The sequence below is a fragment of the Algoriphagus taiwanensis genome (genome assembly GCF_036245645.1).
Lineage (GTDB): Bacteria > Bacteroidota > Bacteroidia > Cytophagales > Cyclobacteriaceae > Algoriphagus > Algoriphagus taiwanensis.
Genome location: NZ_BTPE01000021.1, coordinates 1 through 54946 on the forward strand (window position 1 = coordinate 1; position 54946 = coordinate 54946).

General features: G+C 44.1%; 46 protein-coding genes, 1 tRNA gene, 1 rRNA gene and 1 riboswitch. Of the genes, 28 read left to right on the top strand and 20 right to left on the bottom strand.

Features of this window, described 5'->3' with window-relative positions; genetic code table 11:
- Nucleotides 1-55 precede the first annotated feature (55 nt).
- The 10 genes from rrf to AAA938_RS19080 all read left to right on the top strand — a co-directional run bounded on the left by rrf (nt 56) and on the right by AAA938_RS19080 (nt 9843).
- A 5S ribosomal RNA gene (rrf, locus tag AAA938_RS19035) occupies nt 56-167 on the top strand.
- 409 nt (nt 168-576) lie between these two features.
- Complete coding sequence (locus AAA938_RS19040; RefSeq protein WP_338230366.1) at nt 577-1206, top strand: hypothetical protein; 630 nt, start codon at nt 577-579, stop codon at nt 1204-1206.
- A 72-nt stretch (nt 1207-1278) separates the two neighbouring features.
- Entirely contained in the window at nt 1279-3708 is a 2430-nt protein-coding gene (locus AAA938_RS19045; RefSeq protein WP_338230367.1) for a heavy metal translocating P-type ATPase, read from the top strand.
- Nucleotide 3709: 1 nt separating this feature from the next.
- Nucleotides 3710-3898 (top strand): cbb3-type cytochrome oxidase assembly protein CcoS, encoded by a 189-nt coding sequence (ccoS, locus tag AAA938_RS19050; protein WP_338224079.1) that lies wholly within the window; start codon nt 3710-3712, stop codon nt 3896-3898.
- Nucleotides 3891-6023 carry a cytochrome-c oxidase, cbb3-type subunit I gene (gene ccoN, locus AAA938_RS19055; RefSeq protein WP_338230368.1) on the top strand — a complete coding sequence of 711 codons (2133 nt, stop codon included), beginning with the start codon at nt 3891-3893 and terminating at the stop codon, nt 6021-6023. The genes ccoS and ccoN overlap by 8 nt, the downstream gene beginning before the upstream one ends.
- An 11-nt stretch (nt 6024-6034) precedes the next feature.
- The gene (locus AAA938_RS19060; protein WP_338224080.1) at nt 6035-6217 is read left to right on the top strand and encodes a cbb3-type cytochrome c oxidase subunit 3; all 183 of its coding nucleotides are present in this window, start codon (nt 6035-6037) and stop codon (nt 6215-6217) included.
- Nucleotides 6214-7140, top strand: a complete 927-nt coding sequence (locus tag AAA938_RS19065) for a cbb3-type cytochrome c oxidase N-terminal domain-containing protein (protein WP_338230369.1) — start codon at nt 6214-6216, stop codon at nt 7138-7140. Before AAA938_RS19060 ends, AAA938_RS19065 begins: the two co-directional genes overlap by 4 nt.
- A 140-nt stretch (nt 7141-7280) precedes the next feature.
- Nucleotides 7281-8711 (top strand): cytochrome c oxidase accessory protein CcoG, encoded by a 1431-nt coding sequence (ccoG, locus tag AAA938_RS19070; protein ID WP_338230370.1) that lies wholly within the window; start codon nt 7281-7283, stop codon nt 8709-8711.
- A gap of 2 nt (nt 8712-8713) precedes the next feature.
- The gene (locus tag AAA938_RS19075; RefSeq protein WP_338230371.1) at nt 8714-9139 is read left to right on the top strand and encodes a FixH family protein; all 426 of its coding nucleotides are present in this window, start codon (nt 8714-8716) and stop codon (nt 9137-9139) included.
- On the top strand, nt 9139-9843 hold the full coding sequence (locus AAA938_RS19080; RefSeq protein WP_338230372.1) for a sulfite exporter TauE/SafE family protein: 705 nt from the start codon (nt 9139-9141) through the stop codon (nt 9841-9843). The genes AAA938_RS19075 and AAA938_RS19080 overlap by 1 nt, the downstream gene beginning before the upstream one ends.
- On the opposite strand, the gene hemN is transcribed toward AAA938_RS19080, so the two are convergent.
- The 4 genes from hemN to AAA938_RS19100 form a co-directional block, all read right to left on the bottom strand.
- Complete coding sequence (gene hemN, locus AAA938_RS19085) at nt 9844-11202, bottom strand: oxygen-independent coproporphyrinogen III oxidase (protein WP_338230373.1); 1359 nt, start codon at nt 11200-11202, stop codon at nt 9844-9846.
- Nucleotides 11203-11287: 85 nt separating this feature from the next.
- On the bottom strand, nt 11288-12331 hold the full coding sequence (locus AAA938_RS19090; RefSeq protein WP_338230374.1) for a vWA domain-containing protein: 1044 nt from the start codon (nt 12329-12331) through the stop codon (nt 11288-11290).
- Nucleotides 12312-13208 carry a hypothetical protein gene (locus AAA938_RS19095; RefSeq protein ID WP_338230375.1) on the bottom strand — a complete coding sequence of 299 codons (897 nt, stop codon included), beginning with the start codon at nt 13206-13208 and terminating at the stop codon, nt 12312-12314. The genes AAA938_RS19090 and AAA938_RS19095 overlap by 20 nt, the downstream gene beginning before the upstream one ends.
- Nucleotides 13201-14079, bottom strand: a complete 879-nt coding sequence (locus AAA938_RS19100) for a DUF58 domain-containing protein (RefSeq protein ID WP_338221619.1) — start codon at nt 14077-14079, stop codon at nt 13201-13203. Before AAA938_RS19100 ends, AAA938_RS19095 begins: the two co-directional genes overlap by 8 nt.
- 106 nt (nt 14080-14185) lie before the next feature.
- Between AAA938_RS19100 and AAA938_RS19105 the strand changes: the two genes are divergently transcribed.
- On the top strand, nt 14186-14539 hold the full coding sequence (locus AAA938_RS19105) for a DUF4296 domain-containing protein (protein WP_338230376.1): 354 nt from the start codon (nt 14186-14188) through the stop codon (nt 14537-14539).
- The gene (locus tag AAA938_RS19110; protein ID WP_338230378.1) at nt 14539-16926 is read left to right on the top strand and encodes an endonuclease MutS2; all 2388 of its coding nucleotides are present in this window, start codon (nt 14539-14541) and stop codon (nt 16924-16926) included. The genes AAA938_RS19105 and AAA938_RS19110 overlap by 1 nt, the downstream gene beginning before the upstream one ends.
- 123 nt (nt 16927-17049) lie before the next feature.
- Here the strand turns inward: AAA938_RS19110 and AAA938_RS19115 are convergent, their stop codons facing one another.
- The 6 genes from AAA938_RS19115 to AAA938_RS19140 are packed head-to-tail and all read right to left on the bottom strand — an operon-like array spanning nt 17050 to nt 22694.
- Complete coding sequence (locus AAA938_RS19115) at nt 17050-17535, bottom strand: hypothetical protein (RefSeq protein ID WP_338230380.1); 486 nt, start codon at nt 17533-17535, stop codon at nt 17050-17052.
- Between the two features lie 59 nt (nt 17536-17594).
- Nucleotides 17595-18215: an ABC transporter ATP-binding protein gene (locus tag AAA938_RS19120; protein ID WP_338230382.1), complete on the bottom strand. Its 621-nt coding sequence runs from the start codon at nt 18213-18215 to the stop codon at nt 17595-17597.
- A gap of 1 nt (nt 18216) precedes the next feature.
- Complete coding sequence (gene lpxA / locus AAA938_RS19125; RefSeq protein ID WP_338230384.1) at nt 18217-18996, bottom strand: acyl-ACP--UDP-N-acetylglucosamine O-acyltransferase; 780 nt, start codon at nt 18994-18996, stop codon at nt 18217-18219.
- Nucleotides 18993-20387 (bottom strand): bifunctional UDP-3-O-[3-hydroxymyristoyl] N-acetylglucosamine deacetylase/3-hydroxyacyl-ACP dehydratase, encoded by a 1395-nt coding sequence (locus AAA938_RS19130; RefSeq protein WP_338230386.1) that lies wholly within the window; start codon nt 20385-20387, stop codon nt 18993-18995. The genes lpxA and AAA938_RS19130 overlap by 4 nt, the downstream gene beginning before the upstream one ends.
- 33 nt (nt 20388-20420) lie before the next feature.
- Nucleotides 20421-21443, bottom strand: coding sequence for a UDP-3-O-(3-hydroxymyristoyl)glucosamine N-acyltransferase (gene lpxD, locus AAA938_RS19135; RefSeq protein WP_338230388.1), 1023 nt, complete (start codon nt 21441-21443; stop codon nt 20421-20423).
- A 21-nt stretch (nt 21444-21464) separates the two neighbouring features.
- Complete coding sequence (locus AAA938_RS19140) at nt 21465-22694, bottom strand: HD domain-containing protein (RefSeq protein ID WP_338230389.1); 1230 nt, start codon at nt 22692-22694, stop codon at nt 21465-21467.
- Between the two features lie 60 nt (nt 22695-22754).
- Between AAA938_RS19140 and porX the strand changes: the two genes are divergently transcribed.
- The 3 genes from porX to AAA938_RS19155 are packed head-to-tail and all read left to right on the top strand — an operon-like array spanning nt 22755 to nt 25953.
- Nucleotides 22755-24317, top strand: coding sequence for a T9SS response regulator signal transducer PorX (gene porX / locus AAA938_RS19145; protein ID WP_338230391.1), 1563 nt, complete (start codon nt 22755-22757; stop codon nt 24315-24317).
- A 3-nt stretch (nt 24318-24320) separates the two neighbouring features.
- Nucleotides 24321-24752 carry a tRNA (adenosine(37)-N6)-threonylcarbamoyltransferase complex ATPase subunit type 1 TsaE gene (gene tsaE / locus AAA938_RS19150; protein WP_338230393.1) on the top strand — a complete coding sequence of 144 codons (432 nt, stop codon included), beginning with the start codon at nt 24321-24323 and terminating at the stop codon, nt 24750-24752.
- Nucleotides 24753-24780: 28 nt separating this feature from the next.
- On the top strand, nt 24781-25953 hold the full coding sequence (locus AAA938_RS19155) for an alanine dehydrogenase (protein ID WP_420915754.1): 1173 nt from the start codon (nt 24781-24783) through the stop codon (nt 25951-25953).
- Here AAA938_RS19155 and AAA938_RS19160 read toward each other — a convergent pair whose 3' ends face one another.
- Nucleotides 25954-26427: a response regulator gene (locus AAA938_RS19160; protein ID WP_338230395.1), complete on the bottom strand. Its 474-nt coding sequence runs from the start codon at nt 26425-26427 to the stop codon at nt 25954-25956. It lies immediately after the preceding gene.
- Nucleotides 26428-26605: 178 nt separating this feature from the next.
- Here AAA938_RS19160 and AAA938_RS19165 point away from each other — a divergent pair, with 178 nt between their 5' ends.
- The 5 genes from AAA938_RS19165 (at nt 26606) to AAA938_RS19185 (ending at nt 33394) form a co-directional block, all read left to right on the top strand.
- Nucleotides 26606-28882, top strand: a complete 2277-nt coding sequence (locus AAA938_RS19165; RefSeq protein ID WP_338230397.1) for an Rv1355c family protein — start codon at nt 26606-26608, stop codon at nt 28880-28882.
- Nucleotides 28883-28884: 2 nt separating this feature from the next.
- Nucleotides 28885-29595 (top strand): hypothetical protein, encoded by a 711-nt coding sequence (locus AAA938_RS19170; protein ID WP_338230399.1) that lies wholly within the window; start codon nt 28885-28887, stop codon nt 29593-29595.
- On the top strand, nt 29588-31699 hold the full coding sequence (locus AAA938_RS19175; RefSeq protein WP_338230401.1) for a sensor histidine kinase: 2112 nt from the start codon (nt 29588-29590) through the stop codon (nt 31697-31699). The genes AAA938_RS19170 and AAA938_RS19175 overlap by 8 nt, the downstream gene beginning before the upstream one ends.
- Nucleotides 31692-32783 carry a hybrid sensor histidine kinase/response regulator gene (locus AAA938_RS19180; protein WP_338230403.1) on the top strand — a complete coding sequence of 364 codons (1092 nt, stop codon included), beginning with the start codon at nt 31692-31694 and terminating at the stop codon, nt 32781-32783. The genes AAA938_RS19175 and AAA938_RS19180 overlap by 8 nt, the downstream gene beginning before the upstream one ends.
- Nucleotides 32784-32854: 71 nt before the next feature.
- A complete protein-coding gene (locus AAA938_RS19185) occupies nt 32855-33394 on the top strand; it encodes an inorganic diphosphatase (RefSeq protein ID WP_338221603.1) in 540 nt (179 codons plus the stop codon).
- 16 nt (nt 33395-33410) lie between these two features.
- On the opposite strand, the gene AAA938_RS19190 is transcribed toward AAA938_RS19185, so the two are convergent.
- Both AAA938_RS19190 and AAA938_RS19195 read right to left on the bottom strand, forming a co-directional pair.
- The gene (locus AAA938_RS19190; protein ID WP_338230404.1) at nt 33411-33785 is read right to left on the bottom strand and encodes a hypothetical protein; all 375 of its coding nucleotides are present in this window, start codon (nt 33783-33785) and stop codon (nt 33411-33413) included.
- A 70-nt stretch (nt 33786-33855) separates the two neighbouring features.
- Nucleotides 33856-34461, bottom strand: a complete 606-nt coding sequence (locus AAA938_RS19195) for an acyl carrier protein phosphodiesterase (protein WP_338230406.1) — start codon at nt 34459-34461, stop codon at nt 33856-33858.
- A 63-nt stretch (nt 34462-34524) separates the two neighbouring features.
- On the opposite strand from AAA938_RS19195, the gene AAA938_RS19200 reads away from it, so the two are divergent.
- The 4 genes from AAA938_RS19200 (at nt 34525) to AAA938_RS19215 (ending at nt 41175) form a co-directional block, all read left to right on the top strand.
- Nucleotides 34525-36450 (top strand): AAA domain-containing protein, encoded by a 1926-nt coding sequence (locus AAA938_RS19200; RefSeq protein ID WP_338230408.1) that lies wholly within the window; start codon nt 34525-34527, stop codon nt 36448-36450.
- Between the two features lie 223 nt (nt 36451-36673).
- A complete protein-coding gene (locus AAA938_RS19205; protein ID WP_338230409.1) occupies nt 36674-39208 on the top strand; it encodes a DUF7133 domain-containing protein in 2535 nt (844 codons plus the stop codon).
- A gap of 9 nt (nt 39209-39217) precedes the next feature.
- Nucleotides 39218-40309, top strand: coding sequence for a sugar phosphate isomerase/epimerase family protein (locus AAA938_RS19210; protein ID WP_338230410.1), 1092 nt, complete (start codon nt 39218-39220; stop codon nt 40307-40309).
- Nucleotides 40310-40380: 71 nt separating this feature from the next.
- Entirely contained in the window at nt 40381-41175 is a 795-nt protein-coding gene (locus tag AAA938_RS19215) for an SDR family NAD(P)-dependent oxidoreductase (protein ID WP_338230412.1), read from the top strand.
- Nucleotides 41176-41187: 12 nt separating this feature from the next.
- On the opposite strand, the gene AAA938_RS19220 is transcribed toward AAA938_RS19215, so the two are convergent.
- The 5 genes from AAA938_RS19220 to AAA938_RS19240 all read right to left on the bottom strand — a co-directional run bounded on the left by AAA938_RS19220 (nt 41188) and on the right by AAA938_RS19240 (nt 46344).
- The gene (locus AAA938_RS19220; RefSeq protein WP_338230414.1) at nt 41188-42519 is read right to left on the bottom strand and encodes a GntP family permease; all 1332 of its coding nucleotides are present in this window, start codon (nt 42517-42519) and stop codon (nt 41188-41190) included.
- Nucleotides 42520-42679: 160 nt separating this feature from the next.
- Entirely contained in the window at nt 42680-43846 is a 1167-nt protein-coding gene (locus tag AAA938_RS19225; protein WP_338230416.1) for a trans-sulfuration enzyme family protein, read from the bottom strand.
- Between the two features lie 93 nt (nt 43847-43939).
- Nucleotides 43940-44044, bottom strand: a riboswitch (SAM riboswitch).
- 61 nt (nt 44045-44105) lie between these two features.
- Complete coding sequence (gene pth, locus AAA938_RS19230; protein ID WP_338230418.1) at nt 44106-44666, bottom strand: aminoacyl-tRNA hydrolase; 561 nt, start codon at nt 44664-44666, stop codon at nt 44106-44108.
- A 152-nt stretch (nt 44667-44818) separates the two neighbouring features.
- Complete coding sequence (locus AAA938_RS19235; protein WP_338230420.1) at nt 44819-45391, bottom strand: 50S ribosomal protein L25/general stress protein Ctc; 573 nt, start codon at nt 45389-45391, stop codon at nt 44819-44821.
- 26 nt (nt 45392-45417) lie between these two features.
- Nucleotides 45418-46344 (bottom strand): ribose-phosphate pyrophosphokinase, encoded by a 927-nt coding sequence (locus tag AAA938_RS19240; protein WP_338230422.1) that lies wholly within the window; start codon nt 46342-46344, stop codon nt 45418-45420.
- Between the two features lie 362 nt (nt 46345-46706).
- On the opposite strand from AAA938_RS19240, the gene AAA938_RS19245 reads away from it, so the two are divergent.
- Both AAA938_RS19245 and AAA938_RS19250 read left to right on the top strand, forming a co-directional pair.
- Complete coding sequence (locus AAA938_RS19245) at nt 46707-49526, top strand: hypothetical protein (protein WP_338230424.1); 2820 nt, start codon at nt 46707-46709, stop codon at nt 49524-49526.
- Nucleotides 49527-49649: 123 nt separating this feature from the next.
- Entirely contained in the window at nt 49650-52367 is a 2718-nt protein-coding gene (locus AAA938_RS19250; protein WP_338230425.1) for a M14 family metallopeptidase, read from the top strand.
- Between the two features lie 89 nt (nt 52368-52456).
- On the opposite strand, the gene AAA938_RS19255 is transcribed toward AAA938_RS19250, so the two are convergent.
- On the bottom strand, nt 52457-53164 hold the full coding sequence (locus AAA938_RS19255; RefSeq protein ID WP_338230427.1) for a dienelactone hydrolase family protein: 708 nt from the start codon (nt 53162-53164) through the stop codon (nt 52457-52459).
- Between the two features lie 198 nt (nt 53165-53362).
- Here AAA938_RS19255 and AAA938_RS19260 point away from each other — a divergent pair, with 198 nt between their 5' ends.
- Nucleotides 53363-54112: an EcsC family protein gene (locus AAA938_RS19260; RefSeq protein WP_338230429.1), complete on the top strand. Its 750-nt coding sequence runs from the start codon at nt 53363-53365 to the stop codon at nt 54110-54112.
- Between the two features lie 52 nt (nt 54113-54164).
- Here AAA938_RS19260 and AAA938_RS19265 read toward each other — a convergent pair.
- A tRNA-Gln gene (locus AAA938_RS19265) sits at nt 54165-54237 on the bottom strand.
- 296 nt (nt 54238-54533) lie between these two features.
- On the opposite strand from AAA938_RS19265, the gene AAA938_RS19270 reads away from it, so the two are divergent.
- Nucleotides 54534-54776 (top strand): hypothetical protein, encoded by a 243-nt coding sequence (locus tag AAA938_RS19270; protein ID WP_338230430.1) that lies wholly within the window; start codon nt 54534-54536, stop codon nt 54774-54776.
- The last annotated feature ends 170 nt before the right edge of the window (nt 54777-54946 follow it).

The window sequence follows — 54946 nt, forward strand, 5'->3', positions numbered from 1 at the left end:
GCAGAACACAAGATATTAGATGCAGGCTGATCACTGATCACTGCATACTTACAATTTAGGCGGCCTAGCGCAGGGGTCCCACCTCTTCCCATCCCGAACAGAGAAGTTAAGCCCTGCAGCGCCGATGGTACTGGGGTTACACCCGGGAGAGTAGGTCGCCGCCACATTATTCCAAGCCCGCAGCTAATCCCTGTGGGCTTTTGTGTTTTAGTTCCTTCAGTAAATACAGGAGACAAGAGGCAAGAAACGAGAGTCAAGACGCTGGTAGGGGAATAAGAGAATTGGGATCGGTTTTTTCAACCAAGCCTTTCATGGATTTATTCGAATCGATGATCTATCTCTTCTCAATATTCTAACCTGAGTCTTACTACTTGATTTTTTTTGTTAAAGCCCTCCTATAAGGATATATTTTGAGCTCTTAGACCAGTTCTATGGTATGATAAACCTTAATAGGCCTATAATTTTTCCAAATCAGAAACAAGTCTAGGGCAGAAACTGATTTTTATCATATCCCTGTCCCCTATCCGTCAGGTTCACTCTCCCCTTGCCCGCTTAGCTTTGAATCATTAATTGGTTATGGAGCTAAGGTCAAACATATTTACTTCCCAATTTGAAATGCCTGAGGAGCTAATCCATGAGGTGTTTTGTCATCAGCTACCTGCTGCTTTTTCACCTTTGGCGACTGTACAGGCTCCATGTATCGAGGGAGAAAACCTGAGTTTACTGACGCTCAACCTATACAAGACTTTGGACTGGCTTCATTCCCATCCCATTCCCAAGCCTCTGGAAAAGGAAGTGTGCAGTATTCCTATCCTGCTTTTTGTCCCTAAATTCTCCACCGAGCGCTTATTGTTTCATTACGATGGCACTCCCAATTCCGCTGAATTGATCCGGAAGTTTATTTACCTGTTCAAGGATTTGATATCGGAAAGCAAAGCTACCATCATCTCTCCGAGCTTTATCCCCAAATCCAAAATCAAAGAAGAGCAAGAAATCATTCAATTGGTGAGCAGTCACACCAAAGAAACCAGCTTTATCAAATTCAATTTTTCCCGGATCGGAGACTTTTGGTCTTATGCAGTCAAGCACAACTGCACGCTCCTGGTGACCACCAAAAATTATCAGGCAGATCTTGCCAAAGTTCTCTTTCATTTCTACAAAGGGAAGATTTGGAGTGACAAGCTTTCTTTTTATCTCTCGCTTTAAGTCATAGGATAAGGTGATCAAAATCATGTTTTTCCCAGTTCTCCCCCGCTAATTTTATTTCAAACAGCAGCCATGAGTCAAGCCAAACCATCTACCCTTATAAGCAAATGCTATCACTGCGGTGAAGACTGCGAGGAGGGTGTGGTTGCTTTTGATGACAAAAGCTTTTGCTGTCAGGGTTGTAAGCTGGTTTATGAAGTTCTTTCCCAAAATGATCTATGTGAATATTACGCTCTGGAATCCAGTCCAGGCAAGACACAAAGAAACCAATCCCGATTAAAAAACCGCTTTGATTATCTGGATGATCATGAGGTGGTCAATCAGTTGGTTGATTTCAAAAACGAGCAGGAAAGCCACATTACTTTCCATATTCCTCTTATCCATTGCGCTTCTTGCATTTGGCTGTTGGAAAACCTTTTTCAGATCAATTCTGCCATCATTTCCAGTCGGGTGGACTTTTTGAAAAAGAAAGTTCAGGTCAAGTTTCTCCACCAAAAAATCAGCCTTAAGGAAGTGGTAACCCTACTTTCTACCCTAGGATACGAACCCAGAATCCATCTTTCAGACTTGGGTCAAAAGCCCAAGAATACGGTTGATCGAAAGACTTTGACCAAACTGGGAGTAGCGGGTTTCGCCTTTGGCAACATGATGCTCTTTAGCATGCCAGAATATTTTTCGGAGGCAAAGCTTTTGGGAGAAGGATTCAAGGGGCTATTTGATTACCTCAATGTGCTCCTGTCACTTCCTGTGGTCTTTTATGCCGCAAGTGACTATTACATCTCCGCATGGAATGCTATCAAGCAGCGTAAAATCAACATGGACGTTCCTATCGTTTTGGGGATTTTCGCCTTTTTTCTCTATTCCCTTTGGGAAATTTTCCTTCAGGGTAATGCTGGCTACATGGACAGTCTCGGGGGACTGATTTTCTTTTTGCTTCTTGGAAAAGTCTATCAGCAAAAGACCTTTTCCAGCTTGGAGTTTGACCGGGATTACAAGGCCTATTTCCCCATCGCGGTGACCAGACAGCGTCAGAATCGGGAAGAAGTGATTCCCTTAAGCAAGCTTGAAGTGGGTGATGTGATTCTTGTCCGGGATGAAGAACTGATTCCAGCGGATGCACTTTTGCTCAGCGGACAAGCGAGTATTGATTACAGCTTTGTGACCGGAGAGGAAATTCCCGTTCCGAAGCAGAAGGGAGAATTGATCTATGCAGGTGGGCGGCAAAAAGGGGATGCCATTCTTTTGACAGTGCAAAAATCCCCATCCCAAAGCTATCTGACCGATCTTTGGAATAACGAAACCTTCGAAAAGCCCAATAAGAAATTATTGGAGACCTTGGCCAACCGGATCAGCGGGGTGTTTACCTGGACGGTTTTGACGATTGCCGTACTGGCGTTTTTTTATTGGTTTGGGAAGGACCTGTCTATTGCCGTCAAGGCATTTACCACAGTATTGATCGTAGCTTGTCCTTGTGCGCTTTCCATGTCCACTCCATTCACCTTGGGGAATACCCTAAGGATTTTTGGAAAGAGTAAGTTTTATCTCAAAAATGCTTCAGTGATTGAACGATTGGCCTTGGTGGATACGGTAGTTTTTGACAAAACAGGAACCCTTACCGACCCTGCCAATGCGCAAATTACTTATTCAGGAGAGCCACTTTCCGAGGAGTCCAAATCCATTCTCAAGGCCTTGGTAGAGCGATCAACCCATCCATTGAGTAATCGCATCAATCATTGGCTGGGAGCTATTTCTTCAGCTCCACTTCAGAGTGTAAAAGAAATCAAAGGAAAAGGACTTCTTGGGGAATACAAATCTCAGGAATTCAGATTGGGATCGGCTGAGTTTATCAAGGTAGCAAATCATGATCTACCTGAATCCGGAAACTTGGTTTTTTTCGCAGTGGAAGGGGTTTTGATTGGCTATTTCCACATCCAATCCGGACTTCGATCCAGTGCTCCGGAGGTGGTTAGGGATCTTTCAGGAGGCTTTGGTCTTCATATTTTATCCGGGGATCATGCGCATGAGCAAGCTTCTCTTCAGAAGCGGTTGGAAAAAGAAGTGAGTTTTAATTTCAATCAAAGTCCTCAGGATAAGCTGAACTATGTCCATCAGCTCAATAATCAAGGAAAAACAACCCTCATGGTGGGGGATGGGCTCAACGATGCAGGCGCGCTTCAGGAAAGTCAGGTTGGAATTGCTGTAACCGATCAGGTCAGCCATTTCTCTCCGGCAAGTGATGCGATCTTGGATGCTTCTGCTTTTTCACGAATCCCGAGCTTCCTTTCTTTCGCCCAATCCAGCAGGACCATCATCAAACTGAGCTTTGGACTCAGTTTTCTCTACAATATCATCGGTCTCAGCTTGGCTGTCCAAGGGCTTCTCAGTCCTGTTTTATGCGCCATTTTGATGCCGGCTAGCAGTATTTCAGTCGTCCTTTTCACCACCCTTGCCACTAATCTGATGGGAATGAGAAAAGGACTAATCCATCTAAACAAGAGCTAATATGGAAGTAATCTTTGTTTTAATCGGAGTCAGCCTTGTACTAGCTGTAACCTTTTTGATTCTCTTTTTCAAAGCGATGAAAGACGGGCAGTTTGATGATGGATATACTCCTTCCGTGCGAATTTTATTCGAAAACCAACCCAAAAAATCAATAAAAAGTCAACCAAAAAAAACCAAGTCCTATGAATGATGCTACTTTGGAAAGGTTCCACTATGACAATAAAATTGTCAAGTACTTTGGAGCCGCTACGATTATCTGGGGTGTCGTGGGGATGCTGGTGGGGGTGATAGCCGCTACCCAGCTTTTCTGGCCCGAAGCCAATTTGGGCAATCCCTACACTACCTTTGGCCGGATTAGACCCCTGCATACCAATGCGGTGATCTTTGCCTTTGTGGGCAATGCGATCTTTGCCGGGATCTACTATTCGATGCCGCGCCTTCTCAAAACCCCTATGTGGAATAAAGGCCTCAGCTGGTTCCATTTCTGGGGATGGCAGCTGATTATTTTGTCGGCAGCTATTACTCTTCCCTTGGGTCTGACGACTTCCAAGGAATATGCCGAGCTGGAATGGCCAATTGACATTGCCATTGCCTTGGTGTGGGTTGCTTTTGGCGCCAATATGATCGGTACCCTGATCAAGCGGAGAGAGCGACACATGTATGTGGCGATTTGGTTCTATTTGGCATCATTCGTTACTGTAGCGGTGCTTCATATTTTCAATTCCTTGGAGCTGCCGGTTACGTTCTGGAAGAGTTATTCTGCTTACGCGGGAGTTCAGGATGCTTTGGTTCAGTGGTGGTATGGTCATAATGCAGTGGCATTTTTCCTCACCACTCCATTCTTGGGATTGATGTATTACTTTTTGCCTAAAGCTGCCAATCGGCCGGTTTATTCCTACAAGTTGTCCATTGTCCACTTCTGGTCTTTGATTTTCATCTACATGTGGGCAGGTCCTCACCACTTGCTTTATACCGCTCTTCCTGAGTGGGCTCAAGTATTGGGAACCATCTTCTCTGTCATGCTGATTGCTCCATCTTGGGGAGGTATGGTCAATGGTTTGCTGACTCTGAGAGGTGCTTGGGATAAAGTAAGACAAGATCCTGTTTTGAAATTCATGGTGGTAGCGGTGACTGCTTATGGTATGTCCACTTTTGAAGGACCTATGCTTTCCCTCAAGAACGTCAATGCCATTGCCCACTACACTGACTGGATCGTAGCACACGTACACATCGGAGGTTTGGGATGGAATGGCTTTTTGACCTTCGGGGTGCTTTATTGGATGTGGCCTAGACTGTTCAAGACAAACATTTATTCCACCAAGCTTGCCAATACCCATTTCTGGATCGGGACTTTGGGTATCATATTCTATGCCCTACCGATGTATGTAGCGGCCTTGACTCAGTTCTTGATGTTGAAGGAATTCAATGACGCTGGACGTTTGGCTTATCCTAACTTCCTAGAGACTGTCATTCAGATTGTTCCTATGTATATGTTGAGAGCCTTGGGAGGTTTGCTTTACCTAGCAGGAGCGATCATCATGATCTACAATATGTGGATGACTGCCAAGCAGGGAACCTTCCAGGAGACTGAAGAAGATCAGGCACCGGCTTTGGCAAAAGCTTATAATCCTGCTGGTGAATTCTGGCACAGAGCATGGGAAAGAAAGCCTGTTTTCTTCACCATTTTGGCCACCATAGCCATTGCCATCGGCGGGGTTGTAGAGATCATCCCTACTATTCTGGTCAAATCCAATGTGCCTACCATCAGTTCTGTCAAGCCTTACACTCCTCTGGAGTTGGAAGGAAGAGACTTGTACATAGCCAATGGCTGCGTGGGCTGTCACTCTCAGATGATTCGTCCTTTCCGTTCAGAAACCGAACGCTACGGTGAGTATTCCAAAGCCGGTGAATTCGTATACGACCGACCATTCCTTTGGGGGTCCAAGCGAACCGGACCGGATTTGCACCGGGTAGGGAAAAAGTATCCAGACAGCTGGCACTACCACCATATGGTAGATCCTAGATCCATGTCTCCTGGCTCTTTGATGCCTCCTTATCCTTGGATGACCACCAACGAGCTCGACAATTCTGATTTGCCAGCCAAAATCAGGACGCTTCAGCAACTGGGAGTGCCCTATCCCGAGGGATTTGACGAGCAGGCCATAGCCGAGTATGATAAGCAGGCAGCGCAAATCGTAGCCAACCTGAAAGAAGCAGGTGTGGAAGTAGCATCCAATACCGAAATAGTGGCCTTGATTGCTTATCTGCAGCGATTGGGGACAGATATCAAGCAGCCTACTGCTTCCAACCCTTAATTCGTCGAGCCATGTATAAAGAAGTTTTAAGATCTATCGAGAACATTGAGATTTTCCCGATTATCTCCTTGCTCATATTCGTTCTGTTTTTCCTCGGAGTATTCGTATGGGTACTCCGAGTACCCAAAAGCTATGTAGACCACATGAGTTCTCTTCCTATGGACGAGGATGATGCTAAACCCCACCAATCATGAAAAAGCTAATTGCAATATTTTCCTTTTTGAGCCTATCAGCCTCTCCGGTATGGGCTCAGTCCGCTGAGGAATCCAATTGGTACACTCAGCTCCAAGCCATGGATTCGAGTCAGATTACTATCCTTCTCATTTTAGGTGTAGTCTTGTTTGTGATTGTGCTTTTGCTCATTCTGATGATTTATCTGATGAATTTCATGAGTACTATTCTGAAAAGAGAAAACCCTGAGTTGGCTAATGAGCCATCTTGGTGGGATTCTTTCAAAGAAAGATTTGTAACCGGAAAATTGGACGAAGTGGGAGGAAAGGCTGAAAAAGCCAAAATGATGCAGGATCACTCCTATGACGGCATCACGGAGCTGGACAATTTCATGCCTCCTTGGCTTCAGTGGGTTTTCATCGGAACCATTGGATTTGCTGTAGTCTATTTTGTGAATTACACAGTCTTGGGTAATGGGCCTACCGGAGTGGAAGAATATGAAGAAGAATTGAGACTGGAGGCTATCGCTGCTGAATACAGAAAGGCAAATATGCTAGCCAGCATAGATGAGTCTTCTGTCGTTTTTGATGAGTCTTCCGCAGCCTTAAGTGCGGGTAAAACTATCTTCCAAAATAACTGTGCCGCCTGTCATGCAGCAGACGGAGGTGGGGGAGTAGGTCCCAATTTGACCGATGAGTACTGGCTACACGGAGGTTCTATTCAGGAGGTATTCAAGGTGGTGAAATACGGAGTTGTTGAAAAGGGAATGATCCCATGGCAGGACCAGTTGAGTCCTGAAGAAATGCAGCAGGTATCTTCTTTCATCCTGACTTTGGTAGGAACCACACCGGCAAATCCCAAAGAGCCTCAAGGTGAACTCTTCAGACCTTCAGCCCCCGAGCCTAGTGTGACTGATAGCACCACTGTTGTGGCTTCTATAGAATAAATTTATTGAGGCTGTCTCATAAATCGTTTCGTTGTCAGCCTGAGCGGAGTCGAAGGCCATTTCCAGCTTTCTGGACGACATTTCGACTTCGCTCAATGTGACAAACTTCACTTTTGAGACAGCCTCAAATCTCTTGAATTATGGCAAAGAAGAATCAAAACCCTCATTTGGATCCGGAAAAATTCCGGGATGCTCTGGCAACCGTGCGGGAGGATGGAAAGAGAAATTGGGTCTATCCCAAGAAAGTCTCCGGGCTTTTCTATAAGTATCGAAGCTACCTTTCCTGGCTTCTTTTGGCCATTCTCTTTGTAGGGCCATTTATTCAGGTAGATGGAAGGCCCTATATGCTGTTCAATATTTTTGAAAGGAAGTTTATCATCTTCGGAGCTGCCTTTTGGCCTCAGGATACACATTTGCTGATCTTCCTCTTGCTGATCTTCTTTGTCTTTATCATTCTCTTTACGGTTGTATTCGGGAGAGTTTGGTGCGGCTGGGCTTGTCCTCAGACACTCTTTATGGAGATGGTTTTTCGCAAAATCGAATATGCCATCGAAGGGGATGCCAATCAACAGCGAGCCTTGAATCAAGGTCCTTGGAATACGGAAAAAATCTGGAAAAAAGGGCTCAAGATTTCCATATTTGCCCTTATTTCTCTTCTGATCGGTCATTTGGTGATGGCCTATCTGATCGGGATAGATCAGGTCAAAGAGATCGTGACTCAACCACCCTCAGCGCATTTGGCAGGATTCATTGGGCTAATTGCATTCTCAGGCATTTTCATGTTTGTGTTTTCCTGGTTTAGGGAGCAGGCCTGTTTGGTTGTTTGCCCTTATGGTCGATTGCAGGGCGTTCTTTTGGATGACAATTCCATCAATGTCATGTATGACTATGTCCGTGGAGAGCCTCGTTCACCCATTCGGAAAAATGAAGTCGAAGCTGCCCCGAAAGGCGATTGTATCGACTGTGGACTTTGTGTCCAAGTTTGCCCCACCGGAATTGATATCCGTAACGGCACACAGATGGAATGTGTCAATTGTACTGCCTGTATTGATGCCTGTGATGAGGTAATGGTCAAAGTAGAGCGGCCAAAAGGTTTGATTCGCTATGCTTCCGAGAATAGCATCAAGCAAGGTTTTCAGAAGTTGATCACCGGAAGGGTCAAAGGGTATGTAGTTGTTCTGGCCATCCTAATGGCTGCTTTTGTGGCGTTGATAGCCACTCGATCAGACTTGGAGGGAACAGTGACGCGCTTTCCGGGGATGACCTATCAGGCTAGAGAAGGCGGAATGGTGTCCAACCTTTACAATATCACTTTGATCAACAAGACTTTTGAACCCCAAAGCGTGACTATTGAGTCTTTGGCAGAGGGCATGAAAGTGGAAATCGTCGGAGATATGAATTGGGTCCTGGAGCCTCAGAGTAAGTTTGAAGGCCGGTTTTTCCTCGTCAGAGAGCAAGCTGAGGTCAAAGTCCCTCAGGAAAAAGTACTTCTGCGCTTAGCTGCAGAAGGAGAAGAGTTTGAAGAAATAGAAACGAATTTCATGGCTCCGGTAGGGGCTCAAAACAACTAATTATGGATTGGGGAAAAGGAATTTTGCTGACCATTTTCGCTTTTGTGGCCTTCATCATGGTCTTGGTCGTCATCTCTGTCAAGCAGGATGACATTCACTTGGTCACTGAGAATTACTACGAAAAAGAAATCAAGTATCAAGAACAAATTGAACGAGAAAAGTCTGCTTCTACGCTGGAACGAGAAGTGTTGGTATATGACGGGGCTTCCCGAAGTATGGTCCTGGACCTCCCGGTTGGTGCCAAAGGAAACTTGCAGCTATTCCGTCCATCTGATGCACGTCTTGATCAAGAATTGGCACTGGAAATCACCGAAGCTGGAAAAACCTTGGTTCCTCTGGAAAAACTCAAACCCGGATATTGGCGCGTGCAGCTGACCTGGTCTGAAGAGGGAGTGGAATATTATCAGGAAAAGAAAATTAATATCTGATGCTCTGGACAGCCTTTTTACTTGGGTTTTTGGGATCATTCCACTGCGTGGGAATGTGTGGTCCCATTGCGCTTGCGGTAGGAGGCAGGTCTGGCAATAGATTTCTTTTCAACAAAATCATCTACAATCTGGGCAGGAGCTTGACCTACGCTCTATTAGGTCTTTTGATCGGAGGACTCGGCTTTTCACTTTCTCTTGCAGGTATTCAGCAGGGTGTTTCCATCACCATGGGATTGGTCGTAGTTTTGCTGTCCATCAGTTATAAAAAAGCCGATCAATTTTTGGCTATTCCGGCACTATCTGGAGCAGTATCCTGGATCAAATCCAAACTGAACCACTTCCTCAAATCCGGAAGCAGACTTGCATTTTTCTCTACCGGATTGGTCAATGGCCTGCTTCCATGCGGGATGGTGTATATGGCCTTGGTTGTGGCTATGGGTATGCAAAGCCCATGGCTGGGCGCTAGCTACATGCTGTTTTTTGGTTTAGGCACCATTCCCATGCTTTTGGGCCTGATGGTCTCAGGAAGTTTTCTTCCTGCTATTCGCCGACAGCAATTCCAAAAAGCCATTCCTTATCTAGGATTGATCATCGGGATTTTGATGGTTTTCAGAGGCTTGGGATTGGGGATTCCAGGCTTGAGTCCGGAGTTAGCAGTGTTTGATTATGGCAATCAACAGGTTGAGATCACCGTTTGTCATTGATTAAATCGCCTGACTGAATAATTTTTTAGCCTCTTTGGCCTCTATCATTCTCAGATCAAAAAGCGAACAGATATTTCGTACCACTGCCATTCCGTCTTCGGAAACGCTAAGGTGAAAGCCCTCCAAAGTTATTAATCCTTCTTTTTGAAAGTCAGCTAGCCCGTTTTTACTGCTTACTGGCAATTTTTCCCAAATCGAAAATGGAATTTCAGCATTTCCATTGCATATAATATCCAAAATAAGCTGTCTAACTTCCCGGTCTTCCTGATGGAGTGCATGACCTTTTACCTGTACAAAATTGTCCTTCAGTGTATTTTCCTGATAGGCTAAATGATTCTTTTCATTTTGCGCAAAACCGATTCCGATATCACTGATACTGCTGGCACCCAGGCCGATAAGCATTTTGGAAGTCAAAGTCGTATAGCCCATGAAGTTTCTGTGCAGTTTTCCGGACTCTTTTGCCATGCAAAGTGGGTCATCAGGCAGAGCAAAATGATCCATACCCACCTCCTGGTAGCCCATTTGGATCAGCATTTTTTTACCGAAATCATATAAAGCTCTCTTTTCATTTTCCCCGGGAAGCTGGGCTTCAAAGCTCTTCTGCGCCGGAAATGCCGAGGGCAAATGGGCGTAGCTGTAGAAGGCAATTCGGTCTGGTCTTAATTCCCCTACTTTCTGAAAAGTATCCCTTAGCGTGTCCAAAGTCTGATTGGGAAGCCCATAAATCAAGTCGAAATTGACTGATTGATAGCCCAACTCCCGGGCAGTTTCTGTCGCTTCTTTTACCTTTTCAAAGGGTTGGATCCGGTGAATCGCCTTTTGGACAGCCGGGTCAAAATCCTGGATTCCATAGCTTACCCGGTCAAAGCCCAATTTGGCCAAGACCTGAAGATGATCTCGGGTGGTATTGTTTGGATGACCTTCGAAGCTAAACTCACGAACATTGCTGGGTTGAGCCGTCTTGAGAATTTCTGAGATGAGGTATTCCAGATTTTCAGGAGAAAAGAAAGTGGGAGTGCCTCCTCCCAAATGAATGGCGGAGATCTTTGGAGCCTCTCCGAAAAGGGTCAGGTAGCTTCTCCACTCCCGCAATACTGCTTCGAGATAGGGGTTTTCTACCTGATGATTTTTAGTGATCCGCTTGGTGCAGCCGCAGTAGGTGCAGAGGCTTTCGCAAAAAGGCAAATGGATGTAAAGACAAATCCCTTCCTCTTTTCCAAAATCACCATAAGCTTCCACAACCAGATTCTCCCAGGATTTGGAGTCTAGGTTATTTTCCCAAAAGGGAACAGTGGGATAGGAAGTGTAGCGGGGTACAGGTCGATTGTACTTTTGGATCAATTCGGGAGAAAGGGCCATTGCAGTTCTTTTGCCCAAAAATCCACAGGAAACTCAAGCTATTCTGTGACAAGATTTACCCCAAATCATGACTTTTATCATCCCATCAATCCAGGAGGAAGTTGTTGAGAAAAGAGCTTTTCAAGCTCAGCCAGACTAAGAAGAACAGAATGGCCCAAAACAGGTAGATTCGGTAGTAATCGGTGGTTTCCTTGTATCGGTTTTCCAGAATTTCTGCTTTTTCCAGCGTGTCTATCCGCTCAAAAATCTGCTTGAGCGAATTGTCGTCTGATGCACGATAAAATTCCCCTCCTCCGATTCGGGCAATTTCCCGAAGGGTGGTTTCATCCAGGTAGCTTTCTACCATTTGAGGGCGGCCAAAGAAATCCGTCCCGTAAGGAACCATTCCGTCCTTGCCCACTGCGATGGTGTAAATTTTGATATCGAAAGCTGTGGCGAGTTGAGCTGCAAAAAGAGGATCCACATTTCCCGCATTGCTTTCTCCATCCGAAAGCAAAATCATCACTTTGGATGGGATTTCACTTTCTTTCAGTCGGTTAGTGCCTGCTGCCAAAGCAGATCCAATCGCGGTTCCTTTTGCCTCAATCATATCGAAGCTGATCTCGCTGATCAAATCCGTCAGCAGTTCATAATCATTGGTAAGTGGAGAAAGTGAGTATGCCTCTCCTGCAAAAATGACCATGCCGATCCGGTCTCCAAAGCGGCCGTTGATGAAGTCGATAGCTGTATTTTTTGCAGCTTCCAGTCGGTTGGGAGAGAAGTCCTGCAGGTCCATGGATTCGGAGATATCCATTACTAAGAGGATGTCAATCCCTTCGGTAAACTGCTCCACTCGCTCATTGCTCCGCTGAGGTCTCGCTAGGGCAATTACAATCAGGGAAATAGCCAATAGGAAAAACACCGTAGGAATTAGCCTCAGGTAGGTCCAGGGGTTTCCTTTTGCTATTCTTTTTGGGAGAGAGAGCTCGAGCACCGGATTTTTGAGTGCTTTGACAAATTTGCGGATCAGGATCAGCACAGGGATAATCCACAGCAGGTTCAGCAGCATCGGCTTTTCCCATTCGTAGCTTTGAAAGGTCTCCGGCAGAAACCAGGACCAGCTAAAAAACTCAAGCAGAAGTTCTCTCATGATTGATTCGGGTTAGCTTTTCCTGATAAGTCTTTTGTGCCAAATCCAGCAGGTAATCCGTAGCCAGTTGAGAATCCGTGGTGTCTCCAGCATAAATGATTCTATCCAAAGCTCTGAGCACTTTCAGAATTTCGACATCCTGAAGGGTTTCGGCGATTTCTTTGGAGGTCCACTCCTGATACGGCTGTCCGGTAAGGTGCTCCATGTATCCTTTCCAAAGGCCGGTGAGTTCATCGGCAGTTTCAATACTTGGTTGGGATTTGAGCAATTGGGTTTGTTTTTCCCACCTTTTTTGAAATCTCTTCCATCTTGCCTTTTCGGTCCGTACTCTAATAAAGTCTTTGATTCTTTTGTAAAAGAGGAGGAAGAATGCCCCCAAAAGCAAAATCACCGCGCCTGTCACCAGCCCAATCATCAACCAATTGATTGACTTGTCCAAAGGCTGATAGACATTGTTTTCCCGGAAAACCAGCTCCTCGGGGATGGAGTCCAGCATCAGCTTCAGCTTGAGCTCGGCCTCATTGGAGAAATAGGTAAGGCTATCGTATCGATTGACCTCATAGACCGGGAGGGAAAGATAGACACTTGGGTCTAGAGAAAAATTGGAAAGGTAATACACCGCACTGTCCAAGGTCGTTCCTTCGCTGGTGGCGGAGATGTAGGTTTTCTTTTCCAGGAGCACCAAAGGAGAAAAGTCGTAGGTCGAATCCGGAAAGAAAACCTGACTGCTAGCCGGATATTTGGCCTTGAGTACAAAGCCAACCCGCTCGCCCAATCGGGCAGAATCCTGAGTGAAATATCCCTCCACTTCCACCTGTTGACTCCAGGCAAGATGAGCGAATCCCAGAAAGAAAATAATGGCTAAAATTCTACCCACGTTTCATCCGTTTGTTTCGGTACTTAAACAGATCGATCAGCGGAGCCACGATATCCTGCGTGGTATCGATGGCGAGGTAGTTGATCTGATTTTTTTTGCAGAGATCTTTCAGATGATCCCTTTCTGTGGTAAAGGTGTCGGCTATTTTCTTGGAAAAGCTTCCAAATACAGTATTGACCCAGGTGGTTTTTCCGGACTCTTTATCATAGATCGGCACTATTCCCAAAGAAGGCAAAGCCGATTCCCTCGGGTCAGTGAGCTGAATAGCGACCAAATCGTGCCTCTCTGCCAGAGATCGAAATGACCGGTCATAGTTTTCATCTATAAAATCAGAAATGACGATGATGATGCTTCTCTTTTTGATCAGATTGAGAGCAAAGGTAAATAACCCATTAAGATCCGTTTTTTGACTTTTATTGGCATGGTCAAAAATTCCCCGGATTACCTTTACCCCCTGTTTGCTTCCTTTATTCGGCAGGATGAGTTGTTCTTTCTGATCTGAGTAGGAAATCAATCCTACCTGACTTCCCTCGTACACTGCCGCAAGCGTCAAGACTCCGGCAATCAACTTGCCCTGATCTATTTTTTTATTGCCCAGCTGTCCGATATCCTGACTTCCGGAGATGTCCAGAAGAAAATAAACGGATTGCTCCTTGTCTTCGCGAAAGGTTTTGACGAATGTGCCGTGACCTTTGGCGGAAACTTTCCATTCGATCGTTCGTACATCATCTCCGTATTGATAAGGGCGGAGATCGTCAAATTCGAGGCCGGATCCTTTGAAAAGGGATTGGTATTCTCCCTGAAGGTGATTGTTGGCCACCTTCCTGATCATGATTTCGTACTTTCGGAGTTTGCTGAAAAGCTGATTCATCCAGGGAAAATTGAGAGGCCTAAGTTAAAGCCTTGTACCGAATTATAAAATTGGTCTTCCGGCAATGGTCTGGGGATAATCCGTTAAAATACCCTAATTTTAGGCTGTGAATCGAATTCTAATCCTTTTACTTGCTCTGGTGCTGGTCTTTTCCTGTAGAGGAAAGAATAGTCCTCCCCCGGGCATTCTGTCTGAAGACCAAATGGTAATGGTCCTCACCGATATTCAGCTGACAGAAGGAAAAGTCAGCGCGTTACCTGTTTCCTATGATTCCTCTCAGGTACTTTATTCTTTGTTGGAAAAAGAAGTTTTTTTGAAACATTCGGTTTCCGATTCGCTTTTCACTCAAAGTATGTTGTATTACCTGGAAGATGCAAAGGCAATGGAGCAGATTTATGCCCGTGTCATTGACTCTCTGACTGTCTTGGAAACCATCCCTGGAAAAGAGCAAAATTTCTGATGCTATACCCTTCCAATCTCGAGCAAAAAATCAATTTCGTAAAAATCAAGGATCAGCTGAAGGAGGAGTGTACCTCTCCACTTGGGCAGGAGTATGTTGATAAAATCGCATTTTCATCCGACTTCAAGCTGGTCAATAAGCTTCTGGATCAGACGGAGGAGTTTTTATCCATTTTGATCTCAGGGGAGGTCTTTCCCTCATCCAATTTTACCAATCTCACCCCTTATCTGGAAAAGGCGAAGCTGGAGGGAGCATTTCTGGAGCAGGACGAATTTTACGAAGTCAAGCTAGCCCTTCAGACCCTAAAGAGTTGCATCGTATTTTTTCAAAAAAACGGAGAGCTATATCCAGCGTTGAGTCAGCTTTTGGGTTTGGTGCTGGAGTTGGATTTGGGACTCTTGAGGGCGATTGATCAGATCATCGATGAAAAAGGCAAGGTCCGAAGCAATGCCAGCAAAGAACTGCAGCTAATCCGAAATCAGTTGATCTATGAGGAATCCCGCCTTCGAAAGGTTATGGAGCGGATCTTCAAAGATGCCCGAGCCAAAGGTCTGACGCCAGAAGATGCGGCCATGACCATCCGGGGAGGCAGAATGGTGATTCCGGTAGCTGCGGAGAATAAAAGAAAGCTCAGAGGTTTCATCCATGATGAATCTGCAACCGGGCAAACTGTCTTCATGGAGCCCGAGGAAGCCCTGGATATCAATAATGAAATCCGGGATTTGGAGTACATGGAGAAGCGGGAGATTATTCGGATTTTGACCCAGCTTACTGATCGGATTAGACCTTCCATTCCAGCGCTCAGGAAAGCAACCAACTATCTGGGTTTGATTGATTTTATCCGTGCCAAGGCCCGATTTGCCCAAAAATCAGATAGTACAAAACCCGTTTTGGTTAAGGAACGAACCTTGGATTGGACTAAGGCCAGACATCCTCTTTTGGAAAAAGCGCTGAAAAGCCAGGGAAAATCGATCATCCCTCTGAACGTCCATCTGTCTGGTCAGCACCGCTTGCTGGTTATTTCCGGTCCTAATGCGGGAGGAAAGTCTGTCACTTTGAAGACGGTCGCATTGCTGCAATACATGCTGCAGTGTGGTTTGCTGATTCCTGTTCACCCGGATTCCAAGAGCTCCCTGTTTGACCACCTTTTCATCGACATCGGAGATGAGCAAAATCTAGAAAATGACCTGAGTACCTACTCCTCTCACCTGATGAGCATGAAGTACTTTACTCAGTTTGCCAATAAGCGGACGATTTTATTTATCGATGAATTTGGAACGGGAACGGAACCTCAGTTTGGAGGAGCAATTGCCGAGTCTATTCTGCTTGAATTGAATCGCTTGGGGGCCTTTGGGGTAGTGACCACTCACTATGGGAATCTCAAGCGCCTGGCGGAGAAAAATCAAGGCTTGGTCAATGGAGCCATGAGGTACGATGTGGACCGATTGGAGCCCATGTATCAGTTAGAAATTGGCAAGCCGGGTTCATCTTTTGCCTTGGAGATTGCCTCAAAAATCGGTTTGTCAAAGGATATCCTGAGTTACGCCAAGTCTCATATCGGTGAGGAGCGTGTCCGCTACGATCGGCTTTTGACTCAGTTGGAGAATGAAAAAAATCAATACTCCTCACTATTGGAGGAAGTGAAAAAGAAAGATAAGCTACTTCAAACCCGTCTGAAGGAATACAATCAGCTCAAGGAGACCCTGGAGCTTACCAAGAAAAGACATATTCAGGAGGCAAAAAAGGAAGCCAAATCACTTTTGGATCAAACCAATAAGAAGATTGAGGCGGTGATTCGGGAAATCAAAGAAGGAAAGGCAGAGAAGGAAATAACCAAGCAAGTCCGAAAAGATCTCGAAGAATTCAAACAGGAAATTCGCCCAGAAAAAACCGTGATTCCTGAACCTGAGGTTCAGGTGATCGGAGGTAAGATCACCGTAGGAGATTGGGTGAGAGTCAAGGACAATGGGGCTATCGCAGAGGTAATCGGAATCAAAAACAAGGATGTGGAGCTGTCTATTGGGGATTTGAAGTCCAATGTGAAACTTTCCCGACTTGAAAAAATCTCAAAAACTGAAGCAAAAAAGGAGTTTAAAGCAGTAGAGCGAAGGGGGAATTACAACACCAACGAGAAGATGATGGAGTTTTCTACCAATTTGGATCTTCGGGGAAAAAGGGGAGAAGAAGTGCTGCCAATGATCCAGACTTTTATAGACGAAGGGTTTATGCTGGGGGTGAAAGATCTCAGGATCGTCCATGGAAAAGGCGATGGAATCCTCCGGGATATCACTAGAAATCTCCTGCGAACCATGCCCCAAGTAGGGAAACTTGAAGATGAACATGCAGATCGAGGTGGGGCAGGAGTTACGCTCGTTACGCTAAAGTAACCTCTAAAAAGGCCTATATTTCTTTTGAAGATTAATTGGGGAAGACAAGTATTCAGATATTAATCCAAAAGAAAAGGGTGCTGGAATTTTGATCCAGCACCCTTTTCTTTTCAATTCATAACTTTATTTTTTCAACAAGGTAAAGGTGTAATTCCCTGCTATGGCAAAAGTTCCGTTTATCCTTGCACCTGGGGCAGGAATGGTCAGTTGTAGTCGAAGGGTGTTATTTTCCTGGGTAAAAGAAATTTCTCTTCCAGCTGCAGGCTTTGATCCGGTAAGGGTAAACTTATCAAAGTTGGTTCCTGCAAAAGCCCAGTTTCCTGATTGGTCAAACAATTCGTTGCTATTTCGGGAGGTGTAGGTTTTAGATGACCCTGCATTGAGGATCAACTCGAAGCCAGAGTAGATATCTGTGACGTCTCGGTTGTCTCGAGTGACAGAACCCCCTCCGGATACTACCCAAGATTGGGTGCCAGATCCAGTTAAAGCTTCTGTAGCCAATTCTTCAGCTGATTTGGGAGGCTCAGGAGTAGGATCATCGCCACCACAGGAGGGTAAAGCAAGAATCAAAAGAGCAGCAAGAAACAAGTAGGATAGGTTGACTTTCATAAAAACAAACTAAGGAATGTAAAATTAGAGATATCGGCTAAAGATCAAAATATCAAAGACTACTTATAATCTTCGAGTGCAATTTTATTTGTCGAAAACTCATATTCTCTGGGGTCATTTGAGCAGACAAGGAGTGTTCGGTTTCTTTTATATTTTCCTATCAAGTCTTGATACCATTGAACACCTTTTTGATCCAAATTGGAAGTGGGCTCATCCAAGAGCACCAAAGGCACATCCGAGAATAATGCCAAGCCGAGTTTTAACCTTTGTTTCATTCCGGATGAAAACTGAGCAATCTGCTTTGATTGATGCTCTTTGAGGTAAATGATATCCAGCAAATCATTCGTAGTAATTCCTTCCAATGGTCTTTTGAATTGAAAATGGAAGCAAATCAGCTCGGAAAGGGTGAATTCCTCCGGTACTTCGAGATAAGGGGCAGCTATAGAAAGAAATTTATATTTATCCCCGTCATCTATTTCTTTTCCCTCCAACTTGAAACTTATTTTTCCGGATGAAATGGGAATTACTCCTGACAAGCACTTTAGGAGAGTAGATTTACCGGAACCATTTCCACCTGTGATGGCAAGGGCATCTCCGGAATTGATCGTCAAACTGAGTTTTTTAAAAATCCATTCGTATTGAAAGCGCTTGGAGACTTCCTGTAGCTGGATTTCTAGCATATCAGTTGATATAGCCTTTCATTACCCCTCTTTCCGAAGATCGGATAAAATTGAGGATCTCATCCCTTTCTTTAGTGGCTGGAAGATTAATTTCGATTTCTTCCAGAGCCCGACTATTATTCATGCTATTCAAAAACAGGTAGCGATAGACTTCCTGAATATGAGCAATGGTCTCACTGGAAAAGCCTCTTCTTCGCAAGCCTAGGGAATTTACACCCGCATAGGAAAGCGGTTCTCTCGCAGCCTTGGTAAAAGGAGGTACGTCCTTTCTCACCAATGATCCACCCGATATCATCGCATGCATGCCGATTTTCACAAACTGATGAACTGCACTGGATCCTCCTACTATAGCCCAATCGTCAATTGATACGTGTCCTGCGATCTGTACGGAATTGGCAATAATGACATTGCTTCCAATCACGCAGTCGTGCGCCACGTGAACGTAAGCCATCAGAAGACAATTACTACCCACTACTGTAGTCTGCTTGTCCACTGTTCCTCTTGATATGGTGACACATTCACGAATGGTAGTATTGTCTCCAATCACGACTGTAGATTCCTCTCCTTGAAACTTAAGGTCTTGTGGAATGCCGGCAATGACAGCCCCAGGGAAAATCTTGCAGTTTTTACCTATTCTGGCTCCAGGAAAAATGGTGACATTGGATCCGATCCAGGAATTTTCCCCGATTACCACATCTTCATGAATCATGGTAAAAGGATCTACATGGACATTCTGGCCCAATTTTGCGCTGTCGGATACAGAGGAAAGAGGACTAATCATGATTCTTTTCGAGTTATGCTAGCGGTCATTACAGCTTCACAGACCAGAGTATTGCCTACGTAGGCCTCTCCTCTCATCTTGGCTATTCCCCTTCTGATTGGGGCCAGCAGTTCACATTTAAAAACTAAGGTGTCTCCCGGAAGGACCATTTTTCGAAACTTGCAGTTTTCAATTCCCAAAAAGTAGGTCCAATAGTTCTCTGGATCATCCACTGTACTTAGCACCAAAATACCTCCAGTCTGAGCCATGGCTTCTACCTGAAGGACTCCTGGCATCACAGGGTTGCCTGGAAAATGGCCCATGAAGAATGGTTCATTCATGGTGACGTTTTTCACTCCTGCCACAACCGTATCATCCAAGTAAATGATTTTGTCTAAAAGTTGGAAAGGATAGCGGTGAGGGAGGATATTGGAGATCTGATTGATATCCATTACCGGAGGGAGCTTTGGATCATAGTAGGGGATATGGGATGCCCCTGCTTTTTCCATTGCCCGCTTGAGTTTTTTGGCGAAAGCCACGTTAGCGGCATGTCCCGGTCTGGCCGCCAAAATCTGAGCTTTCAATGGTCGACCTACCAGAGCCAAATCTCCAACTACGTCCAGCAGTTTATGCCTTGCAGGCTCATTTTTGTATCGAAGGTCTACATTGTTTAGAATCCCTTCTTTTTTGACCTCAACAGTTTGCTTGTTGAACATCTTGGCTAGGTGGGCCAATTCGTCTTTTTCAACCACTCGGTCTACCACCACAATCGCATTGTTGAGATCGCCTCCTTTGATCAAGTTGGAGTTGTACAACATCTCCAGCTCATGCAAAAAGCAGAATGTACGGCAGGAAGCAATTTCCGGTTTGAACTGACTGATGTCGGTAATCGAGGCGTGCTGGCTTCCCAAAACCGGAGAATTGTAATCTACCATCACAGTTACTCGGTAGTTGTCAGTAGGCAAAGCCACCATCTCCACTTCCCGGGAACTGTCCTTGTATTGGATGCTTTCCTGCACTTCAAAAAATCTCCTGAGGGCATTTTGCTCCTCCAAGCCGGCATCTTCCAAAACTTCGATGAATTGGATAGAGGATCCATCCATGATCGGAGGCTCCGGTCCATCCAGCTGAATCAAAACATTGTCTATTTCCAATCCCACCAGAGCGGCAAGCACATGCTCTACGGTGTAGATTCTTGCGCCATTTTGCTCAAGTGTAGTGCCTCTGGATACATCTACCACCAAATCGCAATCCGCATCCACGGTGGGTCTACCTTCAAGGTCAATTCTTTGAAATTTGATTCCGTGATTGGGTGGGGCAGGTAAAAATGCCATATTGGACACCACGCCGGTGTGAAGTCCTACTCCGGAGAGTTCTACCTGTTTTTTTATGGTATGCTGTTTTACTTTCATCTTTTGCCCTTTGGAAAGGTTTGGGCTGCAAAATTAGTCCTTTTTTTCGAGTTCTTTGATTCGCTTCTCCAAGGCATCCAGATTTTTGAAGATAGAATAGGATTTGAGGAAGTTTTTTAATTCAAATCCCATATAGCCAAAAAGGGTCTGCCCCGGCTCTTTAATGGATTTACTGACCCCAGTATTGGCACCTATGGTGGTATTGTCAGCGATTTTAATATGGCCTACAATACCTGCTTTGCCAGCGATGACACAGTTTTTGCCAATTTCAGTAGAGCCTGAAATACCAGCCTGAGCCGCGATTACGGTGTTTTCGCCTATGATGACATTATGAGCTATCTGGACCTGATTGTCGATTTTCGCCCCTCTTTTTATGATTGTTGAGCCCATAGTGGCTCTATCCACGGTGGTGTTGGCTCCTATGCTTACATGATCTTCCAATATCACATTGCCAATCTGTGGAATAGCCCGATAAGTGCCATCTGCCTGAGGTGCAAAGCCAAATCCGTCCGAGCCGATTACTGCACCGGGGTGAATTTCGCAGTTGGACCCAATTACAGAGTCCGCGCAGATTTTCACTCCGGAGTGAATTATGGTATTGTCTCCGATTTTGACACGGTCTCCCAAGTAGGCATGAGCGTGAATTTTCACTTGAGCCCCTATTTTGCAATTTTTACCTATATACGAAAATGCTCCGCGGAAGCCATTTTCGCCCATGGAGCTGCTTTCATGCATGGTTGAGGGCTCCTCTACTCCGACCAAGGCCATTTTTGAGAATTGGTCATAGGCTTCCAATAAGGTAGTGAACCCGGAGTAGGCATCTTTTACCCGGATTAGAGTGGTGCTGAAGGGTTTTGACGCATTAAAATCCTCTGAGACTATCACAGCTGTAGCTTTAGTCTCATAGAGATGCGGTTCATATTTGCTATTAGAAAGAAAACTGATTCCTCCAGGCAAACCCTCCTGAATTTTATCCAGTCGGTTTACTTTCTGATTTTCATCCCCCTCTACTTTTCCACCTAAAAGAGCGGCTAATTGGCCTAAAGTAAATTCCATATTCGGATCAAGAACTTATTGTCAGGATAAAATTAAATTTTTCGCTTTACATACATAGTATTTCTCTACGATCTTGCTCATCACTTTGATATTCGGTAGGTCGGCGGCTGTGGCCACATCTACTACTTTGCCTTTTTTTGTCAGGATATTGATCCGGTCAGAGGCCAGGTAGCCGTAATTGCTCACTTTGCCATGAGAGAAGAAATAGTCCAAATCCGCTGATGGTATAGCCAGTTTTTGACGGGTTTTTTCCATTTGCTCTTGGATTTCCTCTGGGGAGAATGGATCATTGACTAGATTGATTTTGAATAAGTTTCTGGTCAAAAACATTCTGGAAATATTTTTCAGCACATAATCTGGGTGAGACTTCCACAACTTGATCGCTCCCCAGATATCAAAATCATCCAACTGGAGAAACTGTTCCAAAATTTGCGGATTTGACTGGAAATCCTTCAGATGTAAAGGGTTTTTTAAGAAAAAATCAAATTCTTCGGATACTTGAAAAGATAGCCCCTGTCGAGCAAGGGTTTTTGCCCGGGTGATCAGATTGATCAGCATTTTTTCAGCACTGACAGTGGTCTTATGCAGATATACCTGCCAATACATCAATCTGCGGGCACTGAGGAAGTTTTCGATGGAGTAGATTCCTTTTTCCTCAATGACCAATTGATCCTTGTGTACTGCCATCATTTTTATGATCCGGTCTGCGCCTATCGTCCCTTCTGATACTCCTGTGAAAAAGCAATCCCGCTGTAGATAGTCCAGTCGGTCTATATCCAGCTGGCTGGAAACCAGTTGATTGAGAAATTTTCTAGGGTATTTGTTTTTGAAAATGGAGATAGCCAAGTCCAGCTGTCCAGCAAATTCCCGATTAAGGGCCTCAATGGTAAGTATTGACAGTTCTTCGTGGGGAATGCCTTCAAGCAGACTAAACTCCAGCGCATGCGAAAATGGACCATGACCAATATCGTGGAGTAAAATAGCGATCAAAGCGGCTTCGTATTCGGAATCTGAAATATCTGTTCCTTTCAGCCGGAGATTGTCTAACGTGATGCTCATCAGGTGCATAGCGCCTAAGGCATGGTGAAATCGCGTGTGAAGGGCGCCGGGATACACAAAGTCTGTCAAACCCAACTGCCTAATCCGGCGTAATCTCTGAAAGTACGGATGATCAATGATCGCAAAAATCAACTCACTCGGGATGGTAATAAAACCATAAACTGGATCATTGAGTATTTTCTGGCTTTTCAATCAGGGTCCATTTGTTTGGACCAAAAGTAATTATAATTTTAAAATTAAAGGGAAAACCCAATGGCTCAAAAGTTCCGGATTCTGTGGGCAGATGATGAAATCGATCTGCTCAAACCCCATATTCTTTTTTTAGAGCAAAAAGGCTACGAAATAGTCACCGTCAACTCAGGGGTCGATGCTATCGACGAAGTCGAGTCGGATAATTTTGACGTGATATTTCTTGACGAAATGATGCCAGGTATGACCGGTCTGGAGACGCTTCAGCAGATCAAGCAGATGAAACCTCAAATCCCGGTGGTCATGATCACCAAAAGTGAAGAAGAGCACATCATGGATGATGCTATCGGCGGAAAGATTGCAGACTACCTGATCAAGCCGCTCAATCCAAGTCAAATCTGGCTTTCGGTCAAAAAAATCCTTCAAAACAAGCAGCTGATCGATACCAAAACCACTCAGAGCTATCAGCAGGATTTCATGCAGATCAGTATGGCATTAGGGGATGCACATAGCCCGCAGGATTGGGAGGATATTTATAAAAAACTCACCTTTTGGGAACTGGAGATCGACGAGACTCAAAACAAAAGCATGCTTGAGGTACTGGAGACCCAAAAATCCGAGGCCAATTCTTCCTTTGCACGTTTTGTAAAAGAGAATTACCTCGATTGGATGGAGGAGAAAAATCAGGAAAAGCCTCTACTTTCAAACCGGGTCATGAAGGAAAAGGTCTTTCCTAAAATAAAACCCGGTAAACCCTTGTTTTTCATCGTAATTGACAATCTGAGATTGGACCAATGGGAAGAGATCGAATCCTTGATCTCACAGTATTTTGTCTCTGAGGAGAAGGATACCTATTTCAGTATTTTGCCGACTACCACTGCTTTCGCCAGAAATGCCCTCTTCAGCGGGATGATGCCTTTGGACATGGCAAGATTCTACCCCAATCTTTGGGAGGATGAAGATTCCGATGAGGGGAAAAATAATTTTGAGGAGGATTGGCTGAGAATCAACCTGGAAAAGAATAGACTCAATATCAAATTCAGCTATCAAAAGATCCTGCAGACTCAGCAGGGAAAAGCCGTCTTGGACCAATTTCATTCCTTATTGCAAAATGACCTCAATGTGTTGGTGTACAATTTTGTAGATATGGTATCCCATGCGCGGACAGATATGAAAATGATCCGTGAACTTGCTCCCGATGAATCTGCTTATCGATCCCTGACCCGAAGCTGGTTTGAGCATTCTTCCTTATTTGAGCTTTTCAAGAAAATCCATCAGGCAGGCTTGGAAGTAATGGTCACCACTGACCATGGGACAAAAAAAGTGAACAAACCCTACCGGATCATCGGAGACAAAAACGTAACGACCAATCTCAGGTACAAGCAGGGCAAAAATCTCAATTTTGAGTCCGGGAAGGTATTCGAAGTCAAGCGTCCCGAAGATGCCAAGCTTCCGAGGCTGAATGTCTCCACGACTTACGTATTCGCTGTGGAGGATTATTTCTTCGCATATCCTAATAATTACAACTATTACGTCAACTACTACAAGGACACCTTTCAGCATGGAGGGATTTCTTTAGAAGAAATGATCGTGCCTTTCGTACATTTGAAGGCTAAAGAAGGATAAAGATTGACAACAATAGAATATAGCCTTTCGGAAATCGATTCAGTGGCAAAGGAGCTGATCAAGCATGCCGGAGAGGAGAAAATCTGGATTTTCCAAGGGCAAATGGGAGCCGGAAAAACCACTTTAATCAAAGCGCTGTCCAAAGCCTTGGAGGTAGAGGATGAGGTAAGTAGTCCTACTTTTGGAATCGTCAATGAATATCAATCCCCATTGGCCGGGAAAATTTATCATTTTGATTTTTACCGATTGGATGATCCCGATGAAGCATTGGATATTGGAATAGAAGAGTATTTTTATAGCGGGAATTACTGCTTGATAGAATGGGCCGAAAAAATCGCTCCTTATCTTCCTGATGAATTTGTCCAGATTAAAATAGAAATCTTAGCTAAGGAAAGTAGAAAGATCCACCTTCAAAAAACCCAAGATGCCTACTGAACTTTCTCCCTTGACCTCCATGGGCCTAATGACCAAAGAGTCTCCCCTTTCTACCAAAAAGGGAGGTCAGCCTTTGGTAATTGGATTACCCAAGGAAATTTCCAATCAGGAAAGAAGGATTGTACTCACCCCAGAGGCAGTAGGCTTGCTCAGCAACAATGGGATTCAAGTCATGGTCGAATCCGGTTCCGGGCTTCAGGCAAAATTCAAAGATCAGGATTATTCTGATGCCGGGGCTAAAATTTCCTATTCGAGAAGCGAGGTACTGGCTGCAGATGTTCTCTTGAAAATTGCCCCTCCCACTTTGGAAGAAATCAAGGAAATGTCCCCAGGCGCGTGTCTTATCTCAGCATTGCAGTTAGAAAACCAAAGTGCGGAGTTTATCCATGCTCTCAACGAAAAGAAAATCACTGCCGTAGCTTTTGAATACCTTGAGGATAAGGTAGGGGGGATGCCTGTGGTCAGGGCCATGTCAGAGATAGCTGGAAGTACGGTCATGCTGATAGCTTCCGAGTACCTTTCGAGTGTCAATGAAGGGAAAGGTCTTATTCTGGGAGGAGTGACCGGAGTGCCTCCGACTCAGGTGGTAATCATCGGAGCAGGAACAGTCGCTGAGTATGCAGCAAGAACGGCCTTAGGCCTCGGAGCAAATATCAAAGTCTTTGACAACCATATATACAAACTACGCAGAATCAAGCAGCTGATTGGTCAGCAGATCTATACTTCCACGATAGACAATTTTACCTTAAGTCAGGCTTTGGCAGAAGCAGATGTGGTCATAGGGGCCCTTCGCGCCGAAAAAGGAAGAAATAAAATCGTAGTCACTGAGGAAATGGTGGCCAACATGATGCATGGAAGTATTATCATCGATGTGGGTATCGATCAAGGTGGCTGTATCGAAACGGCCAGAATGACTTCTCATGAAGCTCCCGTCTATCAGATCCACGACGTGATCCATTATTGTGTTCCAAATATCGCTTCACGTGTGGCAAGGACTGCTTCTTATTCTCTAAGCAATATTTTCACACCCATTGTCTTGCAAATGGCCGATTTAGGCGGTGCCGAGGAGATGATTTTTAATTACAAGTGGTTTTTGAGAGGGGTGTACACCTATCGGGGAAGTTTGACCCATGCAGTGCTGGCCAGAAAATTTGGGTTAAATCACAAAGAGCTCCAATTGCTTCTAGCAGCCAGATATTGATCAGGACAATAGATTTTGCCTCAGCAGAAATTCCAGCTGTTCATTCGCTTTCAACAAAGCTGCTGTAAGTCTTTCATTTTCTCTTCTCAAAGAATAAACTTCGAAGGCGTTTTTGATTACTGTTCTCAAATATTCTTCCTCCCAAGGTTTGGTGAGGTAGTGGTACACTTGACCCTTGTTGATCGCATCAATCACTGCTTGAATGTCTGTGTACCCTGTCAAAAGTAACCGGATAGGCCTTGGGTGTATTGGGATGATACTTTCCAAAAATTCGACTCCGGTTTTTTCCGGCATTCTTTGGTCTGTAATGATGATATCTATCTCCTCTTCATTGAGAATTTTCTCCCCTTCCTCAGCAGATATCGCTAAAAAGACCTTATAGTCTCTTCGAAAAGTGGCTTTAAAGGCTTGAAGATTGTTCTCTTCATCATCTACATAGAGAACTTTGATCTTTTCTTCGTTTTGACTTTCCATTGAGTTTTTGCCTGAAATTGACTTGCCAATACCAAATAATTCCTTTTTCCTTTAAAAACAAAATTCCTTTTTGTTTGTATAGATCGAATTATTATAAATTCTAACCAAATTTTATGATTAAGTTATTTGTGTTTTTGACGAATAACTTATCTTTACTCAGCTTATCACCCCTAAGTAAATGATATCTATTGAAGAAATTGATCTGAAAGATCGGTTTACTCCTGAAATTTTTATACCTAACAACCAAGAGGATTGGGTTAAAATTGAGGAGTTAAGAAATAATCCGGCCGTACATGTCATAAATGAAATTGACAGTCAAATAGCTGATTTGATCAAGGCGGATCATCCTGATTTATCATTTACCAAGCAAGACCTTCAAGCTAGAGTTGATAATTTTGTAGCTCCGGACCAAAAAGATTTTTTCGGAAACTGGGTATATTTTTCTTGGAAAAACACCCTGGTCCATATCTTATCCGAGAAGGATTTTATTCGAATTAGGACAGTACGGAATAATTTTAAAATCACTCCTCAGGAGCAAAATGAATTAGGCCAAAAGAAAGTTGGCATTGTTGGCCTTTCTGTGGGGCAAAGTGTAGCCTTGGCCATTGCCTTGGAACGAGGCTGTGGGGAATTGCGGCTCGCTGATTTTGACACCTTGGAGCTAAGTAATCTCAATCGTCTCAAAGCCGGAGTGACCAGTTTGGGATTGGAAAAAGTAATAATTGCAGCCAGGGAGATCAGTGAAATAGATCCTTATCTGAAGCTGAAAGTCTTCAGAGATGGGATTACAGAAGACAACGTGGACGAATTCATATCCGGAGGCGGCAAACTGGATCTTTTGATTGACGAATGTGATAGCTTGGATATCAAGGTGTTGCTGAGAGAAAAAGCAAAAAGCTACCACCTTCCTGTAATCATGGAGACCTCTGATAGGGGAATGCTGGATATCGAGCGCTTCGATCAGGAATCTGACCGGCCTATTTTTCACGGCATGCTTGCTGGAATAAAAGGAGAAGATTTAAAGGGGCTTTCCAATAAAGAGCGCGTGTCCATTGTATTGAAGATCACAGGATTGGATACTTTATCCTTGAGGATGAAGGCCTCTCTGTTGGAAATCGGTCAAACCATCACCAGTTGGCCTCAATTGGCCTCGGGGGTTTTTCTGGGAGGAGCTTCAGTCGCCCATGTGGGAAGAAGGCTTCTGTTGGGTGATGAAGTGAAATCAGGTAGATTCTATGTTGATTTTGACCAGATTTTACAGATCGATCCTGAAGAAATTACTCCTATTGAACCTGCCTATCGTCCTATTTCGGATTTTCAGCAGGAAATTATTCGACAAATTCCGCAGCAGATCACCCAATCTGCCTACCTATTGACGACTGAGGAACTTCATGAAATCGTCAATCAGGCTAATCAAGCGCCATCCGGAGGTAATGTCCAACCCTGGATCTGGATTTATGACAAAAAAGGATTGCTTCATCTTTTTCATGATCAAGAAAGAAGCCATTCCATGCTGGATTACAAAGGGACGGGTTCTTTGATCGCATTCGGTGCTGCTCTTGAGAATGTTCGATTGATATCGGCCAAATTGGGCATAGAGATCGAAATTCATCATCACATCACTGACTTTGACGAAAAGTGTGTGGCTTCGGTGAGATTTTTGTCAAAGTTGAAGAATCGGCTGAATGTGCCTTATTCTGAATTGGCTGAAGGGATATCCCTAAGATGCACCAACCGAAAGAATACCAAAAGGGTACTGCTGAGCGAGGAGTCACTGGCAATTTTTGAAAACTTGGCAAGAGAAGGTGGCTTGGACCTCAAGTTTACCCAGTCAGACAAGGAGTTGGAGAAACTCGCCGGGATAGTTGGAGGCATGGACAGAATGCGGCTTTTCCATCAGGAAGGTTTGGTAGATTTCATCAAAGAGGTCCGATGGACTGACGAAGATGCCAAACGGACCAAGGATGGGATTGATATTGCCACTTTGGAACTTTCCGGTACGGAAAAAGCAGCAATGGGATTATTGAAAGACCCTAGGACAGTGAAGTTTTTCCGGAAATTTTTGATGGGCTATGGATTGACCAAAATATCCAAAGACACAATGACTACGGCCTCCGTGGTCATGGTATTGCAGGGGAGGGACTTTTCTGCCAAAGAATATCTGAATGCAGGCGCAGTTTTGCAGCGAATTTGGATCAAGGCAAATATGATGGGGATCAGTTTCCAGCCGGTTACCGCTATGCTATTTATTTTTCACCGGGTACTTAGAGATGCTAATCATGGATTTTCCAATAAAGAAGAAGCCGAAATTCTCAAATTAAAGGCAGAATTTGATCTACTATTCGAGAATGATTCAGAAGTTTGCCCTTTATTTATGTTTAGGCTAAATCAAGCTGGTGAGCCAAGTATACGAGCATATAGGCGATCCGTTGACGAAACCCTAATTCGGCTTTAGAAATGTTCAAATTCAAAGCTTTTAGAGCTATTGATGACCCCGAAAGGTGCCAAAACTTTGTTAAAGGCCACGCAGATGTCCTGAGACAGTATGGTGTGACCAAGGTGACTTCGTCCAATAACGATTGGATTAAAAACCCCTTTGTATATGTGATTACAGTAGAGCTCGTGGATACCGGTGAAATAGTCAGTGGACTTCGCATTCACATTGCCCATCCTGACTATCCTCTTCCCATGGAGTTGGCGGTTTCCCAAGTAGATCATAAGATTTTTGGATTGGTAAGGGAATATGGTGTGCATGGGACAGGAGAAGTATCTGGATTGTGGAATTCCAAATCAATATCAGGCTACGGGGTGGGTGCTGTGCTTCTGATCAGAGCGGGAATCGCGATCGCAGAGCAATTGAAATTAGGGTCGCTTTTGGCTCTTGTAGCGGAGTATACTCTTATGCCTTCTTTAAAAAAGGGATTTGAAATAGAGGAAGGAATCGGGAATTCCGGGACATTTTTCTACCCTAAATTGGATTTGGTCGCTACTTCCATTGTGATGAAGGATCCCATAAATCTCCCCTTGGCAGACAAGGAGGAAAGAGATTTTATCCATATGCTGCGCCAAAACCTCCAAATTACGAGGACTGAAACAGGTCCTAAAGGTGATTTTCTAGTAGAGTATGATTTAGTTATTCAAAATACGGATTGGAGAAAAGATGTATAGACTTTATTTCCTGATTATCGGACTCTTGTTTTTCAACAGGGTAGCCTTTTCGCAAAATACCACAGTCGAAAAACTGGATTGCTTTATGTTCAAGCTCGAAAAGAAAGACAGTACCGTGGAAGATATCCTTCCGCAGCTCTCCTCTTTTCAGACAAACAATTGCAGCCAGTTTAATTTCGGGATCAACAGTCAGATTCTATGGGTAAAATTGGACGCTGATTTGGTAAAGCAGTTTGATTCCCCTCTTTTGGTGTTCAATTCATCTTCGATCGACGATGTCAAGCTGTATTCTGTCCAAAATAATGAGATCACCGGAGAACTTATCAACGGCCGACTGGTCAGAGATAAAGATGAGTATGTCGACTCTCACAAGCTGGCGTTTGAGCTCGGTGAAAATGAAAAAAATGCTGATTTCTATTTGATCCGCCTTGAAAATTCAGATAAGAAGATTTTTATTTCTTTTCTAATCGAAAGTGAGGAATTTGATTCTTTACTACTTTTTGAATACATCTTTTTTGCAGTATTGACAGGGGTATTTGTAGGCTTGTTTTTTTACAATTTCTTCATTTACCTCTCAGTCAAGGATAAGATCTATCTGGTTTATGTTCTCCATACCGTACTGGTTTGGTTTGCCCAAGCATCGATATTGGGATTCACTCAGTTATTGATCTGGCCGGAATGGGATTGGATGAATTCCCGGTCTATCGTTTTGTTTTCGTCTCTGGTGAGTATCGTAGGGATTTGGTTTTTAAGGGTGTTTTTGTCTACTGATCGCTACGTCCCCAAGCTGGACAAAGGGTTTGTTTACATTTTTGCTGTGTATGCCTTCATTTTGGCCAATGCACTTCTTTTCTCCATTACCCTCAGCTATCAGGTTTTACTGGTCACGCAGTCTATTGTAGTCCTGTTTGTGCTGTTTGTGGCTTACTCTGTGTTGAAGCGGGGCTTCAGACCGGCCCGATATTATTTATTGGCCTGGAGTGTTTTCATGGTGGGGATCTTTTTGTTTGTTCTCAGCGAAATGGGAATAATTCCCACCAACAACCTGACGATCTACATTATGCCGTTTGGCTCAGCATTGGAGGTAGTTCTTCTATCTTTTGCCTTGGCTGATAAAATCAACATACTCAAAAAGGAAAAAGAACTGGAGCAGTCCGAGCGTCTGCGTGTATTGAGAGAAAACGAGAATTTGATCCGTGAGCAGAACTCTATGCTCGAAGAGAAGGTCAAAATCAGAACTGTAGAATTGGAACAAGCCCTTAGAAATCTTCAAAATACGCAAAGTCAACTGGTCAATCAGGAGAAAATGGCTTCTTTGGGACAGTTGACCGCGGGGATCGCACACGAGATCAATAACCCCATCAACTTTGTCAGTTCCAACATTACTCCGCTCAAAAGAGATATCAAGGATATCATGGAGGTCATTGACTTTTACAGAAGTTCGGCGGAAAAAGAATTCAAGCCAGAGACCATCAAAAGTGCGAAAAAGCTAGAGGAGGAACTCGAGCTGGACTATGTACTCGATGAGGTGGATCAGCTACTCCGGGGCATGGAGGATGGCGCCAAGCGGACCGTGGAGATAGTCAAAGGGTTAAGATTGTTTTCCCGAGTAGACGAGCAGGATGTGAAGAAGGTGGATTTGCATGATGGGATTAACAGTACGCTCATCCTATTGAATTCTTCGATTCCCGGCAAAGTCCGGATCATTCGAGAGTTTGGAGAACTTCCTATGGTGGAATGCCTTGCAGGAAAGATTAATCAGGTATTCATGAACATTATCAACAACGCTGTTCATGCGCTTTCGGACCATCTCAATACCATTTCCGATCCTAAGATCACGATCAAGACCTTTGCAGGTCAGGAGACAGTTACGGTAGAAATCATTGATAATGGTCCGGGAATGCCGGATCATGTAAAACAAAGGATTTTTGAACCTTTTTTTACTACAAAAGCAGTTGGGAGAGGAACAGGTTTGGGTCTTTCCATAGTTTATTCTATTATTGAAAATCACAAAGGAACCCTGGAAGTGGATACCGAGGAGGGCCAAGGCACAACTTTTAAAATAACTCTTCCTATATATCAAAATGCCCCAAAGTATGAGTGAAAAAATACATGTTCTTTACATTGATGATGAAGACAACAACCTGAAATCTTTTCGGGCTACTTTAAGGAAGGATTTTAAGATTTTTACGGCCATCGATGGAGAGGAAGGCTTGCGAATAGCCCAAGAAGAGGAAATTCATGTAGTCATCGCCGATCAGCGAATGCCGGGTATGACCGGTACTGAGTTTTTTGAACGCATGGTCAAAATCAACCCTGACCCTGTCAGGATATTATTGACCGGCTATTCAGATATCGCCAGCGTCATCGATGCAATCAACAAGGGGGAGGTATATCGATTTATCGATAAGCCCTGGAATATTGAGCAGATTAAAAATTCCATCAAAAACGCCGCGGATATCTTCTTCATGAGAAGGGAACTGCGAGACAAGACTATCAAGCTTGAAAAGCTCCATTCAGAAATGAATCAGTTTGTATACAGTCTTTCTCACGAATTGAGAGGTCCTCTGATGAGTATTTCCGGGGTGTCCAAACTGGCGAAGATGGAGGTGACTGATCTCAATACCTTGGAGTATTTTAATATGATTGATACTGCCACTGGCAAATTGGATGATTTTATCTATAAAATGCTGGACTTTTACCGTTCGACCAAGATCGAGCATAAAATCACCGAGATTCATTTTCGTGAGGTGGTCAATCAGCAAATGGACGCCTACAGAGAAAAGTTTGATTTGAGTCACTTTCATATTGAGATGCAAGTCAATCAGGAGTCTGCCTTCTTCTCGGATGATTCCAAAATCCGAGTAATTCTAAACAACCTCTTCAGCAACGCGGTACAATTTCAGAAACCCTCACCCGGTGAAAAGAGGATTTCACTTACCGTAGATGTAGTAGAAGGAAAAGCGATCTTGGTATTGGAAGACAATGGAATTGGCATCGAGGAACGGTTCAAAAATGAGGTTTTCAACCTCTTTTCCAGAGCAACTCAAAAAAATGTAGGAACCGGTCTAGGCCTTTACATGGTCAAAGAGGCCGTAGAGCAAATGGGGGGAGAGATTTATTTGGATACCGAATTGAATAAGGGAACCGCTGTGACCGTCACACTTCCTAGCATGATTATAGGCTAAAAACTCAGGCAATGTCCTACTCAGCCTTATCTTTGCACTGAGAATTACTTTTTTCACAAAAACGAAAGATTATGATTAATCCTTGGCACGACGTCAATATTGGAAAACAAGCTCCCGAGTACGTCATGGGAGTCATCGAAATCCCCAAAGGAAGCAAAGGCAAGTACGAATTGGATAAAAAAACCGGGATGCTACTCTTGGACCGGGTTCTTTTTTCTGCAGTACACTATCCGGCAAACTATGGATTTATTCCCCAGACATTCTGTGAGGACCATGACCCTCTGGATATCCTGATTATCTCTCAGATCGATATTCCTTCCATGACCTTGGTCAAAGCCAAAGTAATTGGCGTAATGCGGATGGTGGATGGAGGAGAGGCCGATGACAAAATCATCGCCGTGGCTGCAGAAGATCAGTCGGTAAACTATATCAACGACATTGATGAGCTCCCTCCACACTTGATGAAGGAGGTTCACCGGTTTTTTGAAGACTATAAAAAGTTGGAAAATAAGGAAGTGAAAGTGGAGGATTTTCTCGGAAAAGAAGATGCCATGCGAATCATCAATGAGAGTATAGAACTCTACGATAAGAATTTCCGAACCGCACGATAAAACAAAGCCTGAGCAATCAGGCTTTTTTGTTTTTGATCATTTGTTTCTGGGCTTTTTTCTTCAGGTAATTTACCAAATCAGTGTAGGCTTCATGCTCGTGATTGGAAACTGAAATAGACTGATGGTCCTGAAAGGCAATGGTCACCTGCTTAAATTCCCGCTTGTTGGCGATGATCGTCTCTTCTTCCCAAGCTAGAATTTCAGATAAAGGATAGGCTTTGGTACTGCCTCGAAGCGGAAGTCGGATGACGATATGGTCCTTGCCTGCAGTGATGAATCTCCATCCGGCCATCATTTTCACCAAAAGCATGAGAATCACAAGGGTGATCAATGAGCAGGCCACCAGGTAAAACCAGAGCGGAAAGCTTCCTTTGTATGAAAAATCCCTCAAGATTAAGACTAGGCCCCCAGTAAGCACCAGTAAGACGAGACTTAAAGAGATATAAGTAGAGATTTTCGGTTTAATGGAGACCATGGTGATTTTCTATTTCCTGAAGTTTTGCTCGGGCAAAAGTCTCCAAATCCTCGAAAAAAGCGAAGAAAATCAACTCAAATTCCTTTTCTTTTTCCACCAATACCGAAGTGGCTTCATTCATTTTTGAATCAAAACTTGACCTTCTTGTCAGACCATTCAGAGACTGCTGGATGCCTTCCAAGGTCCAATAATTGAGCAGCCAATTTTGCTTTTTCATCCAAAAAAACATCCTCCCAAAGCTCTCAGGAAGTATATCCAAATGTTTTTCGAGGGATTCGTAAGTCTTTTCTACAAATATGGCCAGTGGTATTGAGCTATATTTTTCCCAGTTTTTGGCTAAAAAATAATCGAAGAATATATCCGTGATCACTGGAGAGTAGTGACGGAATTTTCGCCTGAGGTAGCTCTGACCGGCTTTGACCAGAGGATGAGAATCGGTAAAGGTATCTATCTCCCGATGAAGCAAAATGCCATGCAATACCTCATCATGGTATTTCAGGATCTCTTTGCCCTTAACGAAATCTGCTACAAAATTCCCAACCAGGATTCCTTCTCGGTCAAATGATAAATAGGCGTGTGCGAGAAAATTCATGTTGGTTTGAAAAAAGGAAAACCCTGTGACTTTTGCTTAGTTTGTACCCTAAAATACCACTTGATGCCGAATTACCTCGAAGAATTAAAGCTGGGACTCAAACTTCTTAAAATGGAATGGGAAGAAGACCTGGCTCAGTACAAGAAAAAGTTTCTCAATACCTCTATCGCAGATAAGAAAAAAGAAGGAATCACCTGGCATCCCATCGTTCTGAAAAAATCCCAAATCGGGATGGGTGAGCGATTGATCATCGAGGTAGAGCGAACAGACTCCAGCTATCCATCGGCATTTTCCTCCGGTAAATCGGTTTCTTTTTTCAGTACTCAAGAGGGATATCATGGGTCTGAATTTAGAGTGTCGGGCGTGGTCAATCAGGCGAAAAAAGATTCATTGATAGTGACCTTGCAGGCGGATGAAGTTCCCGAGTGGATGGAGTCCGGAAGACTGGGAGTGGATTTGCTTTTTGACGAAGCCAGCTATCGGGAGATGGAGTCTGCCCTCAAAAAAGTGATGGCCTCAGACAATCCTCGCTTGGTAGAGCTTCGGGATATCGTCTTCGGTGCGAAAAGTCCCCGATTCCAGGCCTTTTCACCCGCATCCATTTCCGGATTGAATTTTTCCCAAGCTACCGCCTGTCAAAAGATAGCCGCTGCTGAGGACTTTGCCATTGTCCATGGGCCTCCGGGTACGGGTAAAACCACCACATTGATAGCCGCCATAGCGTCTGCGGTGCAGGATAGGCAAAGAATTCTCGTCTGTGCCCCTAGCAATGCAGCTTTGGATTTGCTGGTCGAAAAACTGGTGGACCGAGGGATTGCTACCCTTCGATTGGGACATCCGGCCCGGGTGGAGGAAAAAATCTTGAATCAGACTTTGGATGCCAAAATTGCTTTCCATGACAGCTATCGGGATTTGAAGAAGCTGAGAAAAGAAGGAGAGTCCTATCTCAGATTGGCCAAGCAATACAAGAGAAACTTTGGGCCAGAAGAACGCGCCCAGCGAAAACGGATGTATCAGGAAGTCTCCCGAATCAGGGAAGCAGCTGGTCTATTGGAAGACTATATCCGTACGGATATCTATCAGCGAACTCATGTATTTGCCAGCACTTTGGTCGGTGCAGCATCCCACCATCTTAAAGGAATGGTTTTCGATGTGGTTTTTATTGATGAGGCTGCCCAAGCCTTAGAGGCAGCTTCTTGGATTCCCATTTTGAAAGCCAAAAAAGTAGTCTTTGCCGGGGATCATTTTCAGCTTTCTCCCACTATCAAATCCTATGAGGCTTCCAAGCATGGGCTGTCTGTTACCTTGTTTGAGAAGCTGATTCAAAGACAACCCGAGACCGCCACTCTTCTTCAGGTTCAATACCGAATGCCGGAAGATATTATGGGTTTCTCCAATCGCTGGTTTTATGAGGGGAAGCTTCAGGCTGCAGAAAATACTCAAAATCATGCTTTTGGACCTGATGAATCCACTCTGGAATGGATCGATACGGCAGGAGCAGGCTATTCGGATCAGACAGAGGCAGAGAGTCTAAGTACGTTCAATCCGGAAGAAGCCCATTTGGCCTGTAGGTATCTCAATGACACGATCAAGCGTATTGGGATCAACCATTTTAGAGAAAATAACTGGACGATAGGGTTGATTGCCCCATACTCTGCTCAAGTAAGGAGACTCAGATACCTGATTTTTGAGACCTATGAGTTTCCCAATCTTCGGGCTTTCGCGGATTTGATCACAATCGATACGGTAGATGGTTTTCAGGGTCAGGAGCGGGATTTGATGTTGATTTCGCTGACCCGATCCAATGATGCTGGAGAAATTGGCTTTTTGGCAGAAGAGAGACGGATGAATGTAGCCATTACCCGGGCCAAGCGGAAGCTGATCCTCATTGGGGATAGCAGTACCTTAGCTCAGCACCCGTTTTTTGATGAATTGCTTCGGTATTTTGAGGAGAAAAATGCCTACCGAAGTGTCTGGGAATTGATGTAAAAGGAAATGGGTTGAGCTGGTTCATTCTTTTCAAGATTGATTTGAATCAGTCAGCTTATTGAAGCTCCGTCCTTTTGGGATTGTGACCGCTTTTCCCTGAAATAGAACCCTTTCCCGTTTTGATCTTGTAATTTTTAGGAATTAAAACCAAATTGGAAATCGCCTGTTAAATGATCAATGAGGCGAGTTTTTGTCCTGCTTACCCCAAAAAAACCTGTAGAATATGCATAGAAGTGCGCTGTTGATTTGTGCTGTTGGATTGAGTTTTTTCTTTTCCTGCCAAAATCCGGGTCCCACTCCGGAAACTCCAGATAGTCCTCCCAGATCTCCTGAGGAGGAGCTAAAAACCTTTCAAGTCGAATCCGGCTTTGAGGTTCAGCTTGTAGCTTCAGAGCCAATGGTGGAGGCACCTGTTCATATTCAGTTTGATGAGGACGGTCGTCTTTGGGTGCTGGAGATGAGGGGATATATGAATGATATAGAAGGCTCCGAGGAAAAGCTTCCTGTAGGCTCTGTTGCGGTCTTGGAAGATACTGACGGGGACGGGATGATGGACAAGCGGACTGTTTACTTGGATTCTTTGGTTATGCCCCGATCTTTGGGATTGTATAAGAATGGGGCTTTGATTGCCGAAAACAATGCGTTGTGGTGGACGGAAGACCAAGACGGAGACGGAAGAGCAGATATCAAATCTTTGGTGGACTCTACCTATTCGGCCAATGGGCTGCCAGAGCACACCGATAATGGATTTGTAAGAAATGTGGACAATTGGTACTACAGTGCCAAGTCCCGATTGAGATATAAAAACATATCCGGTCAGTGGGTGAGAGACTCCACCGAATTCAGAGGGCAGTGGGGCATCGCTCAGGATGACAAAGGGCGTTTAATCTACAATTACAATTGGTCCCAGCTTCATGGGGACCTGGTTCCTCCTAATTACCTGTCCAGAAATTCAAACCACAAACCCACGTCCGGGATTGACCATGGCCTGACGATAGACCGTAGAGTATTTCCCATTCGTTCAAATTTGGCAGTAAACAGGGGGTACATTCCGGGAACCTTGGACTCTGCCAACCGATTGCAGGAATTCACGTCAGCTTGTTCTCCGACTGTTTATCGTAGCCACCTTTTCCCTGAGTCCTATTTTGGGAATGTATTTGTCATGGAAAATGCTGGCAACTTGGTCAAGCGAAATGTAGTCAAGGAAAATGGGATTTTGCTTGAAGCCCATGATCCCAATCCAGGCCGGGAGTTTATGGCTTCCACGGATGAGCGATTTCGTCCGGTGCATGGAACAATTGGTCCTGACGGAGGACTGTATATCGTGGATATGTATCAGGGCATCGTGCAGCACACGGCCTACATGACCGATTACCTCAAAGAAAAGACATTGGAGAGAGGTTTGGAACAGCCAGGGCATATGGGCAGAATCTGGAGAGTAGTTCCGAAAGGGTTCAAAGCTCAGCCGGCACCCAACTTATCTGAAATGCCTACTCAGGAATTGGTCGAATTGCTGGCTCACCCCGATGGATGGTATCGGGATATGGCTCAAAGGCTATTGGTCGAGCGAAATGATTCCCAAGCTGTAGTTTTATTGGAGGAGCTGGTGAAAAGCAATAAGTCCGCAATGGGTAGTTTTCATGCCCTTTGGACGCTTGAAGGACTTGGATCGGTAAAGCCAGATTTGCTTTTGGAGGTTTTGAGAACAAGCGATCCTTGGGTCAAAAATTCTGCACTGAGGCAGCTTGAAGGATTTGCTCAAAATGATCCGGAAGTACTGGAACAGTTGGAAAAGGAGATGATTCGTCTTTCTCAAAATGCCTCAGAAGAATTGGCTCTACAGCTTGCCCTTAGTGCCTATGTGATTTCGCAGGAAAGCCGGATGGAGGTAATCCAGTCGGTTTTGGAGGCTTACGGGCATTTGCCGTTGATCCGAGACGCTGCCATGAGTAGTTTGGGAGGCATGGAATGGACTTTTCTGCAATCCCTTTTGAAAGAAGACAAAGACAATCCAGATCGGGATATTTTCATGGAATTGCTGGCTTCGGCAATTCTTGATAAGGGGGATTCCAAAGAGATAGAAATACTTTTTGCTGAAATCAATCAGCCTCAAATCGACAAGAATGTAGAGATTATTCTAAATGGCTTGGCAATCAAAGCCAGTCAGGTAGAGACCCTCGGACAAATCAAGCTTTCCGGAAAACCTGCTCTCTTATCCCGAGAAGACTTGCCTTTGGATGAAATGAGAAAATCTATGCTGAATCGGGTATTTAGCTGGCCGGGATATAAACCTTCCGAAAGCCTAGCTTCCCAAAATACGCTGGATGAAGCAGGGATGAAGCTTTTTGCCGAAGGCCGCCAAAAATACCTGGCAACCTGCTCGGGCTGTCATGGCAACAACGGAAAAGGGGCCTCTCGAATGGGACCTCCTTTGGCCGGTTCCGAATGGGTTTTGGGTGATGAAGTGCGCCTAAGCCTTATCATGCTGCACGGCATAGAAGGTCCTATAGAAGTGGCAGGAAAAAAATACGATGCTCCGGATATCTTGCCGGTGATGCCTTCACATTCTACTATGGATGATAGAAGCATAGCGGCAATTCTTACTTATATTCGGAATGAATGGGGCAATCAAGCCCCCGCAGTGAGCGGTAGGACTGTGGGCAGTACTCGAGTATTGAATCAGGGAAGAGTTTATCCTTGGTCCGCATCCGAGCTCAATGCCCACATGGAAAAGCTTACTTCTGCATCCAAACCTTAGCCCTTCTCCATGAAGAAAACGCCCAGCACATTTCATTCAATTTCTAGCAGAAGAGAATTTTTACAAAAATCCGCAATGGCGGGTGCTTTATTGGCTTGGCCGTTTTCTGCTCTCCCGGAAAGTCTGAAAGGTGTATCCATGGGTGTGGTAGTTCATTCTTATGGGATGAGGTATGGAGGGAAAATCTCCAGCGAACGCTACCCGGGTTTCAAGGATGCCTTGGATTTAATGAAGCATTGCCATTCCCTTGGGGCTGCGGGCATTCAGACTACTGTTGGAGGTTGGGCAGAGGATTTTGTCAAGAAAGTCAGAGAAGAAAGAGAAAAGTTGGGGATGTATCTTGAGGGGAGCATCAGCCTGCCAAAAGATGAATCGGACTTGGTTCGGTTTGAAAAAGATGTAGTCCTAGCCAAGGAAGCCGGTGCACAGGTATTGAGAACGGTGTGCCTAAGCGGGAGGAGGTATGAAAATTTCAAATCAGAGGAAGATTGGGAGGCATTCAAAGAAAGATCGGTCCAATCGATTCAATGGGCGGAACCGATAGTGAAAAAACACCAAGTCAGGCTGGCAATAGAAAATCACAAGGATTGGCAAGCTGAGGAATTGGCCCGGCTGATCCAGAACTTGGGAAGTGAATGGGTAGGAGTCACTCTGGATTTCGGAAACAATGTTTCTCTATTGGAAGAACCCATGGAGGTGATTCGAACTTTGGCCCCTTTTGCCTTTTCCACTCATGTGAAAGATATGGGAGTGAAATCTTATGAAAAGGGTTTTCTTCTCTCAGAAGTCGAGCTGGGCAAAGGAATAGTTGACCTCAAAGAAGCGGTTGACCTTTGCCGAAAATACAATCCTCAAGTCACTTTTAGCCTGGAAATGATCACTCGGGATCCTTTGGAAATCCCCTGCCTGGAAGAAGACTATTGGATCACATTTCCTGAAGAAAAAGCCAAGCAGCTTGCTAAAATTCTCAGAATGGTAAGGGATCAATCCTTTGAAGGATCTTTACCTGAAGTCAGGGGACTTTCTGGGGAAGAGCGACTGGCCCTAGAAGAAAAACATGTGGTTTCCTGCCTGAATTATGCCGGAAAAGAGCTTTTGTGATTTCCTTTTCTTCCCAAAAAACAACCAGTCAATTAAAAACAGAATCTTATTCACTCCATAAATCCACCATCATGGCAACTCTAGATTTCTCACAACTTCCGGGTCTTTCACTTTTTTCTCTTCAAGGCAAAGCAGCTATCCTTACGGGTGGTACTAAAGGCCTGGGATTAGCTATGGCTGCTGGATTGGCTTCTGCTGGAGCCGATGTACTTCTAGTCAGTAGAAATGCCAAGGACGGTCAAGAAGCGGCAGCAGAGATTAGTGAAAAGTACGGGGTAAAAGCCCTGACTTTTGCAGCAGATGTGACTGACCGGAAAGGGATGGAAGCAATGGCAGCCTTTGCCATGGAGTCTTTTGGAAAAATCGATATTCTGGTCAATTCCGCGGGTATAAACATCAGAGGTTCTATAGATGAGCTGAGTCAGTCAGAGTTTGATCAGGTGATGAATGTCAACGTGACGGGAACTTGGCTGGCTTGCAAGGCGGTGATTCCTCAGATGAAGAAACAAGGAAAGGGTTCCATAATCAACCTGGCGAGCACTTTAGGGCTGGTTGGTTTAGCTAATCGAACTCCCTACACGGCGAGTAAGGGTGCGGTGGTTCAGATGACCCGTGGTTTGGGATTGGAGCTGGCTCCTTGGAATATTACCGTGAATGCGATTTGCCCGGGGCCATTCCTTACAGAAATGAATTTGCCGATTGCCGATACAGAGGAAGGAAAGAAATTTGTCGTAGGAGCAACAGCACTTGGTCGATGGGGAAAGCTACAGGAGATTCAGGGAGCAGCGATTTTTCTGGCATCCGATGCTGCTACCTATATGGTTGGGTCGATGGTCACAGTAGACGGAGGCTGGACTGCGAGGTAATTCCAGATTTTTCTACCCAACAATCAAAGTGAGAAGGTAAACCGTGATGATAGCCGTGACACCAGCAATGAAGGTTCCCAAGCTGTGAGATAGGTTTCCCTGTTTGGTAGTCATCCCAGAAAGCTGTGTGACTACCCAAAAACCGCTGTCATTGGCATGAGAAATTCCCAAAGCCCCGGCGCCAATTGCCACGCAGGTGAATACTTTCATGGTTTCACTGTCCAATCCAAGAGGTCCTAAAATCGGAGCGACAATAGATGCTGTGGTAATCATGGCCACGGTAGTGGAGCCTTGGGCCGTTTTCAATCCGAATGCAATCAGGAAAGGAAGGAATATGCCCCAATTGGCATCACTCATCGTCGAGGTGACCAAATCACCTACTCCAGAATTCTGAAGCATTTTCCCGAATACTGCCCCGGCCCCGGTAATTAAAATCACGGGTGCCGAGAGTAAAATTGCTTCTCCCACCCATCCTGAGGCAGAAAGAAGCTTCCGGTCAAATTTTTTTGGAAGGGTAAAGGATAAAACGGCGCCAATAAGCAGGGCAATTACCGGAGTTCCCAAAAATTGAATAGCCTTAATCACTGCGCCTTCTCCCATCGGTTTGGAAGGATAATTGGCGATAGAGGCAAGAATAATCAACGTCAAAGGGATAAGTACAGGCAATAAGGAAGAGAAGAAACTGGGTCGGTCAGACTTGGCTATGGTTTTCTCATTGGCTACAATCACAGGTCTCAGAGGGATTTTTGATACCCACTTCTGGACGAAGAAGAGCAAAGGGATAAGGGTAATCAAGGAAACTAACCCGCCGTAGAATATGACCTGCCCCAAATCAGCTCCCAAAATTCCCGCCGTAGCTATGGGGCCGGGAGTAGGGGGTACCAAAGAGTGGCTGGCCATAGCTCCTAGGGAAACAGCCACAATAGTGGCAGCATAGGAGAGGGTGCTTTTCGCCGAAAGAGATTTGGCAATGGGGTTCATCATAATGATGGTGCTGTCACCAAATACCGGAATAGAAAGAATCCAACTGCTAAGCATCAGGGATAGATTGACGGATTTTTCACCAACCCAGCGAAGTACTTTCTCGGCAATGACCATGGCTCCTCCTGTTTTTTCCAAAAAAGTACCCAAAATCACCCCCAATAAGATCAGCAATCCCACGCTTCCCAGCACACCTCCAAACCCATCTGAAATCGACTTGATGATCAATTCGGGTTCCATCCCCATCATTAATCCATAAATGATTGCTCCTACAAACAGAGCTAAAAATGGATGAATGTCAAACTTGATGATAGCGACTAAAATCAGGGTCAGGGCGACCAGAATAATCAGGAGTGTGAGCATCTTGGGTTCAAAGGTTGGAGTCTGTTTTTTTCCAATGGTGGAAAAAGTGAATCCAAAAAATTAAAGAAAAATCAGGGAAAAGCATCCCCTCCAGTGGAAAAGTTGAAAATAGAAAGCCGGCTGAGCAGATGTCCAGCCGGCTTTTGATCTGTCAAACTCCTTATTTGGATCTTTCCAGAGCGCGCTCTACGTCTAGGATGATGTCGTCAGAATGTTCCAATCCTACCGAAAGTCGGATCAAGCCATCTGAAATTCCCACTTTGGCACGCTCCTCTGCGGAAAGTTTGCTGTGAGTAGTGGAAGCAGGATGGGTGATGATGCTACGGCTGTCTCCCAGGTTGGCAGTGACAGAGATCATTTGGAGCTGATCGATGAATCTTTGGGCCCGACTTACCCCGCCTTTCAGGGAAAGGGTGATTATTCCTCCCCCTGCCTTCATTTGTTTTTTAGCCAGATCATGCTGAGGATGAGAAGGAAGGAATGGATATTTGACAGCTTCCAATTGACTGCTTCCCTCAAAATATTTAGCGATTCTAAGAGCATTTTCACAATGACGGTCCATTCTCACGGCTAAGGTTTCCATGCTTTTGGCTAAGATCCAGGCATTGAATGGGGAAATAGAGGGGCCCGTATGTCGGGTGAAAAACTGCACTTCTTTGATGAGCTCTCTTTTTCCCAAAATCAAACCTCCCAAAACTCTGCCTTGTCCGTCAATGTATTTGGTTGCACTATGGGTAACGATATGTGCTCCCCATTTGGCGGGCTGCTGAAGGTAGGGGGTAGCGAAACAATTGTCCACCACCAAAATCAGCCCGTGAGCTTGAGCAAACTTTCCTGCCCATTCCAGATCGATGATTTCCAAGCCCGGATTGGACGGAGTTTCGATAAAAAGCATTTTAGTATTGGGCTGGACCAGCTTTCCCCAGTTTTGATAATCGGAAATATCTCCGTAGGTGGAGGTGATTCCCCATTTTGGAAATACTCGCGTCAGCAATTGATGGGTGGAACCAAACAGCGAACGGGAAGCCAAAATATGGTCGCCTTGCTGCAATAAAGAAGCGATACTTCCAAACATGGCGGCCATCCCTGAAGCAGTGGCGATTCCATCTTCCGTACCTTCGGCAGCGCATACTTTTTCGATCAAGTCTGCGGAATTCGGATTGGCATAGCGAGAGTAGATATTCCCCTGAATTTCGTCGGCAAACATGGCCCGAGCCTCTTCAGCTGAGTCAAAGGTGAAGCTGGAAGTCAGGAAAATAGGCGAGGAGTGTTCCTTTTCGTTGGTTCGGCTTTGGATTCGAATGGAATCTGTTTCAAAATGGCTCATGGCATTGTGCATTGATAGAGATGAGCTTCAGGGATGAAAAAAGAATTTCCCTGAGCAGAACCTGAACCAGAAAGAGGGGTAGAATATTCCGCCAATTTATAGTTCCCGCTGAGGGTAGGACTTGGCACCTTTCTCCTTGGCTGAAGATGGTTGCCAGAGGGTCAATGAGCCTAGTCTCTCGCCTCTTCTTTATAAATCAGTCACCTGAAGTGATGCAAAGAAAAAGGGAGAAATGGGGATTTCCAAATCTCCCATGCAATCAGTCATTGAATTGGGTCATGGTTTGGGCGATACCTACCGTGCAAAATCTCTGAATCATGGAAATAGCCCGGTCCATCATTTCAGGTAGCTCTTCAAACTCCTTCGGTGTAAATCGTCCCAAAACATACTCAACTTGTCTTCCTTTGGGGAAATCGTCACCGATTCCCATACGAAGGCGAGGATAGTCCTGACCCCCTAGGAGGGCTTCTATATTCTTTAACCCATTGTGTCCTGCTGAGCTTCCTTTTCCTCTCATCCGAAGTTTTCCAAAGGGAATCGCCACATCATCTACCAGTACCAAGATGTTTTCCTTGGTTACATTCAATTCTTTCATCCAGTAATTGACTGCTTTTCCACTTAGATTCATGTAAGTGGTGGGCTTGATCAGGTGTAGTGTTCGACCTTTATGTTTGATCTCGGTTTTGAAGGCAAGTCTGTCACTTTTCCATGTCGCTCCTTCTTTATCTGCCAAGCGGTCAAGGGTAAGGAATCCGATATTGTGTCTGGTCAGCTCGTACTCAGGACCTATGTTACCCAAACCAATGATTAAGTACTTCATGCTCTTTTATATTGTCGCTGTCAGGAACTCCAGGACAGCTTTTTCACAATCAGATTGAATGAATTTTTAAGCCTGGAGTTAGGCTTTAAAGGATCAAAAATAAAAAATCCTGCCCGGTAAAGAGCAGGATTTGAATGAATGCCAAGTCAGAATTACTCTGCCTTTTTGCCTCTGAGTGCTCTCGGAATACCGATAGTCACGATGGAGACATTTGGAGAGGTTAGGATTTCGTATCCTTCAGGAGTCAATTCACCTACTTTGAAAGATTTACCCAAGTCCAAGCTGGAGATATCGGCCTCGATAAAATCAGGAAGGTTTTGAGCCAATCCTTTTACTTTCAATTTTCTGGTTTTGAATTCCAGTTTACCACCTTTTGCAATACCTGGAGAGCTACCGGTGATTTTTACAGGAATCTCAAATTTGATTGGCTTGTCGTTGGTGAAAGCCATGAAGTCAGCATGAAGCAATACTTCACTTACTGGATGGAATTGAGCTTCTTTCAAAACCGCCTTCACGATTGTTCCTTCTATGTTCAATTCTACTAGGTGAACGTCTGGAGTGTAGATCAAGTCCCTGAAAAGGATAGCAGGGGCATGAAAGTGAATTTGCTCAGGAATACCTGGGCCGTAAACCACGCAGGGTACACTGCCGGTATCTCTGATCTCATTCAAAGAGGCACTGTCGAGATTTGCTCTTTTAAACCCTATAATCTCTAGTGTTTTCATATGTATTTGTATTTAAAATTGGTTTCTCAGATAAATAGAGAGCTGATTGAAGTATGTCCTGTGACTGCGTGGATGGCTTTTCCAAACAGTTCGGCTACAGTTAGAACCCGGATTTTAGGAGAAGGTCGCTTTAGTGCAATGGTGTCGGTGATGACCAATTCCTCCAAAACGGAATTTTCGATGTTTTCATGAGCCTTTCCTGAAAGTACTCCATGTGTTACGATGGCTCTTACCGAATTGGCTCCTTTTTCCTTGATGATTTGGGCAGCTTTGCAGAGCGTGCCTGCGGTATCAACCAAATCATCGACAAGAATTACGTCTTTTCCTTCCACATCCCCGATCACCTGCATGGAGGCGATCTCGTTGGCTCTTTTTCTGTGCTTATCACAGACGACCATTTCTACTTCAAAGTGCTTGGCATATGATCGGGCTCTTGCCACGCCTCCTACATCAGGGGCTGCAAAAATCATATCATTGAGCCTAAGCGTGCTCAAATAGGGCGCAAATATAGCTGATCCATTCAAATGATCCAATGGTATGTCAAAAAATCCCTGAATTTGTCCAGCGTGAAGGTCGCAAGTCATGATTCGGTCTGCGCCGGCAGAGGTGAGCATATTGGCAATTAATTTTGCAGCAATGGAAACTCTCGGGCGGTCCTTTCTATCCTGACGGGCGTATCCAAAGTAGGGGATAACTGCACAGACCTTGTATGCGCTGGCTCTTTTGGCAGCATCAATCATGAGGCAAAGCTCAAGAATATTGTCGCTGGGAGCATTGGTACTTTGGATAATGAATACGGTACAGCCACGGATCGATTCGTCAAAACTCGGTGACATTTCACCATCGCTAAACTTGGAGAGGGTGAGGTCACCCAGCTTTTTTCCGTAACTCTTGGCAATTTTTTCTGCTAGTTTTTCGCTGCTTGATCCGGCAAATATTTTTACCTCTGACATAGGAGAATTCGGGTTGGTGGAGGAGTTGATTGGTAGACAAAAGTAATGATTTTTGAAGGAAGGGGGAGAAGGCTGGAGAGAAAATCAAAAAATGGTTTCATTGGCCAAATAAAAGAAGCTGTTGGATTTCAGCTTGTTGATTTTTAATTACTTTTGATTAAGAGATTTTTAACTGATTTTTTATGAAAGAGCCAAATTTAAACATTTCAATTAAGATAGAATCAGATGATTCTTCTCCCATTCAAATAAAAAGTCTATTGATAAATGGGGAGGAGTTTGTAAAGAAAAACGACAAGTCAAATTCAGACTCCAAGGATTCGGATTTATCCAAGGAAGATGTCCTGCCTCTTACAGCAGCGACCTTGATTGGACAGAAAGAAGAGCGTATTGTCACTCCATCGGCTGAAATTTCGCCTAAAGTCCCTTTGCCTGCCAATTCTAATTCTCTAGAACAATACGGAGGTGATAGTTTTCACAAGATGTTTTTTGGAGATTTAACGTATGAGCCAATTGGATCAGGAAGGTCTCGGGTGACCTATCAAGGTGCTGAAAATGTATTTACTTCGGACTTTGTGGGAAAATGGTTGGAGCCTTCTAGGGTTCACAAGTGCAGTATAGAATTTCCAGAAGAAGGGATTAATTATCTTCCAGGTTCTTTATCCTCGATTTATTCTCGGGTGATCGAGGTTGAAAACGGAAAAAATTTAATTGTTGATTTTGAATACAACGGAGGTGATTTTTTAAATCCAAAAAGGGTCATCAATCAGGACGGAATCTTCTTTTTTGACAATAGAATGGCTTTTGAAACTTGGTCAAGAGCATCAAACAGAGGAGATGCTCTTTTTGCTGAATCGGGAAAGATTTATGCTGTGCTTGGATTTCCTAAAATAGAAGTTGTCTCGGATTCTGCTTTACATTTTACTTGGTCAGGAGAGGGCGAAAGGCCTGCCATTCATTTAATGTTTTCAGATTCGTTTATCGGAGACCGTCATGGGAGGGGAGATAATAAACCATTGAGTTTTTCGCGAACATTTGGCGGAAACACGTCTTTTTTCCACCTTCCTTCAGAGGGTCGAGTTGATATTGATTTTGATTGGCAATTTTTACCTAGCACCTATTCTCATTCGGTCGTGCAATACGGGTCCCCTAATGGTTCTATTTTTTTGGATGGTTCTCCACTAAGTAAGCAATATGGACTGAAGAGGTTTTCCAATTTTGACCAGTTTAGAATAAAAAGGCTAATGGAGCAAAAGTTGGGTTTTGTGAGGCCGGGAGCCGTATTTTCTATGCCTTCTCAGGGTTATTGTAATGGCGGAGGCGTTCATGATGGTAGGGATATCACGGGATTTTGTACGTATCGCTTTGAAGGCGATTGGGTATCAAAGGATCCAAATAACATGAAGGCCAGGACAAGTGGAGGTTTAGCTGTGGAATGGGTGGGCCACTCTGCAGAATCTCCTGGTAAATTCATTGAGTTGGAATCGGCAAAGCCTAGTAAGTTTAGTGGGCTTAAATTTAGGTTTAATAACAAAACAGAACTTGAAGTCCTACACCCTGATTTCACATGGTATCATTTAGCCTCTCAAGAATGGACAGGTGGAACTAGTACCGGGTCAGAATTTACTTCTGTAAAAATTGATGGAATACCCATAGGCCTGAATACAAATGGAGATTTTTGGTTAGTCTTTGGAGAAGAAAATACGCAAGCCAGGAACCTTTCAGCAAGAACTTTGAATCTATTTGATAGAATACCCGCTCAAGGAGATGTTATAGCCTGTAATACTGGTAATCTTCGTGATTTAAATATTATTGGAAAGCCTTCTCCAAGTCAATTGGAAGTATGGGGCTGGTGCATACAGGAGGGAGACGTATTTGAGTCTGAAGGTAAAACTTGTCGTGTGAAAAAGGCAGAGAGAAAATGGAAAACTTGGGGCCAACTATCGAATTCTTTACCCTTAGCTCAAATTCCCAAACGTGAAGATAGGAGAGTTACTTTTACAGAAATTACGATTGATCAAGAACTAGCCCAGCCAATAACTCAAGTAAAACTGAAGGTGATCAGCAGTCGAACGGCAAAATTATTAGATGGCAATTATAGGGAAGAAGGGGAGGCCTATTGGGGTTTGGGAAATGAAGCACCTGGGCACCTTATGTATACAGATTACAACGTCAATTTGCTTATAAAAAATGCTCAAATCTCAGGATTGATTCGGTCTACTTCCAGACCACTTTGGGCCGAAACAAAAGCAGAAATTTCTGGTAATGTCAACTCTCTTCAATTAATTCCTATTCAAGAGAAACTGTGGTCAGCTGGGGATCAAATATTTTTACTTTCTCCAGATGGTAAAAAGATCGAGAAACTTGAAGTTTCTATGTCTTATCAACCCGGAAGCGATAGGCTTTCTGTAATTTCTAAGGAATTATCCAGTAGTTTTCCCCAAGGTTCAGTTGTTTGCTCTTTATTTTCTCTTTGTGGGAAGGCGGAATTTGATCATGTCTATTTTATTAAAGAAAATGGAGAGATAAGCTATTCCAACCGAATAGATTATCGTCCTCAAGGACTAAGATTAAGGCAGCTCATTCAAAAAAAGGAGGATTGCAGGGTGAAGATCATTGGAGGAAGGATGAGTTGGTATTCAAACTTGGACAACAGATTTGAGCCTGAAATAGAGCTAACCCAGACTCCCCACTTGGTTTCACCGACTGGTAGTCGTCCGATTTTACTCAATCCCAAAATATCCGATGGAAAAGGAGCGGTTTTTGGCCATCAATCCAAAGAAGTAGATAAGGAAGAGATCTACGTGTCCTACTATATTTTGGCAAGACAAGATGAAGTTGATCTTTCCAATTCTGAGCTTGGTGCTGATCTCTACCTCTGCGGAAATGGAAAATTTTATTTAAATAAATTAAGGACCAAGAATTTTATTGATAAAGGAAAGGATACAGGTGTGGGGTTCAACTTGGTATTTGAAGAAAGATTTGATTATTCAAATTCACTATTGGTAATTGGAAAGGAGGGTAAAGCAGGCCTTATGATCGCTTCCCCATTCAAAATTGGAACACTTCAAATTGACCTTGCCCAATGGGAATTGAAGCCGGGGTTGTTTAACGGAGGTGGATTCCAGACTAGACAAGATTCGTCTTCGCCGGACTATGCCAAATATATTCAAATCAATAAGTAATCTTTTGTAAACCGATCCTGTAATTTTTTGCGATTCCTGTAGAGAAATCAGAAAAGCCCGGATTGAATTGGATATTTTAGGGACTTAGAGAGCTATTCTTAATCCAATCAATCTGTTGCCATTATGATGAAAAGATTACATCTAATCCTACTTGTTGGTCTTTGGAGTTTTCACTCCTTTGCCCAAACAATCCCCACTCCCAAAGACCATTTGGGTTTTAATATTGGGGAACCGTACATGCTGGCTAATTTCAGTCAGACCGAGGCTTATTTCAAAAAAGTAGCTGAGGCCAGCGACCGAGTTACCTACACCAGCATCGGAAAGACCGAATTTGGAAAAGATCAACCTATGCTGATCATCACCTCCCCATCCAATCTTCCGGAACTTGACCGATACAAAGAAATTTCCCAAAAACTCGGAAGGGCTGAAATATCTATGGAGGAAGCCAAGAAGCTTTCCAAAGAAGGGAAGCCGGTAGTTTGGATCGATGGTGGACTTCATGCCAATGAAGTAGTAGGAGCCCAGCAATTGATCGAAACCTTGTATCAACTGGCTTCAAGGAATGATGAGGAAACTCTTCAGATTTTAGATGAAGTGATCATTCTTTTGGTTCATGCCAATCCTGATGGGATGGAAATCATGTCCAACTGGTACATGATGAATGAGGATCCTGCCAAGCGAAATAAAAATATTCCGGTGCTCTATCAAAAGTATGTGGGGCATGACAATAACCGGGATTTTTACATGAACAACATGAAGGAAGCTACCAATATCTCCCTTCAGCAATATGTGGAGTGGCTCCCTCAGATTGTCTACAATCACCATCAGTCTGGACCGGCAGGTACAGTGGTAGCAGGTCCTCCTTACAGAGATCCTTTTAATCATGTATTCGATCCTCTGATTATTACCAGCTTGGATGCAGTCGGCGCTGCTATGATCAATCGCCTGCATGTAGAAGATAAGCCCGGTTATACCCGGTTGGACGGCTCTGTTTTCTCTACCTGGTGGAATGGTGGGCTCAGAACTACACCCTATTACCACAACATGATCGGCATCCTTACGGAAATTGTCGGTGATCCTTCTCCCTATTCCATTCCTTTGGTTCCGGATCGATTGATTCCGAACAATGGCACTCCCTATCCTGTGACTCCTGGTCCTTGGCCTTTCAGAAGATCGATAGATTATTCTGTTTCACTCAATTATGCTATCCTGAATCATGCAGTGAGGCATGGAGATGAGCTTCTTTTTAACTTCTATCTGATGGGAAAAAACTCCATCTATCGAGGTAATACCGACACTTGGACCCGCTATCCCAAATTTGCTCAGGCTATTCAGGAATCCTTTGAGGCTTCAAGGAAAAAGGCCGATGCTGACGATGAAGACGCAGTGTATTATGGCTTCCGGTCTGGTTTGCCGATTCAGTTTTATGATTCTGTGTATCAAGATCCTTCCAAAAGAGACCCGAGAGGCTATATCATTCCATCCGATCAGCCTGACTTCTACTCTGCTACCAAGTTTGTCAATGCACTGATCAAGTCAGGCGTCTTGGTTCATCAAGCTCAATCGGATTTCACCGTTCAGGGTAAATCTTACCCCAAAGGTTCATTGATTGTCAAGACTGCTCAGGCTTTTCGCCCTCATGTCTTGGATATGTTTGAGCCACAAGATCACCCCAATGACTTCCTCTATCCCGGAGGGCCTCCGATCCGACCTTATGATGCGGCGGGATGGACTCTTGCTTTCCAGATGGGAATCGAGTACGAACGGATTATGGAAGGGTTCGAAGGTCCATTTGAGCCAATCGCTTATGGTCAATTGGTAAGCCCTGATCCAAGCAGCTTGCCTTCCGGTTCAGGATTTCTTTTGGATGCCAGAGCTAATGATTCTTTTATCGCAGTAAATGAGCTTCTTAAAGCCAAAGTCAAGGTCTACAGAACGTCCTCTGCTATCAATGAACTTCCTGCAGGTTCATTTTATGTTCCTTCGGCCGGGCGAAAGGTGCTCGAAGGTCTGGCAAAATCTCAGGGAGTAAAAGTCAAATCTGTATCTTCTCAGCCCTCCGGTGCTAAAGAAATCAAGCCTTCAAGAATAGCTCTTTACGACTACTATGGAGGATCTATGCCTTCAGGCTGGACAAGATGGATTCTGGAGCAATTTAAGTTTGATTATTCTTTGGTATTTCCTCAAGAAATAGATGCTGGAAATCTCAACGAGAAATATGATGTGATCCTCTTTATCGGACCGGGAATCCCGGGTTCCGGTGGCAGATACGGTTCAGGTGGTCAGCCTAATCCTCAGGATATTCCTGAAGAATACCGGTCAATGATCGGCAGGCTTTCGATGGAAAAGTCAGTGCCCCAATTGAAGGATTTTCTCGAAAAAGGAGGTCAGATTCTTACTGTAGGAGCAGCTACTGCTTTGGCCTATCATCTTGATTTGCCTGTATCGAATGCCTTATTGGAGGTAGAAGGAGGAAAAGAAAAGAGCCTGAGTGGGGAGAAGTATTACATTCCGGGCAGTATTCTGGAAATCCAGGTTGACAATTCCAAACCGATCACCTCCGGAATGGGTACTACTGCAAATGTACTTTTCAACAACAGTCCGGTATTTAAGCTTGCTCCAGATGCAGCCTTGAAAGGAATCAAGCCTCTGGCTTGGTTTGGTACAGAGCCTCCTTTGAAAAGTGGTTGGGCTTGGGGTCAAGAATACCTGAAAAATGGAGTGGCTGCCTTCGAGGCGGACTTTGGGAAAGGGAAGTTTTATGCTTTCGGACCTGAGATTACTTTCCGAGGTCAGTCTTATGGGACATTTAAGTTGCTCTTCAACGGACTTTACCAATAATCGGTCAAAGCCAACAAAGAGACCTCCGATGGGAAGCCATCGGAGGTCTCTTTTTTATACCCCAAACTTTCCTTTCAAATAGCCTAAAGCTATATCGTAAGCCTCTTTAGTTGCTTCCCGATCATACTTTGGGTTGTTTGGATTAGCAAAACCGTGAACAGCGGGAATATTTTATAAGTAAGTTTTTTTCCTGCCTTATCCATATTTGTGGCGAATTCTTCGATGATTTCTTTGGAGATGTATTGTTCAGTAGCAAAAAGCCCCAATACATCCGAATTAAGAGTTTTTAATTTTTCTAGGTCCCTCACGGGCATGCCGTAATACATCACAGAGCCCATATTCTGCTCTCCATTCAGTAAGGCGGATTTCAAAGACCAGGCTCCTCCAAAGCACCAGCCTACATTGGCTATTTTTGCATCATTGCCCGCCAATTTTCTTGCGCCCTCAACGATCAATTCCAGTCTTTCCTCCTTCGCGGATTGCATGAATTGACCTGCTTCCTGAGGATTGGAAGTTACTTTTCCATCATGCATATCCAAGGCGATTACATTAACTTTTCCACCCAGGTCTTCATGAAACTTCTCTGCCTGTTGCTTGATCTGATCATTGAGTCCCCACCACTCCTGGTATACAAATAACCATTGCTCTGAGTATGCGTTGGCCTTGATTAGGTATCCTTGGGCTGTATTGCCATCCGCAGTGGGAAAATTGATCATTTCTCCCTGTCCATCAAAGTCAATCTGAATAGGGGATGGGTGAAAAGAAGCAAATCCCGGCGCATTGACAAACTGGGCCATGTCATCTGAATAGGAATGGCATACTGTAATGTTTTCAAAGGGATTTTGGTTTTTTGGTGATGGCTTGGTTTGAAATAGTCATGCCCCTAAAAGAAGGATTAGAGATAGGAAAGCTTTATACATGATATAAGGTTGATTAGATTTACTTAAACAGCCTAATCTGAAATATTAGGTTTATTTCGGCTAGCGAAAATCATTATGGATAATTATCAACATTATTTGGAAGCGGAATTGGGGCTTTGGCTTTATGAGATGAAGAAGCCTCCGGCCCTTTTCAATCGACTTACCCATGCGGTGCAGGGGAAAATCAATGAAATTATCCCCGAAAAAGTACATCGGGCCATCACACTGGCTATTGAAAATATGGTCAAAGCGGTGATTACAGGATCGGGATGGATTGTTCCCAAATATGATGCTGCGCTCAGTATTCAGGAGCGTGAGACCAAAATTAGAGAACGAATCAAGTGGTATCGTAATTCTGCCTCTGTTGAAGGAGCTGTAACAGGTGCCGGCGGAATCCTGCTTGGGCTTGCTGATTTTCCTGCATTTCTGACCATAAAAATGAAAATGTTGTTTGTCATCGCTTCCCTTTACGGAAAGTCTACCTCAGATCTACAGGAGAGATTTTTTATACTTTATTTATTTCAATTGGCTTTTTCCAGTCAGCAGCGAAGAAATGATATCATAGGCCTCATTGAAAACTGGGACGCTTATAAGCAAGATTTACCCAAGAACCTCAATGATTTTGATTGGAAGACTTTTCAATTAGACTATCGTGACTATTTGGATTTAGCCAAATTGGCTCAAATGGTTCCTTTGATTGGAGCACCGATTGGGGCTGTGGTCAATTATCGATTGACCGAACACTTGGGGAGGTTTGCCATGAATGGATACAGGCTGAGGAATCAAGCCGAACTTCTAACCCAAGGGGTAGTAAGAAATAGCTAAATAGATCAGGAATGGCTATAAAACGAAAAACCCTGAAAATTTCAGGGTTTTGTTGATCCACTAGGGCTCGAACCTAGACTCTTCTGAACCAAAATCAGACGTGTTGCCAGTTACACCATGGATCAATTTGTCAGAAGCTCGTGTGCTTCTCTTAAAGTGTCACAAAGGTAGAGTTCTGTATTTTTTTTTCCAAGCCATCAACTCAACATTTTTTTAATTTTTGGCTAATTCACTTGCTATCAAGAGGTAAAAATTTTCAATGAATAAGAGGAGAAGAAGGCTTTAATTGAAGAATTTTTTTCTTTCGAAATCGATTGAAATTGCTTTTTTGTTAATTTTCAGATGGTTGTATTGATATAATGAAAATATTTCTATTGTTTTGTTCCATAATTTGAAAACAAATCAACAAAACGATAGTGCTATGAACACTGAAAAAATGGAAAAGGTAATCCCTGCGGTTATCGAAAAGTTGGAAAAAATCAAGAATACTCAATTGGCTTCTGAGTTGAGCTGGTGCTGGGTAAGCTTTCAAAATGATCAGAATCCGGTAGGAGTGATTGCAAAGGCTCAGGAAGCGCTTTCTGCATTTGCAGACGCTAGAGAGAAAAATGCCAAAGCTGTGGCCAAGAAAATGGTGGATGATTTGCAGAAAGCACTTGCTTAATCGATCTAATGGTCAAAAATAGTTGGTGAAACACCATCTAATCATCTGATAATAAATTATTTACAAGGGCCTTATTGAAACCAGTTTCAATAAGGTTTTTTTGTTTCATGAAAACTTCAAAAAAAGCGGTGCTGGGCCTGTGGGTTTCTTGACTCAATCAAGTGGGGAAA

Coding starts and splice junctions, on each gene's coding strand:
- AAA938_RS19040 (WP_338230366.1), top strand. CDS start 577: ATGGAGCTAAGGTCAAACATATTTACTTCCCAATTTGAAATGCCTGAG.
- AAA938_RS19045 (WP_338230367.1), top strand. CDS start 1,279: ATGAGTCAAGCCAAACCATCTACCCTTATAAGCAAATGCTATCACTGC.
- ccoS (WP_338224079.1), top strand. CDS start 3,710: ATGGAAGTAATCTTTGTTTTAATCGGAGTCAGCCTTGTACTAGCTGTA.
- ccoN (WP_338230368.1), top strand. CDS start 3,891: ATGAATGATGCTACTTTGGAAAGGTTCCACTATGACAATAAAATTGTC.
- AAA938_RS19060 (WP_338224080.1), top strand. CDS start 6,035: ATGTATAAAGAAGTTTTAAGATCTATCGAGAACATTGAGATTTTCCCG.
- AAA938_RS19065 (WP_338230369.1), top strand. CDS start 6,214: ATGAAAAAGCTAATTGCAATATTTTCCTTTTTGAGCCTATCAGCCTCT.
- ccoG (WP_338230370.1), top strand. CDS start 7,281: ATGGCAAAGAAGAATCAAAACCCTCATTTGGATCCGGAAAAATTCCGG.
- AAA938_RS19075 (WP_338230371.1), top strand. CDS start 8,714: ATGGATTGGGGAAAAGGAATTTTGCTGACCATTTTCGCTTTTGTGGCC.
- AAA938_RS19080 (WP_338230372.1), top strand. CDS start 9,139: ATGCTCTGGACAGCCTTTTTACTTGGGTTTTTGGGATCATTCCACTGC.
- hemN (WP_338230373.1), bottom strand. CDS start 11,202: ATGGCCCTTTCTCCCGAATTGATCCAAAAGTACAATCGACCTGTACCC.
- AAA938_RS19090 (WP_338230374.1), bottom strand. CDS start 12,331: ATGAGAGAACTTCTGCTTGAGTTTTTTAGCTGGTCCTGGTTTCTGCCG.
- AAA938_RS19100 (WP_338221619.1), bottom strand. CDS start 14,079: ATGAATCAGCTTTTCAGCAAACTCCGAAAGTACGAAATCATGATCAGG.
- AAA938_RS19110 (WP_338230378.1), top strand. CDS start 14,539: ATGCTATACCCTTCCAATCTCGAGCAAAAAATCAATTTCGTAAAAATC.
- AAA938_RS19115 (WP_338230380.1), bottom strand. CDS start 17,535: ATGAAAGTCAACCTATCCTACTTGTTTCTTGCTGCTCTTTTGATTCTT.
- AAA938_RS19120 (WP_338230382.1), bottom strand. CDS start 18,215: ATGCTAGAAATCCAGCTACAGGAAGTCTCCAAGCGCTTTCAATACGAA.
- lpxA (WP_338230384.1), bottom strand. CDS start 18,996: ATGATTAGTCCTCTTTCCTCTGTATCCGACAGCGCAAAATTGGGCCAG.
- AAA938_RS19130 (WP_338230386.1), bottom strand. CDS start 20,387: ATGAAAGTAAAACAGCATACCATAAAAAAACAGGTAGAACTCTCCGGA.
- lpxD (WP_338230388.1), bottom strand. CDS start 21,443: ATGGAATTTACTTTAGGCCAATTAGCCGCTCTTTTAGGTGGAAAAGTA.
- porX (WP_338230391.1), top strand. CDS start 22,755: ATGGCTCAAAAGTTCCGGATTCTGTGGGCAGATGATGAAATCGATCTG.
- AAA938_RS19155 (WP_420915754.1), top strand. CDS start 24,781: ATGACCAAAGAGTCTCCCCTTTCTACCAAAAAGGGAGGTCAGCCTTTG.
- AAA938_RS19160 (WP_338230395.1), bottom strand. CDS start 26,427: ATGGAAAGTCAAAACGAAGAAAAGATCAAAGTTCTCTATGTAGATGAT.
- AAA938_RS19165 (WP_338230397.1), top strand. CDS start 26,606: ATGATATCTATTGAAGAAATTGATCTGAAAGATCGGTTTACTCCTGAA.
- AAA938_RS19170 (WP_338230399.1), top strand. CDS start 28,885: ATGTTCAAATTCAAAGCTTTTAGAGCTATTGATGACCCCGAAAGGTGC.
- AAA938_RS19175 (WP_338230401.1), top strand. CDS start 29,588: ATGTATAGACTTTATTTCCTGATTATCGGACTCTTGTTTTTCAACAGG.
- AAA938_RS19180 (WP_338230403.1), top strand. CDS start 31,692: ATGAGTGAAAAAATACATGTTCTTTACATTGATGATGAAGACAACAAC.
- AAA938_RS19185 (WP_338221603.1), top strand. CDS start 32,855: ATGATTAATCCTTGGCACGACGTCAATATTGGAAAACAAGCTCCCGAG.
- AAA938_RS19195 (WP_338230406.1), bottom strand. CDS start 34,461: ATGAATTTTCTCGCACACGCCTATTTATCATTTGACCGAGAAGGAATC.
- AAA938_RS19200 (WP_338230408.1), top strand. CDS start 34,525: ATGCCGAATTACCTCGAAGAATTAAAGCTGGGACTCAAACTTCTTAAA.
- AAA938_RS19205 (WP_338230409.1), top strand. CDS start 36,674: ATGCATAGAAGTGCGCTGTTGATTTGTGCTGTTGGATTGAGTTTTTTC.
- AAA938_RS19210 (WP_338230410.1), top strand. CDS start 39,218: ATGAAGAAAACGCCCAGCACATTTCATTCAATTTCTAGCAGAAGAGAA.
- AAA938_RS19215 (WP_338230412.1), top strand. CDS start 40,381: ATGGCAACTCTAGATTTCTCACAACTTCCGGGTCTTTCACTTTTTTCT.
- AAA938_RS19220 (WP_338230414.1), bottom strand. CDS start 42,519: ATGCTCACACTCCTGATTATTCTGGTCGCCCTGACCCTGATTTTAGTC.
- AAA938_RS19225 (WP_338230416.1), bottom strand. CDS start 43,846: ATGAGCCATTTTGAAACAGATTCCATTCGAATCCAAAGCCGAACCAAC.
- pth (WP_338230418.1), bottom strand. CDS start 44,666: ATGAAGTACTTAATCATTGGTTTGGGTAACATAGGTCCTGAGTACGAG.
- AAA938_RS19235 (WP_338230420.1), bottom strand. CDS start 45,391: ATGAAAACACTAGAGATTATAGGGTTTAAAAGAGCAAATCTCGACAGT.
- AAA938_RS19240 (WP_338230422.1), bottom strand. CDS start 46,344: ATGTCAGAGGTAAAAATATTTGCCGGATCAAGCAGCGAAAAACTAGCA.
- AAA938_RS19250 (WP_338230425.1), top strand. CDS start 49,650: ATGATGAAAAGATTACATCTAATCCTACTTGTTGGTCTTTGGAGTTTT.
- AAA938_RS19255 (WP_338230427.1), bottom strand. CDS start 53,164: ATGGCCCAGTTTGTCAATGCGCCGGGATTTGCTTCTTTTCACCCATCC.
- AAA938_RS19260 (WP_338230429.1), top strand. CDS start 53,363: ATGGATAATTATCAACATTATTTGGAAGCGGAATTGGGGCTTTGGCTT.
- AAA938_RS19270 (WP_338230430.1), top strand. CDS start 54,534: ATGAACACTGAAAAAATGGAAAAGGTAATCCCTGCGGTTATCGAAAAG.